Raw genomic sequence first — 57,671 nt, forward strand, 5'->3', positions numbered from 1 at the left:
GCGGACCTGTGGACGGCACACCGCGTCCGCTGGTCGCTGTGCGTCAGGCGGCTCCACGGTGCCGCCCGGTGGCAGCGTGACAGAATCGGTCCGATGAGCACCTACCGCGACTTCACCCACCGCGGCTCCGCCAGGGCCACCGTCCTGCGGACCGTCGGCACACGCGAGCGCCGTTCTCACCTGTCGGCGCCGCGTGTCCCCACGGTCGGCATCGACATCGGCGGCACGAAGGTGATGGCGGGCGTCGTCGACGCCGACGGCAACATCCTGGAGAAGCTCCGCACCGAGACGCCCGACAAGTCCAAGAGCCCCAAGGTCGTCGAGGACACCATCGTCGAGCTGGTCCTGGACCTCTCCGACCGGCACGATGTGCACGCCGTCGGTATCGGTGCGGCCGGCTGGGTGGACGCGGACCGCAGCCGTGTCCTGTTCGCTCCGCATCTGTCCTGGCGCAACGAGCCCCTGCGCGACCGCCTGGCCGGACGGCTCGCCGTCCCCGTCCTGGTGGACAACGACGCCAACGCCGCCGCCTGGGCCGAGTGGCGCTTCGGCGCGGGCCGCGGCGAAGACCATCTCGTCATGATCACTCTCGGTACGGGCATCGGCGGTGCCATCCTGGAGGACGGTCAGGTCAAGCGCGGCAAGTTCGGCGTCGCGGGCGAGTTCGGCCATATGCAGGTCGTGCCCGGCGGCCACCGCTGCCCGTGCGGCAACCGCGGCTGCTGGGAGCAGTACAGCTCGGGCAACGCCCTGGTCCGTGAGGCCAAGGAGCTGGCCGCCGCCGAATCCCCGGTGGCGTACGGGATCATCGAGCACGTCAAGGGCAACATCTCCGACATCACCGGCCCGATGATCACCGACCTGGCCCGCGAGGGCGACGCGATGTGCATCGAGCTGCTGCAGGACATCGGCCAGTGGCTCGGCGTCGGCATCGCCAACCTCGCCGCCGCCCTGGACCCGTCCTGCTTCGTGATCGGCGGCGGGGTCAGCGCGGCCGACGACCTGCTCATCGGCCCGGCCCGGGACGCCTTCCGGCGCCATCTGACCGGCCGCGGCTATCGCCCCGAAGCCCGCATCGCGCGCGCCCAGCTCGGCCCCGAGGCCGGCATGGTCGGCGCCGCCGACCTGGCCCGGCTCGTCGCCCGCCGCTTCCGGCGCGCCAACCGACGCCGCGTGGAGCGGTACGAGCGCTACGAGCGGTACGAGCAGACCCGCCGCACCATCAAGGGGTCACTGTGACCTCGGTGCCGCATCAGTCGTCACCGCCGGGCGAGCCCTCACGGCCCCCGGAGGCCCGAGGGCACATGATCCGCCGAAGGGCGCTGACGCTGCTGATCATCGTGCTGCTCATCGGCGTCCCCGCCGGCTACCTGGTGATCTCCGCCAACCAGAGCCGCGACAGCGGCAAGGTCAAGGAGGCGAGGTACTCGGCGACCGGCCTCACCGCGGGCTGGCCCTCCAGCGTGCTGGGCAGTCTGTACCAGGTGAAGATCCCCGAGGATGCCACCGGCGTCGCGTACTACGAGACGAACAACTGGAAGACCAGCAGGCTGTACGCGCAGTTCAGTACCACCGACGCCGGACTCGAGGAGTTCCTCGGCCACATCAGGACGAGCACGAGCGAGCTGAAGGAGAACGACACCGCCATCAGCACGCGCGACCAGGAAGTCGTCGGCTGGACGTTCACGGGAGACGGCCCCTGGTACGGCCTGACCCACGCGCAGAAGAACCCGGCGCCCACCCTGGACGTCATGGTGGACCGGGCCGTCCCCGACCGCCCGACGGTCTACGTGGTGTCGCGGACGATTCCCTGACCACCGCCCGTCGCGCTCCCGGCCGCTCGCCGGAGCCGATTGTCAGACCCCGCCCGTACAGTCGAAGACATCTGATGCGATGCGACGGCGGGAGGTGACCGGACGTATGGGGGAGCAGGTGGCCGAGGCGGTCGTGCCCATGGGGGCGCCCCCTGCTCGAACGCAGTCGAGAGCTTGGGGGAGGCTGGCCGCCGTCTTTGTGCCCGCGCCGCTGCCCCGCCAGGGCCGGGTCGCCTTCTGGGACCCGGAGGGCGGAGCACTGCCGTCGAACGGCACGCAGGACACGGACGGCGCGCAGGAACTGACGGTCGTACGCAGCCATGGAGCCGGCGTGCGCAGGGGCACCGTCCCCGCCGTCTCGCTGTCCATCGCCGATGCCCTGCCCCTGCTCGCCCGGGCCCGGCGCGACCCCGCCGCCCACCCCGCCACCGCCTGCTGGGGCGCCGCCGCGCTGCACGCCCTGCGACTCGTCGCGCGCGGGCGGCTGCTGCCCGGGCTCACCCCCCAGGGATACGACGCCTGGCGGGCCGGACCACTGGAGCCGGACGACATCGCCCACCTCAGGGCGATCGCCGCCGCGCTCCCGTACGAGGGCCATGCCGTCCCGCTCGCCGGCAAGGGACCCCTCAGGCTGCCCGAGCCGGAGTCCCTCGTACGGTCCTTCCTGGACGCGGTCGCGGACACCCTGCCGCGCACCCCGGCCGCCGCCCACACCGCGGGCAGGCCGTTCGCGGCGCACGAGCCGCAGCGCCTTCCCCGGGCGCACGACTGGGCCGCCGAGGTGGCCGCGGGCATGGACACGGGCGTACGGATCTCGTTGCGCCTGGACCTGTCCGCGTACCAGCTGTTCGACGACGGCGAGGGCGCCCGCCGCGCCGGCGCGGCCGTCGTGCAGGTGCACAGCCTCGCCGACCCGACACTCGTCGTCGACGCGGCGGTGTTGTGGGCCGGTGAGGCGGACGCCGCGTTCGGCCCCCGCGCGCGGGTGGACGCGGCCCTCGCCGTCCGCCGCGCGGCCCGCGTCTGGCCCCCACTGGAGCGGCTCTCCGCACAGGAGGCGCCCGACGTACTGGCGCTGTCCGAGGAGGAGCTGGGCGATCTGCTGGGCGTCGCGGCGAGCAGGCTGGGCGCTGCCGGGGTCGCGGTGCACTGGCCCAGGGACCTGGCGCAGGATCTGACCGCGGCGGCGGTCGTACGGCCCGCGCCCGGCTCTGCGACCGACGGCACGGGCTTCTTCGAGAGCAAGGACCTGCTCCAGTTCCGCTGGCAGCTGGCGCTCGGCGGCGACCCGCTCACCGAGGCCGAGATGGACACACTCGCCGAGGCTCACCGCCCGGTCGTCCGACTGCGCGACCGATGGGTGCTGGTCGACCCGGCGCTCGTCCGCAAGGCCCGCAAGCGCGAACTGGGCCTGCTCGACCCGGTCGACGCGCTGTCCGTGGCGCTCACCGGCCGCGCCGAGGTGGACGGCGCGACGGTGGAGGCGGTGCCGGTCGGCGCGCTGGCCGCCCTCCGGGACCGGCTGACCTCGGGCGTCGGCCCGGTGGCGCCGCCCGAGGGCCTCGCCGCCCGGCTCCGGGACTACCAGTTGCGAGGCCTGGCCTGGCTGGACCTGATGACCTCCCTCGGCCTCGGCGGCTGCCTCGCCGACGACATGGGCCTCGGTAAGACGGTCACCGTCATCGCCCTGCATCTGCGCCGGGCGCGCCGCGAGCCGACCCTGGTGGTCTGCCCGGCGTCGCTGCTGGGCAACTGGCAGCGGGAGATCACCCGGTTCGCCCCCTCCGTCCCGGTCCGCCGCTTCCACGGCCCGGACCGCACCCTGGACGACCTGGACGGCGGTTTCGTGCTCACCACCTACGGGACGATGCGGTCGGCGGCGCCAAGGCTCGCCGACCAGACCTGGGGCATGGTCGTCGCGGACGAGGCACAGCACGTCAAGAACCCCTACTCGGCCACGGCGAAGGCACTGCGCACGATCCCGTCGCCCGCGCGCGTCGCCCTCACCGGGACGCCCGTGGAGAACAACCTCTCCGAACTGTGGGCGCTGCTGGACTGGACGACCCCGGGACTGCTCGGCCCCCTGAAGTCCTTCCGTGCCCGGCACGCGCGCGCGGTGGAGAACGGCGAGGACGAGGAGGCGGTCGAGCGGCTCGCCCGCCTGGTCCGCCCGTTCCTGCTGCGCCGCAAGAAGTCCGACCCGGGCATCGTCCCCGAGCTTCCACCCAAGACCGAGACCGACCACCCCGTGCCGCTCACCCGTGAACAGGCCGCGCTCTACGAGGCGGTCGTGCGGGAGTCCCTGCTGGAGATCGAGACGGCGCAGGGCATCGCCCGCCGAGGCCTGGTCCTGGGGCTCCTCGGCTCGCTCAAGCAGATCTGCGACCACCCGGCCCTGTATCTGAAGGAGGACCCGCGAACGGCCGCGGCGCTCACCGCCCGGTCCGGCAAACTCGCCCTGCTGGACGAGCTGTTGGACACCCTGCTGGCGGAGGACGGCTCGGCGCTGGTGTTCACGCAGTATGTCGGCATGGCCCGGCTCATCAGCACGCACCTGGCCTCCCGCGCGGTACCGGCCGAGCTGCTGCACGGGGGTACGCCGGTGCCTGAACGCGAGCGGATGGTGGACCGTTTCCAGAGCGGGGAGACCCCGGTCCTGGTCCTCTCCCTCAAGGCGGCGGGCACGGGCCTCAATCTCACCCGCGCGGGTCATGTCATCCATTTCGACCGCTGGTGGAACCCGGCGGTGGAGGAGCAGGCCACGGATCGCGCGTACCGCATCGGCCAGACCCAGCCGGTCCAGGTCCACCGACTGATCACCGAGGGCACGGTCGAGGACCGCATCGCCGAGATGCTGGAGTCCAAGCGGGCACTGGCGGACGCGATCCTGGGCTCCGGCGAGTCGGCCCTGACCGAACTGACCGACCGCGAGCTGTCGGACCTGGTGTCGCTGAGGAGGACGGCGTGAACGGCGCGGGGGAGGAGCGGCCCGGGACGGGCGGGGAGCCGCACCCCGAGGGCGGGACGGTTCCGGCACGCGCGGTGGATGCGGTACGTGCGGCTGACGTGGCACGCCCCGCCGACGTGGCGCGTCGTGCGCTGCGGGCGGCGCGGGAGCGGGAGAGTGCCGACGGTGACGTCCGGGCCGCAGAGCCCTCCGCCGCGGACTCGGCGGTCACCGTGCCCGGAACAGGCGTGCAGCAGAAGGTCAGGCCGGGGGACGCGGCGCGCGCGGCGTTGCGACGGGCGAACGCGGAACGCCGCGGCGGCGGGCGGACCGGGGAGGGCGCTGCGGCTCCGCAGGAGACCGGGCATGAACACCCCGCCGTCGTGCGGGAGACCCCTGGGGTCCTGGACACCGCCCGGGAGACCGTCCCGGCCGCACGTCCTGGCGAGGCCGCCCGGAAGACCACCCCGGCCGCGCGCCCCGGCGACGTCGCGCGTGAGGCGTTGCGGGCCGCGAGGGAAGAAGCGGACCGGGAGCGGCCCGAGGCCGCGGCCGGGGGAGGAGCAGCGCGGCGCCCGTCGGGCTCCCGAGCGGCATCCGGCACCCCGGGGCCGTCCGGCCCGAGGCCGACCGGCGCTCTCACCCGCCGGGGCACCCGGACGAGTACGCGCGGCGGCCGGATCCGGGACATGCGTGAACTCCTCGCCGACGCCTTCGAGTTGCCGGAACCGATGGCGCATCAGGGCGGGGCCGAACCCCCCATGGGGGACGACGGCGAGCGAGCGCAGACGCCCCCGCAGCCCCCGCTGCCCCCGCGCGAAGTGGCGAGCTTGTCCGTGTCGCCCGGGCAGGAGGGAGAAGACCTGCCCCCGAGACCCGCTGGAACCTCGCCGGGCGGGCTCCTGGCCGCCCGCAACCCGTGGTCGATGGCGGCCCCCAGCCGCGACGGCGAGTTGCGGCGCACCTTCGCCGCGATCCCCGCGCCACCGGCGGACCGGGCGGACCGGTTCGCCGAGACATGGTGGGGCAACGCCTGGGTCGCGGCGCTGGAGGAAGGGGCCCTCGACACCGCCCGGCTGGCCCGGGGGCGGGCCTACGCGGGCCAGGGGAACGTCGACTCCATCACCGTCACCCCAGGGCTCGTGCTCGCATACGTGCACGGGAGCCGTCCGCGCCCGTACCGCGTCCAGCTGCGGTTGCGGACGTTCTCCGACGAGGAGTGGGAGCGCTTCCTGGACGCAGCCGCCGAGCGGCCCGGCCACATCGCCGCGCTGCTGGACAAGGAGGTACCGCGGTCCCTCGCCGAGTGCGGGGGCCGGCTGCTCCCGGGCTCGGACGACCTCGAACCGCACTGCAGCTGCCCCGACTTCGGCCACCCCTGCAAGCACGCCGCCGCCGTCTGCTACCAGACCGCCCGGCTGCTCGACCAGGACCCCTTCGTCCTCCTCCTGCTGCGCGGCCGAGGCGAGCGCGAGTTGCTCGACGCGTTGTCCAGGCGCAACGCGGCCCGTGCGGCCCGCGCCGCGCGGGAGCAGGAACCCGCACCCGTCGTCGGCGTCCGCGCCCGTGACGCCGTGGCCCGGCGTGCGCTGCCGGCGCTCCCGGACCCGCTGCCGCCCCCCGCGCACCCCGAGCAGCCGCCGGTCTACCCGGGGACTTCGGACGGCCCGGACCCGCTCGCGCTGGACCAGCTCGCCACGGACGCGGCAGCCCGCGCCCACGCCCTGCTGACCACCGGGCGCGATCCGGTCGCGGAGCTGACGCTCTGGCAGGACGCGGTACGGCTCGCCGCGGCCCGCCCCGGTTCGGGCCTCACCGCGGCCACCCGGGCGCTCTACTCCTCGCTGGCCGCCGCCACCGGGCGGACATCGGCCGACCTGGCGCGCGCGGTCGCCGCGTGGCGACAGGGCGGACGGGCGGGACTCGCCGTGCTCGAAGAGCCCTGGGACCCGCCGGCGGGCCGCTTCGACCGCGCCCGCCCCCTCCTCCTCGCCGCGGACCTCCCCGCGTTCCGCCCCTGGCGCAACCGCCTCACACACCCGGCCGGCCACACCCAGCTCCGTCTCGGCCACGACGGCCTGTGGTACGCGTACGAGTCGGAACCGGGCCGCGAGGAGTGGTGGCCCCGCGGCATCCCGGACCTGGACCCGGTCGGCGCCCTGACCGGTCTGGGAGCGCCGGGAGAGGGATGAGCGCGGCCGCACGGGGCAACGCCACCTGACGGCGGGGCCCGGTACCCCGCGCCGCAACGGGCTCCGGGCAGAAGGACGGTGGCGGCGTCGCGGTTACGGCAGGCGCGGGCTCCCTCCCGTATCGGAGCATTCAAGGCTTTCGGCACGCCCGGCGCAAGTCCTCGCCCACGCCTCCTTGATCAGGCCCTCTTCACAGTTGTTTCATAGGCTTCACAGGTGCCTCATTGGCCTCAGTGGGCACCCAACACAGCCTGTGGGGGGCACAGTTGAACACTGCACACCGTCCCGGACGCCTGGCGGCCACGATGCTCGCCGCCACCCTCGCCGGAGCCGGCCTGACCGTCGCCGTGGCGCCCGCGGCCCACGCGGCGGCCTCCGACTCGGTGGTCAAGCTGCCGTTCTCGTCGTACTCGGCGATCGCCGTCGACTCCGTGCACCAGCGCGTGTTCGTCGCGGACAGAGCTACCGACTACTACACCAACAAGGGTGTCATCGCCGTCTACGACTTCCGCGGCGAGCGCCTGACCACCATCCAGACTCCCTACTATGTCTCGGGCCTGGCTCTCAGCGCCGACAGCACCAAGCTCTACGCCGGTCTGCGCGCGCAGATCCAGACGTACGACACCACCACCTTCGAACCGGCCATGCTCGGCTACGCCGCCACTGATGATTGTGGCCGAGAACTCGCCTTTTCAGGCGGCCAGTTGTACTTCACCACGCCCAACTCGCGCTACGTGGACGAGTGCTCCACCGCCCAGTCCTATCTGGACGTTGCAATCAACGGCTCGTACAGCCGCACCGGTTGGAACGACTACGGCAAGCTCACGCTCGAGTCCGGCCCCGGTGATCGGATGCTCATGGGCCAGCCGCGCAACAACAAGGCGGCCAACCCCTTCCTCACGGTGTACGACACCAGCAACGGCTCTCTCGTACGAAACGCCGCCCGCCGCTTCGCCGACAGCGCGGGCAACGGCGCGCTCGACCTGAAGGACATGGCGTTCTCCGCCGACGGCAGCAAGGTCGCCGTCGCCGACGCCGCCTACGGCACCCGGCTGCTCAACACCGACGACCTCTCCGACGCGGCGAACGCCTACCCGGCGCTCCCGGCCGGCGCCACCGCCAGCTCGGTCGCCTTCAGCGGCGACGGAAAGTACCTCGCACGCGGCGCGGCGGCCACCGGCTCCACTCCCGACCTGCTGCTCCAGCCCGCCGACCCCACAGACTCGACGGCGCCGCTGGAGTTCGTCTTCGAGGGCAGCCTCGACGGCGACCGGGTCGCGCCGCGCGGCATGGAGTGGTCGGCCGACGGCTCCCGGCTGTTCGCGGTCACCACCAACGCGGTCGGCAGCCAGTTCTGGCTGCACATCATCCAGCCCCCGGCCGTCCAGTACGACGTCCGCTTCACCGGCGGCCTCACCCACAGCCCCGCACAGGCGGTCGCCGGCGAGCCGCTGTCCGTGCGCGGCAAGCTGGAGTTCGACGGTCCCGCGCCCAGCACGCCGTTGAAGGTCAAGGCGACCCGCGTGGACGCGACCGGCACCCACGACGTGGGCACCGCCACCGTCAAGGCGGACGGCACCTTCACGATCCTCGACGAGCCGGACGTCGTCGGCGACGCCACGTACCGGGTGTCCTTCCTCGGCGACCTGACCCACCGTCCGGCCGAGGACCTCACCCACACCGTCACCGTCGCCAAGGCGCCCACCTCGATCGCGCTCACCGCGCCGGCGGAGGCATCGCTCAGCGGGGGCGTCACCATCACCGGCACGTTCACCGCGCAGGGCAAGGCGCTGCCGGACCGGGCGGTGCTGAAGGTCGTACGGACCGACCAGCTCGGCACCGGCACACTGTCGTCGGTGACCGTCGCCGCGGACGGCACCTTCACCATCGACGACATTCCGCGCGCCAAGCGTGACGTGACCTACACCGTCAGCTGGCCCGGCGACGACCTGCACACGGCGTCGACCGCGTCGGCGACGGTCAACGTCAAGCGCTGATCCCTCCGGTCCCGCACCCGGTCCTCCAGGCACCGGGTGCGGGACTCCCGACGGCGGCGCAGGCGATCTGGTGCCCTTCACCCTGCACTTCGAACATGCGGGACGCGTCGAGGCCCTCGCCGTGGTGGTCCGCCCCGGCCAGGACGGGGTGTGAGCGATCGGGGCTGTCCAGGCGTGTGGCCCGGCCCCGCCCACCCGCCTTGTACGGGCAGGCGGGCCCGACGGTGAGCGTGCTCGCGCCACGAGGGCGAACCCCGGCAGATCCCCGGGGAACTCACCGGCCTCTCCATCCGACTGCTCTGGTGACGAAGCAGGGAGGTGGCATGAAGGGGTTGGACGTCCGGATGTCCGGCGTCGTGTGCCGGCACGGCCGGGTCGAGGCGGTACGCGAGGTGTGCCTCGACATCGCGGTGGGGCAGCGGGTGGCGCTGACCGGCACCAACGGGTCGGGCAAGACGACGCTGCTGCGTGCCGTTCTCGGCCTGCACCGGCAGTTCTCCGGCCGGATCCTGGTCGGTGGGCGGGACACCGGGAGCGCGGCCGAGTGGGCGTGGCGGCGCAGGGCGTGCGCGTGGATCCCGCAGAAGCCGGCGACCGGCCGGTTTCCGCTGTTGGGCCGGGAGCTGCTGGCGAGCAGCGCATCTGCCGCCGAAGCGGTCGAGGCGGCGGACAAGCTCGGCGTCGGGTCTCTCGCCGACCGGCCGCTGCACACGCTGTCCGGAGGTCAGCTCCAGCGCATGTACCTGGCGCGGGCCGTGGGTTGCGTCGCCGCGGGCGCAGGGGTGCTGCTCGCCGACGAGCCCACCGCCGCGCTCGACTTCTCCGGCCAGGAGGAGGCGGCCGACGTGCTGCTGTCCCTGCCGGTGACCGTCGTGGTCGTCACGCACGACCGAGCCCTGGCCGACCGCTGCGACCGGGTGCTGGAGATGGCCGCGGGCCGGCTGCGGGAGGTCCGGTGAGCACGCTGGCCGCGGCCGACGTCGGCCAGCTGCTGCAACTCGTGCCCGTCCAACGGGCGGGCGTCGCCCTGTTGGTAGCGGCCGTCGGGCTGCCTGTGATCGGGGTCGTCATCGTCGGTCTCGACATCATGCCGGTGCGGTTCGCGATGATGCACGTGGCGCTGCTGGGCATCGCGGTCGCTCTGCTGACCGGACTCGACCCGATGCTGTGCGCGCTGGTGGCGTGCGCACTCGCCGGGGCCGGGGTCGCGCCCCTGGCCCGCACCCCGGACGGACTGTCCGGCGCGATGGGCCTGCTGATGAGCCTGGCGATCGCGGGCGCGCTGCTCGTGCTCGCCGTCTCGGGTGTCAACGCGGCGGGAGCCTTCGCGCTGCTGTGGGGGTCCATCCTCTCGGTCGGCACCGCGGACCTCTGGCTGCTGGCCGGCCTGGCCGTCGCCGTGCCGGGCCTGTTCTGGTGGCGCAGGAGGGACATCGCGCTTCTTCTCTACGACCGTGAGCTCGCCCTGTCCTCGGGCGTACGTGTCGAGCGGCTCACCCTCCTGCTGCTGGTCCTGGTCGCGGTGTCGGTCGCCGGGGCCATCAAGCTCACCGGCGCCCTGCTCGTCGACGCGCTCACTCTTCTGCCCGCCCTCGCCGCACGGCGGTTGGGCCGTTCCCTGTCCTCCATCATCCTCTGGGCGATCGGCACCGGCGTCGTCGTGAACCTGACCGGGTTCCTCATCGCGCTCAGCTTCGACTGGCCGCCCGGACCCGTCCTCGTCCTCACCGCCGGCGTGGTCGTCCTCGCCGTGCACCTCGTACCCGAACGGAGAATCAGCTCATGGCGCGCATCCGCGTCCACATCACTTCCGTCCTCGCGCTGACCCTCGGCACCGCGCTCACGGTCACTGGCTGCGGCAGCGAGAACACCCCGTCGTCCTCCTCGTCCGAGGCGAAGCCCGGGGGCAAGAACGAGGACGCCCCGGTCGTCGTCGCCACCACGAGCTGGGAGGGCGCCTTCGCCAAGGCCGCAGGAGCGAAGGACGTCAAGGTCATCGTGCCGGAGTCGGTGCAGCACGCTCCCGACTACGACCCGAAGCCGTCCGACCTGGCGGCCGTGGCGGGCGCCGACTTCGTGCTGTACGCGCCCTTCGAGCCCTACGCCGCGAAGTTCAAGGAGGCGGCCGGGTCGAACGCCAAGCTGGTCGAGGTCAACCTCGACAACGACGCCGACAAGGCCAAGGCCGAGGTGACCCGTCTGGGCAAGATGTTCGGCACCGAAGAGGCTGCCGCCAAGTGGATCACGTCCTTCGACACCGAGTACGCCACGTTGCAGAAGGACCTCAAGGCCGCCTGGCCGCAGGGCAAGGCGCCGACCGCCGTCGCCCAGGTGTTCTCGACGTGGTCGGCGAAGATGGCGGGCGCGAACCTGGTCGGTGCGTACGGCCCTGAGGCGGTGACGGCCAAGCAGCTGTCCGACCTCTCGAAGAAGAGGCCGCAACTGGTCCTGGACAACGTCCATATGACGACCGGCAAGGTGCTTCCCGACTCCGGTGCCCGCCAGGTGGAGATCGTCAACTACCCGGCCGAGGACCTGGACCTGCTGGCCGTGTACAAGAACGCGGCGACGGCGGTGGAGAAGGCGATGGCCTCGTCCTGAGCCGCAGGGGTGGCGGACACGCGGAGGGCCGCCCGGGATGTCACCGGGCGGCCCTCCTGCTCACCGGGGGGTCAGCCGGCCGGTGTCAGAGGCCGCTGCTCCTCCGCCTGAGCCGTGCACTGTTCCCGTAGCGCCGCCCGGTCCGGCTTGCCCGCCGGCGTCAGCGGCAACTCGCCCAGCACCAGCAGCCGTTCGGGGTGCTTGCGTCGCTCCAGACCACGGGTGTCGAGGTGGGCGCACAGCTCTTCCAGCGTGATCCTCGCGCCCTCCCGGGGCACGACGCAGGCCGCGAGCCGTTCACCCATCAACGGGTCGCGTACCCCCACGCACACCACGTCCCGCACGCCGGGATGTGTGGCGAGTTCGAGCTCCACTTCCGCGGGGCTGATGTTTTCCCCGCCCCGGATCACCACGTCCTTCAGTCGCCCGACGATCCTGAGCGTCCCGTCCTGGTCGATGAGCCCCAGGTCCCCGGTGCGCACCCAGCCGTCCGCCGTGCGGTAGCGGGAGTCGAGGTCGGGCGCGGCGACGTAGCACAGCGGGGTCATGGGGCCGCGGGCGAGGATCTCGCCGACCGTGCCCCGGGACACCTCCTGCAGCTCCTGAGTGCCGGGGAGAGCGATCCGTATGTCGGCGACCCGGGGATCGGGGTGCCCCGCGGCGATGCCCGGCCGCCCCTCGCCGTCGGAGGAGTCGTCCACCAGTCCGGTGTGGCAGTTGACGCCGTCCGCCGAGCCGTAGAGGTTCACGACCGGGCAGCCGAAGGCTTTGCGTGCCTCCGCTGCCGTGGCCTGGTCCAGCGGTGAGCCTCCGACGATCAGGGCTGTGGGCGGGGTGAACTCCGGCCGGTCGCCTTCCGTCATGCGGTCCAGCATCATCCGGATCATGGTCGGCACGCCCAGGACATGGGTGGGCTGGTGCTCGACGAGTGCCTCCAGCGCGGCCTCGGGGGTGAAGGCGTCGAGTAGGACCAGGGTTCCGCCGTGCCGGGCGAGTGTCACGGCGGTGCCGTTGCTGCCGAAAGCGGAGGCCAGCGGCACGAGGAACAGGCAGCGCGGCGGGCGGCCGTCCGGGATGAGCGAGCCGAGGAAGTTGCCGCGCCCACCGGCCAGGGCGTTGTGTGAGTAGGCCACCATCTTCGGCTCGGCCTCGGACCCGGATGACACCAGGATGCGGGCGGCGGAGTCGGGGTCGGGGCGGGCCGGGACCAGGGTCTTGGGGTCGGTGCGCAGTAACTTCGCAAGTGCGAGGGCCCCTTCGGGTGCGGCTCCCGAGGCGATCACCGTCCGCAGTGCGGGCAGCTCACCGGCGACCGCCAGCAGGTCGGCCGCATGGTGGTTGCCCCGGTGTTCGGCCGCCGCGATCACCGCGACCGCCTCCGATCTGCGCAGCAGCGAGGCCGCCTCGCGCCCGCCGCGCCCGACGGGGAAGGGCAGCGCGACGGCGCCCAGGGCGGCCAGCGCCAGGTCGACGACGACGGCGTCGCGTCCGTTGGGGAGTTGGATGCCGACGACGTCGCCGGGTCGTATGCCGAGTCCGGCAAGTCCGGCGGCGAGACTTCGGGCCTTGCGATCCAGCGCGGTGTAACAGAGTTTGCCTTTGGCGTCGAGGATGGCTGTGTGGTGCGGGTCGGTGATCAGGCGGGCGCGGTAGAGGCTGTAGAGGTCGAGGTCGGGACAGGTTCCGTCCACGGCCCAGGTACGGCGCAGTTCGGCTGGCAGCAGGTCGTGCAGGGCGACGGTCATGCGAACCTCCAGGGGTCGGGAACGGCGGGTGCGCCGTGTGCGTCGCGGCTGATCGAGCCGGAGGAGAGCAGGCCGGCGAGGTCGGTGACGACCGGGACGGCGGACAGACCGTCCCCGCGCAGCCGCTCCAGCGCCCGCGCCGTGGTCAGGTCGCGGACGTCGTACGGGACGGCGGAGTGGTCCGGGAGGGCGATCCAGCCGTCGGCCGTCGGCGAAGGCCGGCGGAACCCCGCCGGCCGACGCGGATCGAGACCCTGCACGGCACGCGCCCGGGCGGCTGCGGTGAGCACGTCGGCGGCCCCCAGCAGGGACGAGTCCACCCGCACACCGGCCCCGGTGCGCTGCCGCAGCAGCAGCCCGGCGAGGACGGCCTCGGCACCGATGAGCCCGCCGAGCACGTCGAGCAAGGTCATCAGGGACGGTGCGGGCGGCTCGTCGGAGGGTCGCGCTGCCTCGCCGACCCCGGTACGGGCCTGCACCATGAAGTCGGTGCCCATCGGGGCGTCGGGCAGCCGTCCGGCCCAGCCGCTGGTGTAGGCGTAGACGAGCGCGGGGTTGGCGGTGGCCAGGTGTTCGTGGTCCAGGCCGAGTCCGGCGGCCTTCCCCGGCGCCCAGTTGTGCAGGAAGACATCGGCCTCCGCCGCCATCGCGCGCAGTCGCTCGCGGTCCGCCGGGGACTTGATGTCGACCTCGACGGCCTTCTTGCCGCGGTTGAGCGCGAGCCAGCGTGCCGAGATCCCCGAGCAGGCGGGTGGCATGCCGCGCAGCGGGTCCCCGCCCGGCGGTTCGATCCGCACCACCTCCGCGCCGAGCAGGCCCAGCAGATGTGCGGTGAGCGGTGCCTGGATGCGGCGGCCGGCCTCCAGGACGGTCAGACCGGCCAGCGGGGCGCCTGCCTCGCCCGCTGGCGCGCCGGAGTACGACGCGGGGTGCGGGGTCAGTTTCCACGGCGGGGCCTCGTCGTACTCGGCGGCCCGATCGGAGAGCGAACGCAGCGGGCACACCTCGGCACCGGAGGAACGGGCGGCCTCCCGGATCGGCTCCCAGCCGGCTCTCCGGGCTGCGTCGTGCAGCGCCTGCGGAAAGGGCGCGCAGGCCGTGGCGTACCGGAACTGGAAGGGCCGCCAGCCGCGCCGTATCGCGTCCTGCGGTGCGTCCAGGGCACGCCAGAAGGCGGCCCACACGCCCGGGTCGAGTGTCTCCAGTTCGAAGACGACTCCGTCGGCGGAGGTGAAGGGAGGCCCGCCCGGGGCGACTTCGGCGGCCTCACCCTCCTCCGCGCCTGCCGCGGCCAGGTACTGCGAGACGGTGAGCAACCCGGCCCGTTCGACGGTGACCTCCGCATCCGAGATCTGTCCGCCGCGAGTCTGGGCGAGGAGCCCGGCCAGCAGGGCCTGCACGGCCAGGATGCCGGTGGCGGTGGCGGTGTAGTCGACGGCCAGGCCGCGCGGGGTGCCGCCGCGGCGACCGTGTACGGCCATGACGCCTGTGGCCGCCTGCACGGTCGCCTCGTCGAGGGCCCCGTCGCCCCACCTCGTCCGGGCCGTGATCCCGTTGAAGCCCGGTCCGCCGAGCCTGATATGGCCGCCAGGGTGTGCGGCCCCCTCCGCGCCGAGCAACCGTAGGTGCTCCGCGACGAGTCCGTCCGCCGGTCCCGGCGGTCCCGAGGCTTCCAGACGCAGCCCGTCGAGCGGCCGGGCCGTCGTGTGCGCGACGGCCGGTGTGGCTGGTGATGTCATGCCTCTCCTTTCCTGACGCGCGGGAACCCGGGAGCGGTCACCCCCGACCAGTTCCACGAAGAGGTAGTCGGACCGGCAAGTGCCGGAGTTCCCGAAGGGGTGAGCGAGGGGTGCTGGACGTGGCGTGGGGAGATCCGCAATGTCCTTTGGAAATAAGGGAGTTGAGAGACAGGGTGGCGGACTTCGTCCGTATGCGAGTCGTGCCCTGCGAGCCGGTCCTGGACGGCGGCGGTCCGGACGCGGCGGCGGCGTTGCGCCGGCTGCGCAAGGAGGCCAAGGCCGAGGATCTGTGGGCGCTGCCTCTCCCGGCGGAACTGGGCGGCCAGGGACTGCCGTTGCGGTCGTACGCCCATGTCGCGGAGGCCGAGGGCGCAAGTGACCATGGCCCGGCGGCACTCGGATCGGCCTCGCTGTTGGACGCGCTCATGCTGTGGCGGCACGGCAGCGTGCGCGTCCGCGACCGCTATCTCGCGCCACTGGTCGCCGGCGACCTGCGAGTCTGCTACGCGATGACCGAGCCGGACGTCCCCGGCACCGACCCCTTCCTCACCACCACCCGCGCTGACGACAACGAAGGCGGAGGCTGGCGGCTGACCGGGCACAAGTGGTTCGTCAGCGGTGCCGCCGACGCCGACCTCGTCACGGTTCTCGCCCGCACGGACGGCCGGGCCCCGGAGCGAAACGGCCTGTCCCTGCTGCTGGTCCCCACAGTGTCCCGCGGCTTCCGGGTGGTGCGCGAGCTGCCCGTACTCGGTGCGGCCGGACAGGCGGAGATCGAACTCGACGGTGTCGCGGTGGACGACGGCCACCTGATCGGCGAACGCGGCCAGGCTCTCGCCGTCGCCGCCGAACGGCTCCAGCTCGGCCGCATCCTGCGCAGCCTGCGCTGGCTCGGCCAGGCCGCCCGCGCCTTCGAGCTCATGAGAGAACGAGCGGTCACCCGCACCCGTTCTCGCGGCCCCCTCGGGGACCTGCAACTCGTCCAGCGCCACGTCTTCGAGTCGTTGCTCGCCCTGCGCACCACCCGGCCCCTGGTCCACGAGGCCGCGTCCCGGCTGGACGCGGGCGGCGACGCCCACGTGGAGGTGGGTCTGGCCAAGGTCGCCGCGGCGCGCACGCTGCAGTTGGTGGCCGACGCGGCGATCCAGGTCCACGGCGCGGCGGGCCTCGGCCCGGACACCGCGCTCCCCGCCCTCTTCCGCACCGGCCGTGCGGCCCGCGTCCTCGACGGCCCGGACGAGCTGCACATCACCTCGGTGGCGCGGCGGGTGCTGCGGACGGATCCGGCCTGATGTCCTGTCCACCGAGGTCGGTGAGGACGGCGAGGGCGTAGGCCAGGAAGAAGTCGCCCCAGATCAGCTCGTGGCGCACGGCTGTTCCGGCCGTCAGGTCGTAACAGCCGTCCAGGAGGCGGCCATCGTCGGTCAGGTGGCTGTCGACCAGCGCCTTGAGGATGGCGACGGCTCGATCCCGGTGACCGAGGCCGAGCAGCGCCAGTGCGGTGATGGCGGCGGTGGAGGTGTCGCGAGGACCGCCGGGGTGAGCGGAGTCGGCGGGCGGTACCAGGTGCTTCGTCAGCAACCGGCCGACGTGGTCGCGGAATTCGTCGCCGCCTGTCAGAGGCGCGGCCTCGGCGAGCGAGAGCAGGAGCCACGCCTTCCCCCTGTTCCAGCCCGAAGGGGGATCCGCGCACGCGGCCCAGCCCGCGCCGGGGTCGTGCCGCCACGACCAGCGTGGCGGCCGCGTACCGAGGCACAGATCGACATGTCGCCGCAGATGGGAGAGAGCTGCCTCCGGGTCCGCCGTCGCCAGCAGCGGCACCATGCCGGGCACGCCGTCCACGCGGGCCGTCAGCCGCGGTCCGCCGAACGCCGAACCCCACGGCACGAGACCCAGCTTTGGGGCGAAGGCGTCCAGGCAGGCCCGGGCGGCCCGGTCCCGCAGACCCAGGTCGTCGTCCGCGAGGGCGGTGCCGTACCAGAAGATCAGTCCCCGGGCGGCGGTGTCCGCCTCGGCCCAGCCGGCCAGGCGGGCCGTGCAGGCCCGTGCGGCCGCACGGTCGGCGGCGTCGCCGGTGTACCGGGCGCGCAGCCACAGCAGTCCCGCCCAGAAACCTCCGGTCCAGGAGCCGCGCGCGGTCGTCCGCCACGTGCCGGTGTCCGGGTCCGCGTACAGCGGGAACCGGTCGCCGACCTCGGTGCGGGTGACGGCGACCCGGGCCAGGACGCAGGCGAGTGCCGGACCTGCCCAGGAGGGGGCGGTTGCCGGGCCGGGCGGTGCCTGCCGGTCCTCCGGAGGGGGCGTGCCCTTGTCCGTGCGTGCCCTCATGACCGTACGCCCGCCCGATACTCCCGCACGGCCCACAGCAGCGCCACAGCCCCGGCTCCCGCGAACTCGGCCGCCACGAGCAGCCACCCGCCCCCGTACCGCCCGGTCTCCGCCAACACCCCGAACAGCGGCGGCCCGACCGCGAATCCGGCGAAGAAGCCGGCCGAGACCAGCGCCGAGTCCTGGCCCGCCCGACCGGGCGCGGCGCGTTGCATCACCAGAACCATCGACACCGCGTTCGCCGCCACGGCGAAGACGCCCACCGCCACGGCCGCCACCCACGCCAACGGGTGGAGGGAGGACGAGCCGGCCAGCATCAGGGCAGCGGCCACCGCGCCCACGGCCAGGGAACCCGGCAGCCGGGCCGCCCGGTCGGGCCGCCCCGCGACCTTCGACCAGCCCACCCGGCCCGCGATCCCGGCCACACCCAGCACGGCCACCAGCGCAGCCGCCGCGGTGGGGCCGAGACCGAGCCGCTCGGTGCCGTACAACGACAGATAGGTGTTCACCGAGGCGATGCCGCAGCCGAGCAGCAGCGAGAACGCCATCAGCCAGGCGATCATGCCGCGCGGCACCCAGACCGCCGGGCTCGACTTCGCCGGAGGATCGGCGGGTAACGTTCGCGCCGCCCACACCGCCGCCACCGCCGCGGCGCCCGCCGCCGTCCACACGGCACCCCGCCATCCGGTGAGCCCGGCCAGCGCCGCGAGTGGCAGTCCGGCGGCGAAGGCCCCGAGTTGCACGCCCGACTGCTTCATCCCGGTCACCGAGCCGCGCCGGGCGGGCGGTACGGCGGCGAGGATCGCCTTGTTCGTGGCGGGGTTGGCGAGCGCCTGCGGCAGCCCGCCGAGTGCGACGGCCGCCAGCAGGAATCTGGCACTCGGAGCCGACCCGATCAACGCCAGCGCCACCGCCGCCACTCCCAGCAGGGCCACCAGACAACGCCGCGGCCCGACCCGGTCCACCACCCGGCCGCCGGCTGGAGAGAGGAGGGCCGCTGTACTGAATCCCACGGTGGTCGTCAGCCCCAGAGCGGTCGGCGAGACGTCCAGCTCCGCCACGAGCCGCGGGCCGAGCGCCCCGATCAGGAACAACTGCATCATCGAGAAGGCCATGGAGCAGGTCAGCAGCGCGGTCAGAGAGCCGGTCGCCGGGTCCGCCCCCTTCTCGCCCACCGCTCGCGCCTCGTTCGGCCCTGCTCGTCCCGCCCGATCCGTCGTCACAGACGCACCTCCCGGGACAGCAGTCGGGCCCAACTCTCAACAGGTTCCCGCTCTTTACTATGACGTGGATCACTGTGAGAGTGCCGGGTGTGGGAAGTTTCCGTACCACCGCATGACGGTGGGTCAGGAATGCGAGGATGAGCGGCCATGACTGCTGGGTGGTGTCTGCGCATGACACGGGCCGCGGTGTTCGCGGCCGTCTGTCTGCTGCTCGCCGCCCTGGGGCACGTCCTGATGTCAGGCACCGCCGTGCCCTGGTGGGCACTGGCATCGGCGGCGGTCGTGACCGGCGGAGCGGCGTGGTGTCTGGCAGGCCGGGAGCGCGGCCTCCTTCTCGTCTGCTCCGTGATGGTGGCCGTGCAGACGGCGCTGCACCTGTGGTTCTCCTGTGCGCAGGGGCTGTTGACGCCGTCCCCGTTGCCGGCGCCCAGGGGCGGAATGGTTGACAGCGCGCTCTCCACAGACCACATGGCCTCGGTGCTCCGCATGAGCGATGTCATGCCTACGACCCCCGGGGCCCAGGCGAGGGAGTTGATGGGCGCCACGGACTCCATGCCGGGAATGGGTCACACCATGGGCGGGACGTCCTCCGCCGGCATGCTCGCCGCCCACCTGCTGGCCGCTCTGTTGTGCGGCCTGTGGCTCGCGTACGGCGAACGCGCCGCGTTCCGCATCCTGCGGGCCGTCGCCGGATGGCTGGCCGCTCCGCTGCGACTGCCCCTGACCCTGCCGGCGCCACCGCACCGACCACGCATCCGCGCCCGCCGCAGCCACTCGGCCCGCACGCCGCACCGGCTGCTCCTCGTGCACGCGATCACTTCTCGGGGCCCGCCTGTGGGAACCGCCGTCGTCTGAAGACAGCAGGTTCCCCGGCACCGCCCCGCGCGTCCCGCGCCCGGACGGTCCGGGCAACGGGCGTGCGTCGCCATTGCGCGCGTACGTCCGCCACCCCACGCCATCACCGGATCCGCCGCCTGTCCCACGCGGTCCCTTCCCCATGCCCCGGGCCCGCGCGGATCTGCGCACGCCGGATCTCCGGACTTCCGAGAAGGACCTCAGGTGATCAGTCCTGCCCCGTCCGTCGCACACGACACGACGCCGCACACCGAGAGAACTCGCGACGAGAAGACATCGACCGAGGAGTCGATAACGGCCTGGGCGCTCGCCGCCCGCGCTGGTGATCCGAGAGCCGTCGAGAACTTCGTCCGCGCTCTGCAGCGAGACGTCCGCCATTACGTCACCTACCTCAGCCACAACCCCCAGGCCGCCGACGACCTGGCCCAGGACACCTTCGTGCGGGCCCTCGGCAGCCTGCACCGTTTCGAGGGCCGCTCCTCCGCCCGGACCTGGCTGCTGTCCATTGCGCGCCGTGCGGTGATCGACAGCTACCGGCATGCCTCGGCCCGGCCTCGCCTGGCCGACACCGACGCCTGGCAGGCCGCCGCGGAGGGCGCCCAGGAGCGCGGCCTGCCGGGCTTCGACGAGGGCGTCGTCCTCGCCGACCTGCTGGAGGCACTGCCCGACGAACGCCGTGAGGCGTTCGTACTCACCCAGATCGCCGGTCTGCCCTACGCGGAAGCGGCCGAGCTCAGCGACTGCCCGATCGGTACGGTCCGTTCCCGCGTCGCACGCGCTCGCGCCTGGCTGATCCAGTCCCTGCACGACGCCGAACGAGGCGAACCGGTGAGTACTGAGGCCTGACGGCGCCCGCCGCGGCCCTCACGAGGGGCTGTCCCGGAAGCCCCGGAGCGAGCCGTGCTCCGGAGCTTCCGCACATCGCAGGCGGGAGAACGCGGCGGCTGCTCAGAGGGGCGCGGCCACCAGCGCGTCGCTCGCCGAGCACCAGACCTGTCGTGCCTCGCTGAAGCCCTTCTCGCGCAGGGTGTCGAGGTGCCGGCTCGTGGCCGTGGGACCGTCGGGCTGCGCACTGGCGGGGGTCGCCGAGCGGGGCGAAGCGCCTGGGCAGTGAGGCGTCCTTCGCCGCGCTGTGCGGGGTCGGCCCTGTCGAGCGTTCCTCGGGCAGTCGGCAGTACCGTCGTCGCAACCGTGGCGGCGACCCGCAGACCAACGCCGCCCTGCACCGGATCGTGCAGACCCGCCTGCGCTTCGACCCGCGCACCCAGGACTACTAGGTACGCCGCATCAAGCAGGGCAAGACCCGACGTGAAATCGGCCGATGCCTCGAACGCTACGCTGCCCGGGAGGCCTTCCACCTGGTCAGGCCCACACAGCCATCCCCCGTCATAGGGGTAGTCGTGAGACATGAGAGGGTCGGACGGGTGAGCGAGACACCGACGAACACCCTGCAATACCGATTCGACGGGCGAGAAGACGCCCCAGTCCTGATCCTGGCTCCCTCACTGGGCACGACCTGGCACATGTGGGACCGGCAGGTGCCGGAACTTGCCAAGCAGTGGCGGATCTTCCGGTTCGACCTGCCCGGTCACGGCGGCGCCCCCGCATACCCCACGGGCGCTGTCACCGACCTCGCCGCCCGGCTGCTGGCCACCCTCGACGCGCTCGGAGTGCAGCACTTCGGCTATGCGGGCTGCGCGCTGGGCGGCGCCATCGGGGCCGAGCTGGCACTGCGCCACCCCGAGCGCGTGGCCTCGCTCGCGCTGATCGCCGCCTCGCCCCGGTTCGGCACGGCCGACGAGTTCCGGCAGCGCGGTGTGGTCGTCCGGACCAACGGCCTCGACCCGATCGCCCGGACGTCCCCGGAGCGCTGGTTCACCGGAGGGTTCGTGGCCACCCAGCCCGCGATCACCGAGTGGGCCGTGCAGATGGTCCGCACCACCGACCCCGGCTGCTACATCGCGGCCTGCGAGGCGCTCGCCACCTTCGACGTCCGGGCCGAACTCGGCCGTATCGGTGTGCCGACGCTGGTCCTCGTGGGCTCGGACGACCAGGTGACCGGGCCCGCCGAGGCGCGCACCCTGGTCGCCGGCATACCGGACGCCCGGCTCGCCGTCGTCCCCGGCGCCTCCCACCTGGTGCCCGTCGAACAGCCCGCGGCGGTCACCGACCTGCTCGTGCGCCACTTCTCGACAGCCTGGCAGCCGGCGTTCGACGCGACCACCGGCCAGATGGCGGCGATCGCGGCGCCCCCGGTGAAGCCGGTGCTGACGGCGACGCCGCTGGTGGCGCCCGTGGCCGAGATCGCCCCGGTCGCCGTCCCGCCCGAGCCCGCGGCCGGGCCCGACCTGTACGACGAGGGGATCAAGATCCGTCGCGAGGTGCTCGGCGACGCGTACGTCGACCAGGCGCTGGCCTCGGCGGACGAGTTCGCCGGGGACTTCCAGGAGTTCACCACCCGCTACACCTGGGGCGAGATCTGGAACCGGCCCGGTCTCGACCGGCGCACCCGCAGCTGCATCACCCTCACCGCGCTGGTCGCGGGCGGCCACCTGGACGACCTTGCCGGCCACACCCGAGCGGCCCTGCGCAACGGGCTCACCCCGGGTGAGATCAAGGAAGTCCTGCTCCATGCGGCGGTCTACTGCGGCGTACCGGCCGCGAACAGCGCGTTCAGGGTGGCGCAGCAAGTCATCCGGGAGGAGACCACCCCCCAGCAGTGACCGTCGGCCGGGCAACGGGAGCACCACCCTGAGCGGGCCCCGGCCGCACCGGCCGGGGCAGGATGGGGCCATGAAGCTCACGAAGAAGTCGCACGCGTGCATTCGTCTGGAGAAGGACGCAGGCACGCTCGTCATCGACCCCGGAACCTTCAGCGAGGAGGACGCCGCCGTCGGCGCGGACGCCATCTTGGTCACGCACGAGCATCCGGACCACTTCGACGAGGAGCGGTTGCGGGCCGGCATGGAGGCCAATCCGGGCGCCGAGATCTGGACCCTCGCCTCCGTCGCGGAGAAGATCTCGGCGGCGTACCCGGGCCGTGTGCACACCATCGGCCACGGGGACACCTTCACCGCGGCCGGTTTCGACGTCCAGGTACACGGCGAACTGCACGCCGTGATCCATCCGGACATCCCGCGCATCACGAACGTCGGCTACCTGATCGACGGCGGCAAGGTCTTCCACCCCGGCGATGCGCTCACCGTCCCCGACCACCCGGTCGAGACGCTGATGCTCCCGGTCATGGCGCCCTGGAACAAGATCGCCGAGGTGATCGACTACGTTCGCGAGGTCAAGCCGCGGCGCGCGTACGACATCCACGACGCCCTCCTCACGGATCTCGCCCGCCCGATCTACGACAACCAGATCGGCGCGCTGGGCGGTGCCGAGCACCTGAGGTTGACGCCGGGGGCGTCGGCGCAGGTCTGAGGGGTGAAGCGTCCCCGGTGGTCCGCTCACCGGGGACGCGTTGTCACACCCGCCCGGTAGGTTGTGAGACATGCGCATCGCGACCTGGAACGTGAACTCGATCACCGCTCGGCTCCCGAGGCTCCTGGCCTGGCTGGAGAGCAGCGGCACGGACGTGCTGTGTCTGCAGGAGGCCAAGGTCGCCGAGGAGCAGTTCCCCTGCGACGAGCTGCGCGCCCTGGGCTATGAGTCGGCGGTCCACGCGACCGGCCGGTGGAACGGCGTCGCGGTGCTCTCCCGCGTCGGCCTGGAGGACGTGGTCAAGGGCCTGCCCGGCGGTCCCGGTTACGAGGGCGTCGAGGAGCCCCGCGCCCTCTCCGCGACCTGCGGCCCCGTCCGCGTCTGGTCGGTGTACGTGCCGAACGGCCGCGAGGTGGGCCACCCGCACTACGCGTACAAGCTCCAGTGGTTCGAGGCCCTGAAGGCGGCCGTGGCGGGCGACGCGGCGCGCAGCCGCCCGTTCGCGGTGATGGGCGACTACAACGTGGCGCCGACGGACGACGACGTCTACGACGTGGCGGCCTTCGAAGGCCTCACCCACGTCACCCCGGCCGAGCGCGCCGCCCTGGCCTCGCTGCGGGAGACGGGCCTGACCGACGTCGTCCCGCGCCCGCTCAAGTACGACCACCCGTTCACCTACTGGGACTACCGCCAGCTCGGCTTCCCCAAGAATCGCGGTATGCGCATCGACCTGGTCTACGGCAACGAGCCGTTCTCGAAGGCCGTCAAGGACGCGTACGTGGACCGGGAGGAGCGCAAGGGCAAGGGCGCGTCGGATCACGCGCCCGTGGTGGTGGACCTGGAGGTGTAGGCGCGCTTTTCCGCGGTGTCAGGATGGTGCAACTGCTCGCACCAGTGACACGCTGGGTGTATGGGCATCCCTTTCCTGGGCAACTGGCGCAAGAAACGCGGCCCCGCCCTCGGCGTCGCGGTGTTCTCCGACGGTGACGCCGACGCGGCCGGTGTCACCGGACTCCTCTCCGAATGTGAGCTGCTGCGCTCCCAAGCCGGGCAGGCGGGCGTCGAACTCGACGACTCCGCAGTGTCGTTGGAGGCGCTCGACCAGCTTCTGCCGCGCTGGCGCGATGACGAGGAGGCCCTGCCCTGGCTCGGGAACGATGCGGGCCTCTACCTGGGTACGGTCATCGTGCGCACGGTCGCGGGAGCCGCCTGGGAGATCTGGCCGAACGGCCACCCCGTGGTACGGCTGGCCTCCGGCCGCGAGATCGATGTGGTGGCCGACGGCCACACCTGGGCGTCCACGGGCGCCCCCGAGCTGTCACAGGTGTATGCCGAGGTGGCCGAGGTCTGATGCCCCGACAGGCGACCTCTGCCCCGGGCCGACGCTGTCTGCGGGGTCACCAGTGTCCCGACAGGCGACGTTCGACTACGATGTGCCGTTCATCCCCGTGGTGATGGTGTCTCACCGATCTGCATCGGGATGTACATGCTGTTCTTCTGGTTCGCCGGTGATGTCGGGTGTCCCGGGGGAGCAGTGCAGTCCCGAGACCGGGGTCGTGGGTGCCGCCGCGGCCGGACCAGGGACACTGCTGCCGGGCGGGGGTCCTCCCCATGGTCCGGAGCCTTAGGGGGAGGCGATCAGCAGTCATAGGGCCAGGCCCGGCCGGCGGCAGCCGGAGATCACTGCTCGCGCAGCGGAACGGACGCGAAGGACGCGTCGCCTGCCGCCGAGGGGAAGGTCAGCTGCGCGCCGGACGGGTTGTGCTCGACCGTGCCCGGGGCCGCCTGCCAGCTGTGCGAGTGAACTCAGGACGCGCGGTGTGAAGCGCGCCTGGAGGGCGCCGGGGTCGGCAGCGGCGCCTGCGCCACCCGCGTCACATCCGAGACCAGCTCGACCACATCAGGACCGTACGCCTGCGAATTGACGACCTTCAGCAGCAGGACGAAGGAGTCGTTGCCGTGCTTGCGGGCCAGCCGCTCGTGGTTGCGGGCGAGATAGCGGGTCGCCGCCTGGTTGTTGATCGCCCGCTGCCCGCAGAAGAGGAACACCGGTCGCGCCTCGCTCCGCTCACCCGCGGTCAGGCGGGCCAGCAGGACATACTCCGTGACGCCGTGCTCCATCCGGTAGCGCTCGCTGCCGATCTGGAAGGCGCAGCGGTCCGGGCCCGGTTCCGGGGTGATGTTGATGCGCACGCCGGGCAGCATCGCCGCCATGTGGTCCAGCATGCGCCGGTTCGAGCCGGGACCGCCCACGCAGAACTCGGTGCGTTCACCGAAGCCCTGCTGGACATGGTCCTGGGTCACCATCTGCAGGTGCGCCCCGCAGTCCTTGATCAGCGCGGCCAGTTCCAGGAGGGCGAACACGTCGAAACGGTGGACCGCCGGCTCGGAGGTGGCCGGGTCGCGGTTGACGACGAGCAAGGCCTCCGAGTTCTCCGGCAGCCCGAGGAACGCCTGCTTGCGGCGGAGCTTCCGGTTCCACAGGTAGGTACGGGCGATCCAGCCCAGCCCGGCGCTGATGCCCGCCGCCACCAAGCCCAGGATGATGTTGCGTACGTCGTCGTTCATGGGGGCGCATGGTAGCTGCCCGCGCGGACCGGTGTTCGAGAGGCTGACGGGATCATGGCAATGCGGTTACGCTGCGCGGACGGTTGTCGACTGGAGGTACGAATGCGTCGCCCTGTCGCACGGAGTCTGGCGGTGTTGGCGGTCTCGGCCGCCGTGGTGTCGGTGGGAGCGGCGGCGCCGCCGTCGTCCGCTTCCGCCCGCACACCGAAGAAGGTACCCGTGGCCGTCGGCTACGGCGGTGCCGTGGCGAGCGTGGACGCGGACGCCTCCGCCGCCGGTATCGAGGTCCTCAAGAAGGGCGGCAACGCGGTGGACGCGGCCGTCGCCACGGCCGCCGCGCTCGGCGTCACCGAGCCCTACTCCTCCGGCATCGGCGGAGGCGGCTACTTCGTCTACTACGACGCCAAGTCCAAAACGGTGCACACCATCGACGGCCGCGAGACGGCCCCGCTGACCGCGGACTCCAACCTGTTCGTGGAGAACGGCAAGGCGCTCGCCTTCGCCGACGTCGTCACCAGCGGGCTGAGCATCGGTACCCCGGGCACGCCGGCCACCTGGCAGAGGGCGCTGGACGAGTGGGGCACCAAGCGGCTGGGTACGGTCCTGAAGCCGGCCGAGCGGCTCGCGCGCGACGGATTCACCGTCGACGGCACCTTCCGCTCGCAGACCGCGTCCAACGAGACCCGTTTCCGGGCCTTCCCGGACACCGCCAGGCTCTTCCTGCCGAACGGCGAACTTCCGGTCGTCGGTTCGACCCTGAAGAACCCCGACCTCGCCCGCACTTACGAGGAACTGGGCAGGAAGGGCATCGCCGCGATCTACCAAGGCGACCTCGGCAAGGACATCGTCTCCACCGTGAACAAGCCGCCGGTGGACCCGAGTTCGGGCTGGAACGCCCGGCCGGGCAAGTTGTCCGCAGGGGACCTCGCGGCCTACCGGGCGAAGCTTCAGGCGCCCACGAAGACCTCCTACCGCGGTCTCGACGTCTACTCCATCGCACCCTCCTCCTCCGGTGGCACGACCGTCGGTGAGGCGCTCAACATCCTGGAGAAGACCGACCTTTCCAAGGCGAGCGAGACGCAGTTCCTGCACCGCTACATCGAGGCCAGCCGCATCGCGTTCGCGGACCGCGGGCGCTGGGTGGGCGACCCCGCCTTCGAGGACGTGCCGACCAACGAACTGCTGTCGCAGAAGTTCGCCGACTCTCGCGCGTGCCTGATCAAGGACGACGCGGTGCTGACCAGCCCGCTCGCGCCCGGCGACCCGCGCCATCCGGCGGCCTGCGGCGCCGGGGGCACGGCCGCCCCGACGACGTACGAGGGTGAGAACACCACGCACCTGACCGTCGCCGACAAGTGGGGCAACGTCGTCGCCTACACGCTCAGCATCGAGCAGACCGGCGGCAGCGGTATCACCGTCCCGGGACGCGGATTCCTGCTCAACAACGAGCTGACGGACTTCTCCTTCGCTCCCGCCAACCCGGCCGTCCACGACCCGAACCTGCCCGGCCCGGGCAAGCGTCCGCGCTCCTCGATGTCCCCGACGATCGTCCTCGACAAGCAGGGTCGACCGGTCGTCGCGCTCGGTTCGCCGGGTGGCGCGACCATCATCACCACCGTGCTGCAGACCCTGACCGGGGTCCTCGACCGGCACCTGCAGCTCGTCGACGCGATCGCGGCGCCGCGCGCCAGCCAGCGCAACGCGGCGAAGACGGAACTCGAACCCGGCCTCTACGACAGCCCCTTGCGGAGTCAGCTGGAGGCGATCGGGCACTCCTTCACGCTGAATCCGGAGATCGGCGCGGCCACCGGTGTGCAGCGGCTTCCGGACGGCAAGTGGCTGGCCGCGGCGGAGACGGTGCGGCGCGGGGGTGGGTCCGCGATGGTGGTGGATCCGGCCCACACCGGTTGCGGGCAGGACGACCAGGGGAAGTCACCGGCCTGCGACTGATGAGCGGGGGCTGGTGGGAACACTGCCGCCCCCGTGGGCCGGGTGGCCGCCGGCGTTGATCGCCGCGGCCACCCCGTGGCCCGGCTTCCGGCTTGAGGACGTGTCACCGTGGCCGCGGCCCGTTGGCGTGCGTCACCAGAGCTTGTCGATCTCGCCCGGGTACAGCTCGATGCGACTGTTGCGGAGCGACGCCTGGGCTTTCCGGCTCTTGAGCGAGAAGAAGTCGGCCATGGTGACCTTGTCGAAGCCCGGCTGGTCGCTGGGAAAGGGGGCCTGCGGCGTCCCCCCGATCAGCACCGCTCCGGGAAGAACACGCCAGCCCGCACTCTCATAGAACGCCTGAAGCGGGCGGTCACAGGTGAACAACCCCAGATCCAGCTGCCGGGCCGCCATTGCTTCCCGGGCCGCTGTCACCAGGCGTCGGCCATACCCATGACCACGCGCCTCCCGCCGCGTGACCACGGTGCTCAGCCCGCCGGCGGCAAAGCACCCACCCGCGTGGACGATCTCCTTGGTCAGGATGTCCAGCGCGGCCAGCACCGTCCCTTCATCCACGAGCAGCATCGACAACGGCTGCAATGCGGGATCATGGGCCGGAGCCTCGGGAGGAGCAACCGAGCCAGGAGGGGACGGCCACGCCTGCTCCTGGATCTCCCGCACCTGTACGCGCACTTCGAACGGGGTGGCCTCTTGAGGGAACGACAAGATCTGCACACGCTGATTCTGGCCACCCGCCGCGCGAACGCAAGCCCCGCATCGGCGTGAACGGCGTCCAACCGCGGGCCCGGGCACCGCGTGCCCGCCGTGTGGACACCGCGCAGACCAAGAGGCGGCGGACCTGCCTCCCCCATGCGGCGGAGACGGATCGTCACCGTGCACGAGGTGCCCCGAGTGGCTCGCGCGGGAGCGTGGTGGCATGACCAAGTCGCTCCTCTCCAAGGTCTCGGTATCGCCCCAGCAGGGCGATACACCCGCCGCACCGCGAACGCGCCACCCCGTCGGCCCCGGCCGGTTCCGCCGCGCACTCCGCACCGTGGCCATCGTCGCCTGTCTGCCGTACCTGGGCCTCAAGGTCGCCTGGATCGCGGGCAGTCACATCGGCATCCCGTCCGGCAGCTCTCTGCTGGAGCACCGTGTGACGATGGCCGTCGGCAACAGCCTTACCGTGCTCATGGACACCGCCGTGATCGTGCTGGCGCTGCTGCTGACGCGTCCCTGGGGGTTGCGGGTGCCCGCCTGGACCTTGGTGTTCCCGGTGTGGGTGGCCACCGGGCTGCTCGCGCCGATCATGACTGTCTTCCCGCTCCATCTGCTCCTGCGTGTGTTCGGCGTTGCGGTGAACAAGCCGTCCGGGACGACCGGCCACAGGCCGTTCCTCGACGAGTGGGTGTTCGGGGTCGTCTACACCGGGTTCATCGTGCAGGGACTGGCCCTCGGTGCGCTGTTTCTGTTCTACGCCCGTGACCGCTGGGGGTACGTGTGGCGGGGGCGGACGGGAGAACTCCCGCCCGGATCGGCCGGCGCGGCGCGCCGGACGTGCGCGGTCATGGCTTGCGTCCTCGCCCTGTTCCCCCTCGTGATGCACACGATGTGGGCGGGCGGCGGCACCGCGGGGCTCAACACAGGTCGCGTGGCGGACCGGGACACCGACTTCCACGTCCTCGAAGCCACCTACGTGTGCTTCGCCCTGGCAGCCGTCGCCGGCGTCTGTCTGCTCACCTTCCGGCGCGGCCGCAGGCTGCGGGTGGCTGTACCGCTGGCACTCGCCTGGGTCGGCTCGGGCGTCGTGGCCTGCTGGGGCGGTTGGATGTTGCTGGCCTCGCTGACCGCCGACGTGGGAGATCCCGCCGACCGGCCCACAGCGCTGATGAACCTCACCTACGCTGGCCAGATGATCGTCGGTTTCCTCCTGGCCGCCCTGGGTGCCCGCTTCATCGCCGGACGCTCGGCCGGGGACCCGAAGCGGGCGGCGTGACAAGGTTCGTCCAGCCGCTGTTCGGCCACGTGGCGCGCCGCCGCTGGATCCATCTGATCCTGGGTGGCGCGCTCGCCATGCCGTACTTCTTCGTCGGCACGGTGATCGTCAGCGCGGTGAGTGGCTCGCCGGACGTGTTCACCTCCCCTTCTCTGCAACTCGCCGCGTTCGCCATCGGATTGCCGCTCGCCGCGCTCACCTCGCCCTTCCCGCTGACCCGGCCGATGTCGGTGGCAGCGGTGCGCGCGCTGTGCGGGGTGGACGCCGACCGCCTGGCCGACGGGCCCGCCCGGACACGGGCCGCGAAGGGGCGTTGCGCGGCCTGGTTCACGCTGCATCTCGGGCTCGGCGGGATCGTCTCGGGCATGTCGCTGTCGGTGCCGCCGTTCGCGACGGTGCTGATCGCGCTCCCCGTCTTCCCGGGGATGCGTGACTCGGGGCTCGGTCTGCCCGGAGTCCTGGACAGTTCCTGGACGTTGGCGCTCGCGCCGGTCGCGGGTGCCGCCACGCTGGTCGCGCTCGCGGCCTGCGCCGCGGGTTGCGGCGCCCTCCTCGCTCGGTGCGCGCCCGCCCTGCTCGGGCCCGGCCCCGAGGACCGGCTGGCCGCCGCCGAGGCCCGTGCCGCCGACCTCGCCGTACGCAACCGGCTCGCCCGCGAGTTGCACGACTCCGTCGGCCACGCGCTCAGCGCCGTCACCCTCCAGGCGAGCGCGGCCCGCCGACTCCTCGACACCGACCCGGAGTTCGTACGTGAAGCGCTCGCCGCGATCGAGGACACCACACGGCGCACGGTCGGCGAACTCGACGCCGTCCTGGGCGTGTTGCGCGACGGCGACACACCCGGCAAGGCCCCGGCGCCCACGCTCGCGGCCGACCTCGAGGGCCTGCTGCGCCGCACCCGCGCGGGCGGTCCGCGCATCACGGCCGAGGTGGAGACCGACCCCCGGGCCCTGCCGTCGGTGATCTCCCGCGAGGCCTACCGCATCGTCCAGGAGGGGCTGAGCAACGCGCTCAAGCATGCCGGTGGGCAGGTCCCGGTCGCGGTCCGGATCGCCGCCGTGGACGGCCACCTGGAGATCACCGTGGAGAACCCGCTGGAAGAGGCGTCCGACGTGCCCGCATCCCGGCGCGGCGGCGGCCATGGACTGCGTGGAATCGCGGACCGCGCCCGGCTGCTGGGCGGCGCCGCGGACGCGGGACCGGTCGACGGGGCGTGGCATCTGTCCGTACGACTGCCACTGAAAGGACCCGCATGACCAGTTCACCACCCATCCGGATCGTGCTCGCCGACGACGAGCGCATGGTCCGTACCGCCCTGCGGGCCATCCTCTCCGCCGAGCCCGGCCTGACGGTCGTCGGCGAGGCGGCGACCGGGGCCGAAGCCGTGTCCGTCACACGGGAGGTACGGCCCGACGTGGTCCTCATGGACGTCCGCATGCCCGAGATCGACGGCATCCGGGCCACCGAGCAGATCCTGGCCACCCTCACCGAGCCGCCCCGGATCGTCGTCGTCACCACCTTCGAGAACGACTCGTACGTCTACGACGCGCTGCGCGCCGGAGCAGCCGGCTTCCTGCTGAAGCGGGCGGACGCCGACACGCTGGTCCAGTCGGTACGGCTGGTCGCCCGCAGTGACACCCTGCTGTTCCCGTCGGCCGTACGGGCGTTGGCCGAAACGCATACGCGCGCGTACGCCGCGCCGCCGCCCTGGGTGGCACGGCTCACCGGCCGGGAGGGCGAGGTGCTGCGGCTGATGGCGGCCGGGCTGACCAACGCGGAGATCGCCCGGCGCCTGGAGGTCGGCTCCGCCACCGTGAAGACGCATGTGGCGGCGGTGCTGGCGAAGACCGGCGCCCGGGACCGGACCCAGGCGGTGATCGTCGCCTACGAGGCGGGCTTCATGGGACTTCCGGCGCGGAAACGGGATGGATCGGATCGGTCAGGTTACTGATGGTGCAGCCAGATCCGCAGCGGGCCGACCGGCTCGAAGCCATGGTGGATGGCTGCCGCAAGGTCGTCGCCCTGCTCGTAGCCGACCACCGGCAAGGTGGGGAACAGCCCGTTCATCGCGTCGATCACCACTGGCCAGGCCGTGTCGGGGCCGCCGTCCAGCGCGAAGACATTGGAGATTCCGACCACTTGGTGGCTGCGGCTCGCCACCGCGCCGGCTACTACTCGGCCGCCGGTGGACCGTCCGGCGATCACGAAGGTGGCCGGGTCGTCGAGTAGCTCCGGCCGGAAGAGATCCGCATCGCCGTCCCCGTCGTCCCAGGCGAGCGCCCAGGCGCGCAGCGTGTCCGGGTCGTCCGCCACGGCCCAGACGAGATCCGGAGCGGGTGCGGGCGCACTCGCCGGGCGGTGGATCCACTGCGCCTTGAACAGCACCCGGAAGCCGACCTCCGTCAGGTCGAGGTCGGCGAAACTGTCCTTGACGGAGGCGCCGGGTGTGGTGGTGTCGATCCGGGCCGTCACCCCGATCCGGTCGGCACCCGGCACCAGCGTCACCGCGTCGGGGTAGTAGAGGGGCGTGCGCGACGGGGCTGCCCAGGCCTGTGCCCCGAACTCGCCCGCCAATCCGTGCGATCGGCTCATCGCCGCGCACCACTGTGCGTTGTTGTGGGCGGCGGCCTGCACCAGGAGCTGCTTCGGAGTTGTCACGAGTGCGCATCATGACGACTGCGGCCCGGTCTGTCGAGCGGATATCCGCTCGCCGCAAGAGGGACGCCACCCTGAGAACGGCTCACTCTGGGGGCCGCCCCGTCCCCCGGCCTCCCGCGTCAGGCGCCCCCGTCGTCCGCCTTCGGGCTGGGCGGCGGCTGTGTACGGAAGGCGAGTTGCCCGCCCTCGGTGTCCACCACGACCCGGCCGTTCTGCTCGATGCGGCCGTCCAGAAGCAGCCGGGACAGCTGGTTGTCGACCTCCCGCTGGATGGTGCGGCGCAGCGGCCGGGCACCGTACTCCGGCTGGTAGCCGCGCTGTGCCAGCCAGTCGACGGCCCCCGCGGTGAAGCTGACGTCGATGTTCTGGGACTGCAGCCGGCGCCGCGTCCGGTCGAGCATCAGGTCGGTGATGCGCCGCAGTTGTTCGGCGGTGAGCTGCCGGAAGATCACGATCTCGTCGATGCGGTTGAGGAATTCGGGCCGGAAGTGCTCGCGCAGCGGACGCAGGATCTGCTCGCGCCGTGCCTCCTCGTCCGCCGTGGGACCGCCCGGCCCGAACCCGATGCCGGCCCCGCGCCGGATGATCGCCTCCGAGCCGAGATTGCTCGTCATCACCACCACCGTGCTGGTGAAGTCCACGGTCCGGCCCTGGGCGTCGGTGAGCCGGCCGTCGTCGAGGACCTGCAGCAGGATGTTGAAGACGTCGGGGTGCGCCTTCTCGACCTCGTCGAGCAGCAGCAGCGAGTACGGGTGCCGCCTGACGACCTCGGTGAGCTGGCCGGCCTCCTCGTGGCCGACGTACCCGGGGGGCGCGCCCACGAGACGGCTGACGGTGTGCCGCTCCTGGTACTCGCTCATGTCGAGCCGGACCATACGCTCCTCGCTGCTGAACAGCACCTCCGCGAGCGCGCGCGCCAGTTCCGTCTTGCCGACGCCGGTCGGGCCGAGGAAGAGGAAGCTGCCGATCGGCCGGTCGGGGCTGGACAGCCCTGCGCGCGAGCGCATCACGGCGTCGGCGACCACGCTGACCGCCTCCTCCTGCCCGATGACCCGCTGGTGCAGATGCTCCTCCAGGCCCAGCAGCCGCTTCTTCTCCTCCTCGGTGAGCCGGCTGACCGGGATGCCGGTGAGCCGGGACACCACCTCGGCGATGGCCTCGGCGGTGACCATCAGATGCTGCCCCTCGTCCGCCTCGGTGTCGCCGGCGGCCCGGTCGATCCGCTCCTTCAGCTGGGTGATGCGGTCCCGCAGCTGGGTGGCCTGCTCGTACTGCTCGTCGGCCACCGCCTGGTCCTTGTCCCGGGTCAGCTGCTCGACCTCACGTTCCATGGCCCGTACGTCCGTGCCCTTCGTCCGAGCCCGCAGCCGCACCCGGGCCCCGGCCTGGTCGAGCAGGTCGATCGCCTTGTCCGGCAGATGGCGGTCGGTGACGTAGCGGTCGGACAGCTCGACGGCGGCCACCAGCGCCTCGTCGGTGTAGCGGACCTGGTGGTGGGCTTCGTAGCGGTCGCGCAGCCCGCGCAGGATCTCGATCGCGTCCGGGACGGTCGGTTCGGGCACCAGGATCGGCTGGAACCGGCGGGCCAGCGCCGCGTCCTTCTCGATGCGGCGGTACTCCTCCATCGTGGTGGCTCCCACGATGTGCAGTTCGCCGCGGGCCAGGGCGGGCTTGAGGATGTTGCCCGCGTCCATGGACCCGCCCTCGGTGCCCCCGCCGCCGGCGCCGACGACGGTGTGCAGCTCGTCGATGAAGACGATCAGTTCGCCGGAGTGGGCGCGGATCTCGCCGACGATGTTGTTGAGCCGCTCCTCGAAGTCCCCGCGGTATCGGGTGCCCGCGACCACGCCGGTCAGGTCCAGGGCCACGACCCGGCGGCCGAGGAGGGTGTCGGGCACGTCGCCGTCGGCGATGCGCTGGGCGAGCCCTTCGACGATGGCGGTCTTGCCGACGCCCGCGTCGCCGATCAGGACCGGGTTGTTCTTGCCGCGGCGGGAGAGTACCTCGATGGTCTGCTCGATCTCCTCGTCCCGTCCGATCACCGGGTCGATACGGCCCTGGCGCGCGAGATCGGTCAGATCACGGCCGTACTTGTCCAGGGTCGGGGTCGAGGGCGGGCGGGGGCGCTCCGGGCGCGGCGGGGCGTGCTCGCCCGCCTCGGGCGGCATGGCGGGCGGTGCGAAGTGGGCGGAGTGCAGGATGTGCCCGGCGGCGGAATCGGGGTTCGCGGCCAGGGCGGTGAGCACGTGCTCGGGACCGATGTAGCCGGCGCCGCTCGCCCGGGCCAGTTCGTGCGCGTCCAGCAGGGCGCGCTTGACGGCGGGCGTCAGGGAGAGCGAGGAGGGCGGCGGCGTCTCGCCCGGACCGTGCTGGGCCGGTCCGGTGCGTTGGTCGATCTCCGTCGCCATCGAGTCGGGGTCGGCGCCGGCGCGGCTGAGCAGGCTCCGGGTCGGTTCGGCGGAGAGCGCGGCGCGCAGCAGATGCTGGGTGTCGAGGTCGCGGCTGCCGTGCTCGGCGGCGTACCGTGCGGCGCCGGCGACCAGCTGCCGGGCCGGCTCGCTGAGCAGCCGTCCGAGGTCGATCTGGCGGGGCCCGGGACGTGGGCCGCCACCGAAGATACGGGAGAAGAACTCTGCGAAGGGGTCCGAGCCGTAGCCCTGCGGACCGTTGAACCCGCTGGTCATGGCAATCCGTTCCGCTGATCGACGTACCGGTGCGACGCGGGTGCCCGGACCGGGCCCGGGGACACCTGTCCACGTGCGCGGCGCCCGTAGACCACGATGGCACGATCCCCTGCTCGGGGCACCTCCAGGAACGCTCCGCTACCGAACACTTGCCCAGTGCTCCACCCTTCAAGGTGGAGGTGAAGGGCATCCGGTCCCTTGCGGCCCGGAGGGCCACAGCGGCATGGCTGCGATTGCGTCATCCGATGACGGAGTTGTCGGATCTACCGCCGGACGGGCGGAAAGTGACGCCTGTGCAGGCCCCTGTAAGACCGATCTCCCCGGAGAGCGGCAAGGGCCGGTGAAGCAGGAACCCGAGGTGGCACCGCGTAGCGGTGCGGACCGGAATCTCCCGCCCTCGGGCAGGAGAGGACGTCAATCCGGGAGAACGTGGCACCGGGAGAGGGGCGAGGGAGGCGCCGTTGACCGTGGCCGTCTGGCGGAACTGATGTGTCCGGTGTCGGGGGCCCGCGGGGACAGTACGCTGATTCCGGCGGGATCGGGCCCGCCCGATGGGTGTCCGGGAGGAGCGTCATGACTGCCGAGACGGTGGCCCCTGCGTGGATGCATGAGCAGATCACGGCGGAGCAGTACGACTCCTGGTCCGAGGAGCAGTGTGCGGGGATCGAGATCGTGGACGGGATGGTCGTCGTGAGTCCCAGCGCGTCCAAGCGCCACAACCGCCTCGCCCGGATCCTGGCGAACGCGCTGGATGTCGCGGCCGGACCGGACTGGAACGCCGACACCGACTTCGACGTCCGCCTCCAGGACGTGCCGCTCACCAACCGCCGCCCGGACGTCGTCGTCTACCGCGCGGACACCATCGACATCACACCCACCCGCCCCGAGCATGTGCTGCTGGTGGCCGAGGTCGTCTCCCCGGGATCGGAGACCACCGACCGGATTGTGAAGGTGGACCAGTACGCCAAGGCCGGTATCGCCTTCTACTGGCGGATCGAGCAGGCCGCCACCGGCGTCCCGCTGATCTACACCTACGTCCTCGACCCGGCGACCATGAGCTACCGGACCGGCGACATGTTCACCGGTGTCGTCAAAGTCTCCGCTCCCTTCACCGTGGAGATCGACCTCGGCCGGCTCTGACCTCGCGCTCAGGCATTACCAGCGCGCGCTACCGGCCCGTCAAGGATTCGGATTCGCTCCCACTCCTAATGCCGCGCGGTCAGGACCCGAGGCCCGGACTCCGTGACAGCCACCGTGTGTTCCGTGTGGGCCGCGCGGGAGCCGTCGGTCGTGCGGAGGGTCCAGCCGTCGGGGGCCGTTCGGTAGCCGTCCGTGCCGCCGCCGATGAGCATGGGCTCGATCGCCAGGACCATGCCGTGGCGCAGCCGGAGGCCGCGTCCCGGCCGGCCCTCGTTGGGGACGGGCGGGTCCTCGTGCATACGACGGCCCACACCGTGCCCGCCGAAGTCCTCCATGATGCCGTACCCCGCGGCCCGGCAGACCGAGCCGATCGCGTGGGCGATGTCCCCGATGCGGTTGCCGACGACGGCCGCCTCGATGCCCGCCGCGAGCGCTCGCTCCGCGGTCTCGATCAGCCGCAGGTCGGCGGCCCGCGGCTTGCCCACGACGAAGCTGATCGCCGAATCACCGGCCCAACCGTCCACTTCGGCGCCGCAGTCGACGGAGACCAGGTCGCCGTCGCGCAGCCGGTAGTCGTCCGGGATGCCGTGCACGATCGCGTCGTTGACCGAGGCACAGATGACCGCCGGGAAGGGGGTCGGAGCGAAGGACGGGCGGTAGCCGAGGAAGGGTGACTCCGCGCCCGCTTCCCGCAGGACCTGGTGCGCCACCTCGTCCAGGTCGCGCAGGGAGACGCCCACGCCCGCGTTCTCCCGCACTGCCGTGAGGGCTCGGCCGACGACCTGCCCTGCTCTGTACATCGCGTCGATCGACGTATCCGTCTTCAGTTCCACCATGCCAATTCCTATACCGCCGATCTCCAATTACTATACCGGTCTCCGGGTGGGTTCCCGGTATTAGAATGGGGGCATGGTGCGCACCCCGCTGTCCCCCGAAGAGCACGAGCGCGGCGAGCGCCTCGGGCGGTTGCTGCGCGAGGCCCGCGGCACCCGCACCATGGCGGAGGTGGCCGCGAGCGCCGGAATCTCCGCCGAGACCCTCCGCAAGATCGAGACCGGGCGTGCGCCGACCCCGGCGTTCTTCACGGTCGCGGCGCTGGCGCGGGTACTGGGGCTCTCCATGGACGAACTCGTCGGGCGGTGCGCGTCGATCGCGGCATGAGCCGCGGGCATCCGTGCGCGCGGTCGGTCTACCACCCCGGCGCGCGCACCCGCACCCGCCCCCATCCGCAACACCCCTGCACGCCCTGAGAGTGCCGACTCCGTCGCCCGATCGGCCCGCCGACAATCGGACCACTCGCCCACAGGAGTGTGAAACATGATCGACTTCGCGGGTTGATGACGATGGTCTTGGCAAGGTCGTCCTGGAGGCTTACGTTCAAGCCTCTACCACCTGTGTCTACGGGCGTAGAGGCTCTCTGACGTCCCCACCGGGACACCAGGCAAAGGAGCGGCACCATGGCCCACGTCGTACGCGCCGCACTGGTCCAGGCGACCTGGACCGGCGACACCGAATCCATGATCGCCAAGCATGTGGAGCACGCCCGCGAGGCGGCCCGGCAGGGCGCGAGGATCATCGGCTTCCAGGAAGTCTTCAACGCCCCCTACTTCTGCCAGGTCCAGGAACCCGAGCACTACCGCTGGGCCGAGCCCGTGCCCGACGGCCCCACGGTCAACCGGATGCGGGAGTTGGCGCGAGAGACCGGCATGGTGATCGTCGTCCCCGTCTTCGAGGTCGAGCAGTCCGGCTTCTACTACAACACCGCCGCCGTGATCGACGCCGACGGCACCTACCTCGGCAAGTACCGCAAGCACCACATCCCCCAGCTCAAGGGGTTCTGGGAGAAGTACTACTTCAAACCGGGCAACCTCGGCTGGCCCGTCTTCGACACCGCGGCCGGCCGGGTCGGCGTCTATATCTGCTACGACCGCCACTTCCCGGAGGGCTGGCGGCAACTCGGACTCAACGGCGCACAGTTGGTCTACAACCCCTCGGCCACCTCGCGCGGCCTGTCGGCCTATCTCTGGCAGCTGGAACAGCCGGCGGCGGCCGTCGCCAACGAGTACTTCGTCGCCGCGATCAACCGCGTGGGCCGCGAGGAGTACGGCGACAACGACTTCTACGGCACAAGCTACTTCGTCGACCCCCGCGGGAAGTTCGTGGGGGAGGTCGCCGACGACAGTAAGGAGGAACTCGTCGTCCGCGACCTCGACTTCGACCTCATCGATGAAGTGCGGCAGCAGTGGGCGTTCTACCGCGACCGCCGCCCCGACGCGTACGAAGGACTGGTGAAGCCGTGACCGACCTGTACGCCCGCCACCGGGCCGTCCTGCCCGACTGGCTCGCCCTGTACTACAAGGACCCACTCGAGATCACCCATGGCGAGGGCCGCCACGTCTGGGACGCCGACGGCAGGAAGTACCTGGACTTCTTCGGCGGGATCCTGACCACGATGACGGCGCACGCCCTGCCCGAGGTCACCAAGGCGGTGACCGAGCAGGCCGGCCGGATCCTGCACTCCTCGACCCTCTACCTCAACCGGCCGATGGTCGAACTCGCCGAACGGATCGCCCAGTTGAGCGGCATCCCGGACGCCCGCGTCTTCTTCACGACGTCCGGCACCGAGGCCAACGACACCGCGCTGCTGCTGGCGACGACGTACCGGCGCAGCAACCAGATCCTGGCCATGCGCAACAGCTACCACGGCCGCTCGTTCAGCGCGGTCGGCATCACCGGCAACCGCGGCTGGTCCCCGACCTCCCTGTCACCCCTGCAGACCCTGTACGTCCACGGCGGCGTCCGCACCCGGGGCCCGTTCGCCCACCTCAGCGACGCCGACTTCATCGCGGCGTGCGTCGAGGACCTCAAGGACCTGCTCGGGCACACGCGCCCGCCGGCGGCGCTGATCGCCGAACCCATCCAGGGCGTCGGCGGCTTCACCTCGCCGCCCGACGGGCTGTACGCCGCCTTCCGTACGGTGCTGCGGGAGCACGGCATCCTGTGGATCTCGGACGAGGTGCAGACCGGCTGGGGCCGCACCGGCGACCACTTCTGGGGCTGGCAGGCGCACGGCGCGTCAGGCCCGCCCGACATCCTGACCTTCGCCAAGGGCATCGGCAACGGCATGTCCATCGGCGGCGTCGTCGCCCGCGCCGACGTCATGAACTGCCTGGACGCCAACAGCATTTCGACCTTCGGAGGAACACAGATCACGATGGCGGCGGGCCTCGCCAACCTCACCTACCTCCTCGAACACGACCTCCAGGGAAACGCCCGGCGCGTCGGCGGACTGCTCATCGAGCGGCTGCGGGCCGTCGCCGCGCCGCTTCCGGTCGTACGAGAGGTGCGGGGGCGCGGCCTGATGATCGGCGTCGAACTGGTGCGTCCCGGCACGGACGAGGCCAACCCGGATGCTGCGTCCGCCGTGCTCGAGGCCGCCCGCGCGGGACGGCTGCTGGTCGGCAAGGGCGGCGGGCACAACACCAGCGTGCTGCGCATCGCCCCGCCGCTCACACTCACCGTCGCGGAGGCCGAGGAGGGTGCGGCGATCCTCGAGCGTGCCCTCAGCAGCGTCCAGTGACGGCCCGCCTTCTCGAAAGCCCCGCCATGAGGTGTCTTTGTCGCTGACCTGAGCAAGGGAACATCGCCATGACCACCGCCTTGGAACCCGTCCTGTCGGTACGTCAGGTCCTCACGCTGGACCGGGTGCTCGCCGGGGAACCCGAGGTGGTGGCCGGGGCGGGGCACCTCGACCGTCCGGTGCGCTGGGTGCATGTCGCCGAGGCCGCCGATGTCGGCGTGATGCTCAGCGGCGGCGAGATGGTCCTCACCACCGGGGTGCTGCTCGCCGGCGACGAGGAGAAGCAGGTCGAGTACATCCGGTCCCTGTACCGCGCGGAGGCCGCGGCCGTCGTTCTCGGACTCGGCCGCGCCTTCCCGGCGCCCCCCGATGTGATGCGCCGGGCCGCCGAACGCTGTGGTCTGCCCATGGTGGTCCTGCATCGGCCCTTCCCGTTCGCCGAGCTGACCGAGGAGGTCCAGTCCCGGCTGGTACGGCGGAAGTTCGCGACCGTGAGCCTGTCGGAGTCCGTGCGTACGGCCCTGACCGGGCTCATCACCGCGGGCGCCCCGCTCCAGCGGCTGCTCGACGAGATCGCCCTGCACGCCGGCTGCCCCGTGGTCCTCGCCAACCTCGCCCACCGCGTGCTCGCCACGGCGGGGGAGCGGTCCGCGGTCGACGACGTGCTGCGCGACTGGGAGCGCATCGCCCGGCAGGCGGGTGTCGGCGAGGGCGACCGCTGGGTCCGTGCCGAACTGGGCGGACGTGGCGAGCACTGGGGCCGGATCGTGCTGTGCGGCTACCGCGGCGACAGCCCCATCGGGCGGCTGCTGGCCGAGCGTGCCGCCGAGGCCCTCGTTCTGCACCGCATGCTCGGCGGCGCGGCGCACTCATGGGAGGAGCAGTCCGCGCAGAGCCTGCTGACCGACCTCGCCCTGGGAGTCGTACCGCCCCGCCAGCTGTTGCCGCGGGCACGCGCGGCCGGGCTGCCCGTCAACCGCCGCACCTTCGTGCCCCTCGTGATACGCGACGGCGACCCGGTCGCCCTCGATCGCGTCCTGCGCCTGCTGGGACTGCCCGGGCTCGTGGCCGAACTGGGTGACGGGGCAACCGCGGTGCTGCTCAGCCTCGCCCGCGACCAGGACGCGGCGGCGCTGGCCGCGTACTTCGCCACCCGGCTGCGGACGGAGTCGGAGGCGGGCGCGCCGGTCGTCGCGGCCGCCGACGCGTGCACCGCCTGGGAGGGCGTACCCGCCGGGCTGCGTGAGGCCCGGCATGTCGCCGACGCCGTCGCCGAGCACACCGCCGCCCTGGACCTGCCGGTCGTTGTACGCCTCAAGGACGTCCGGCTGCGCGGTCTGGTCCGGCTGTTGCGCGACAACCCGCACGTCCAGTCGTTCGCCGAACGCGAGTTGGACGGGCTGCTGTGCGGGCCGGACGCGGAGCCGGACCTGCTGGCCGTGTTGCGGACCTACCTTGCCACCGGCCGCAACAAGTCCCGCACCGCCCAGCTCCACCACGTCAGCCGGCCCGCGCTCTATCGCCGTCTCGAGGCCATCCAGGTTCGTCTCGGAGTCGACCTCGACGACTTCGAACAGGCCGCCTCCGTGCACATTGCGCTGCTCGCGCACGACACCCAACACAGGTGAGCCACCGTGGAAACGAGTGGGAAACACATGTGCGCGGGCCGGGATGACACCGTGGAACGCCAGAGGCCCGCAGACGTGACACGGTGCAACTCAAACCGGCCGTACGGACTTCCTAAGCTCACCGCACACCGAGCGACCGGAGGTTCCGATGAGCAGAGTGATCCGTGCCGCCGTCTTCCAGACCGCGTGGACCGGCGACAAGGAATCGATGATCCAGGTCCACGAGCAGGCGGTTCGCGACGCGGCCGCGCAGGGCGCCCAAGTCCTGTGCTTCCAGGAGCTGTTCTATGGGCCGTACTTCTGCCAGGTCCAGGACTCGGCGTTCTACGAGTACGCCGAGCAGATCCCGGACGGTCCCATCGTCAAGCGCTTCCAGGCGCTGGCGAAGGAGCACGGCATCGTGCTCGTCCTGCCCATGTACGAGGAGGAGCAGCCCGGCGTCCTCTACAACACCGCCGCGGTGATCGACGCGGACGGTTCCTACCTCGGCAAGTACCGCAAGACCCACATCCCGCAGGTGAAGGGCTTCTGGGAGAAGTTCTACTTCCGCCCCGGCCGCTCCGACTGGCCCGTCTTCGACACCAAGGCCGGCCGGATCGGCGTCTACATCTGCTACGACCGCCACTTTCCGGAGGGCTGGCGGGCCCTCGGCCTCGCGGGCGCGGAGATCGTCTTCAACCCGTCGGCCACCTCGCGCGGCCTGTCCGCCTATCTGTGGCAGCTGGAGCAGCCGGCCGCGGCCGTGGCCAACGAGTACTTCGTGGGTGCGATCAACCGCGTGGGCGTCGAGGAGCTGGGCGACAACGACTTCTACGGCACCTCGTACTTCGTGGACCCGGAGGCGCAGTTCGTCGGCGAGGTGGCGAGCGACAAGGAGACCGAACTCCTCGTCCGCGACCTGGACATGGCGAAGCTGCGCGAGGTGCGCGACCGGTGGCAGTTCTACCGGGACCGCGCGCCGGGCGCGTACACCCCACTGACCACGCCGTAACGGAGGCCGGTCCCCGTGCCCCTGAACGGGGCGCGGGGCCGCGGTCCGGCACGCGGCCTTGCCGCGTGCGCGCGACCGGCCACCGACGACCCGCACTGTCCGACCGCATCCCAGCGGAGCGTCCACGCAGGTAAGGGAGCACAAGGGAGCATGAGCAGCCGTACCGTCATCCGCGGTGGCCTCGTCATCACCGCGTCCGACGAGATCCACGCCGACATCCTGATCGAGGACGGCCGTGTCGCCGCCCTCGCCGCGTCCGGCACACCGGCCGCCGAGGCCTTCACGGCCGAGCGGACCATAGACGCCACCGGCAAGTACGTGATCCCGGGCGGTGTCGACGCCCACACCCATATGGAGCTGCCGTTCGGCGGCACCTTCGCCTCCGACACCTTCGAAACCGGCACCCGGGCCGCGGCCTGGGGCGGGACGACCACGATCGTCGACTTCGCCGTGCAGAGCGTGGGCCACACCCTGCGCGAGGGTCTGGACGCCTGGCACGCAAAGGCGGAGGGCAACTGCGCGATCGACTACGCCTTCCACATGATCGTCTCCGACGTCCACCAGGAGACGCTCAAGGAGATGGACCTGCTGGTCGAGGAGGGCGTCACCTCCTTCAAGCAGTTCATGGCCTACCCCGGCGTCTTCTACAGCGACGACGGCCAGATCCTGCGCGCCATGCAGCGCTCCGCCGACAACGGCGGTCTGATCATGATGCACGCCGAGAACGGCATTGCGATCGACGTGCTGGTCGAGCAGGCTCTGGCCCGCGGCGAGACCGACCCGCGCTACCACGGCGAGGTCCGCAAGGCCCTCCTGGAGGCCGAGGCCACCCATCGTGCCATCCGGCTCGCGCAGGTCGCGGGGGCCCCGCTGTATGTCGTGCACGTCTCGGCGCAGGAGGCGGTTGCGGAGCTGGCCCGGGCACGTGACGAGGGGCTCAACGTCTTCGGGGAGACCTGCCCCCAGTACCTGTTCCTGTCCACCGACAACCTGGCCGAGCCGGACTTCGAGGGCGCCAAGTACGTGTGCTCGACCCCGCTGCGGCCCAAGGAGCACCAGGCCGCGCTGTGGAGGGGCCTGCGCACCAACGACCTCCAGGTGGTCTCCACCGACCACTGCCCCTTCTGCTTCGTGGGCCAGAAGGAGCTGGGGCGGGGCGACTTCTCGAAGATCCCCAACGGTATGCCGGGTGTCGAGAACCGCATGGACCTGCTCCACCAGGCCGTCGTCGACGGGCACATCTCGCGCCGCCGCTGGATCGAGATCGCCTGCGCCACCCCGGCCCGGATGTTCGGCATGTACCCGAAGAAGGGCACCATCGCCCCTGGCGCGGACGCCGACATCGTCATCTACGACCCGCACGCCGAGCAGGTCATGTCCGCCGGGACGCATCACATGAACGTCGACTACTCGGCGTACGAGGGCAAGCGCACGACCGGCCGGGTCGAGACGGCCCTCTCGCGCGGCGAGCCGGTCATCACCGAGCGGGAGTACACCGGACGCGCGGGACACGGCGTCTACACCCCCCGCTCCACCTGTCAGTACCTCAACTAGGAGCGGTGCTCATGGATTTCGGACTCGTCCTGCAGACCGACCCACCTGCCTCGCGGGTCATCAGCCTGATGAAGCGCGCCGAGCGCAACGGCTTCCGCTACGGCTGGACCTTCGACTCCAGCGTGCTGTGGCAGGAACCGTTCGTGATCTACAGTCAGATCCTCGAGCATACCGAGAAACTGACGGTCGGTCCGATGGTGACCAACCCGGGAACCCGCACCTGGGAGGTCACGGCCTCCACGTTCGCCACACTCAACGACATGTTCGGCAACCGCACGGTGTGCGGCATCGGCCGCGGCGACTCGGCGATGCGCGTCGCCGGCCGCAAGCCCAACACGCTGGCCCGCCTCAGCGAGGCCATGAAGGTCATCCGGGCACTGGGCAGCGGCCAGGAGGCCGACCTGGGCGGCGGCACGGTCGTCAGGTTCCCCTGGGTCAAGCCGGGCGCCGAACTCCCCGTCTGGATGGCGGCGTACGGCCCCAAGGCCCTGAAGATGACCGGCGAGGAGGCGGACGGCTTCATCCTCCAGCTCGCCGACCTGTATCTGACCGAGTACATGGTCAAGGCGGTCAAGGAGGCGGCCGTGGCCGCCGGCCGTGACCCGTCCGAGCTGAAGATCTGCGTCGCCGCCCCGGCGTACGTCACCGAGGACGACTCGCCCGAAGCGCTCGCCCACGCACGGGAGCAGTGCCGCTGGTTCGGCGGCATGGTCGGCAACCATGTCGCCGACCTGGTTGCCAAGTACGGCTCGGACTCGGGCATGGTGCCACAGGAGCTGACCGACTACATCAAGGCACGCGACGGCTACGACTACGCGCACCACGGCCGCTCCGGCAATCCGGACACCGCGTTCGTACCGGACGAGATCGTGGACCGGTTCTGCGTGATCGGCCCGGCCGAGGCGCACGTGGAAAAGCTGCGCGCGCTACGGGAGCTGGGCGTGGACCAGTTCGCGGTGTACGCGATGCACGATGCGAAGGAGAAAGTGATCGACCAGTACGGGCAGCACGTCATCCCCGTGCTGAACGCCTGACCGCATGAGCAGCGCCGGCTTGGCGACTTACGTACACAGCAAGGAAGTTCACGGCACCCGCATGGCCGCACCCTCTCCCCGTCCCCCTCCCGTCCGTAGAAGGGACCGCCGATGACCGGCACCACCGTTCCACCACCCTCCGTACCCCCAGGCGCCGTCGAGCTGACCGGTGACGCCTATCCGGCCGGCAGTCGCTACGCCAACGACGACCTGCGTCCGGTCCCGGTCACCGAACGCCGGTGGACCACGTACAACTTCGTGGCCCTGTGGATCGGCATGGCCCACTGCATCCCGTCCTGGACGCTCGCCTCCGGACTGGTGGCCCTGGGCATGGACTGGAAGCAGGCGGTGCTGACCATCGCCCTGGCGAACGTGATCGTGCTGCTGCCGATGCTGCTGACCGGCCATGCCGGTCCGAAGTACGGCATCCCCTTCCCGGTTCTGGCCCGGGCGTCGTTCGGCATACGCGGGGCGAACCTGCCGGCCATGGTGCGCGCGGCCGTGGCCTGCTGCTGGTTCGGTATCCAGACCTGGATCGGTGGCCAGGGCATCTTCGTACTCCTCGGGAAGATCTTCGGAGGCTGGGCGGACGCGGGGAAGATCGGCGGCTACCCCTGGACCCTGTGGCTGTGTTTCCTGCTCTTCTGGGTGCTGGAACTCGCCATCATCTACCGGGGGATGGACACTCTTCGCCGCTTCGAGAACTGGGCGGCACCGTTCGTTCTCGTCGGCGCGGTGGTGCTGCTGGTGTGGATCGCGCACAAGGCGGGCGGCTTCGGCCCGCTGCTGCACGAGCCGTCCAAGCTGGGCTGGGGACCGGACTTCTGGAAGGTCTTCTTCCCGGGCCTGATGGGCATGATCGGTTTCTGGTCGACGCTGTCGTTGAACATCCCGGACTTCACCCGGTTCGGGAAGGGGCAGCGGGCGCAGGTGTGGGGCCAGGCGCTGGGCCTGCCGACGACGATGACGGTGTTCGCGCTGATGTCGGTGCTGGTGACGGCGGGTTCGGAGAAGGTGTACGGGGTGGCCGTCTGGGACCCGGTGGAGCTGGCCGGCAAGACGGACAACGTCGTCGGGCTGCTCTTCGCGCTCATCATGGTGTTCGTGGCGACGATTTCCGTGAACATCGCGGCGAACGTGGTCTCACCCGCGTACGACCTCGCGAACCTCGCGCCGAAGGTCATCAACTTCCGCACGGGCGCGATCATCACGGGTGTGGTGGGCGTCCTGGTCATGCCGTGGAAGCTGACGTCGACGCCCGAGCTGTACATCTTCACGTGGCTGGGCGTGGTCGGCGGGCTGCTCGGCACGGTTGCCGGGATTCTGATCGCGGACTACTGGATCGTGCGGCGGACGGTGCTGGACCTGGCCGATCTGTACGTGGCCGGGGGGCGTTACTGGTATTCGGCCGGGTGGAACTGGCGGGCGGTTGCCGCGTTCGTGGTGGGCGGGGTGCTCGCCGTCGGCGGCTCGTACTCGACGCTCGGACAGGACGGGAAGAAGGCGGGCCCGTTCCCGCTCGACGGGCTCATCCCGGTCTTCAAGCCGCTCGCCGACTACGGGTGGGCCGTGGGGCTCGGGGCGTCTCTCGTCGTGTATCTCGCGCTGATGGCCGGCACACGGCGGACGTGACCAGCCCAGGGTGAGGTATCCCGGAAGCCGTTGCGGACAGGGCACACCGCGGCCGTGTCCGCCGGACATCGCTTCCCGGGGCGGAGGACAACGGGACGCGATGCACGAGGCAACGTGCCATGGCGGGCCGACGCGGAGGGGCACTGTTCGGCGTCCACAGACGGAGGCCGGGAACCGGTTCATGGATGGCCGTCAGGGTGGGCATGGGCAGTTCCCGAGGACGGCGGTGCGCCGACCTGCCCAGGCGGCCTGAGTGCCCCGGGAGTCCGGTCAGCTCAGGCCGAGGCCGCGGGCGATCAGTCCGCGTTGCACGTCGTTGGTTCCTCCGCCGAGGAAGGCGAGGATGGACAGACGCAGGCCCTGCTCGAAGATGCCCGCGCCGGGGGCGTCCGGTGCGCAGAGGGCCGCCGCGGGGCCGAGGATCTCCAGGGCGTCACGGCTGAGCTGCTCCGCCACCTCCGCGGCCAGCACTCCCGCCATCGACGAGGCCAGGCGTGCGGTGTGCGCGGGGCCGGACTCGGCTTTCTCGGCCGCCTTGGTGAGCAGGAGTTTGACCGCCTGGACCTGGACGGCCATGCCGCTCAGCCTGGCTCGCTTGTCCGACCCGGACGGGCCGGCCGCGCTGTCCGGATCGGCACGGACGGCTGCCAGCAGTTCGTCGAACTGCCGACGGGACATCCCGGCGATGTCGCTGGCCAGCAGCAGCCGTTCGCCGGTGAGCGTGTCCGTGATGACCTGCCAGCCGTGGTTGGCCGAGCCGATGCGCGCGGAGTCGCCTACCCGGACGTCGTCGAAGCTCACCGTGCAGCAGATCTGCCCGGACAGAGCCTGGTGCGGCTCCGTCCTGATCCCCGCGGTCGCCATCGGGACCATGAACACGCTGATCCCGGCCAGCGGCAGCTTCGCGTCCACATCCGTGCGCACGGCCAGCCAGATGTATTCCGCCGTGTGGGCGTTGGCGATCCAGGACTTGGTCCCGTTGATCACCCAGTCGTCGCCGTCCCGGATCGCGGTCGTGGTCAGCGACGCGAGATCGGAGCCCGCTTCGGGCTCGCTGTAGCCCAGGCAGAAGGTCAGTCCTCCGTCCCGGATCTGGGGCAGGTACCTCGCCTTCTGCTCGGCCGTTCCGTACTTGACGATGGGAGCGCCGACCACCGAGACGGCGGCCATCGCGTGGGCGACCGGCAGCTGGTGATAGGCAATTTCGTCCTGCAGCGCGAGCTGCTCGGTGAGGGTGGCGTCGTGGCCGCCGTCGGCGGTGGGCCAGGTCATCCCGAACCACTTCCGCGCGGACATCGCCGCCACCAGGGCAGGGTCATCACCCTTCGCGAACACCCTCGCACGGGTGCGATTCTCGGCGTAGAGAGAGCGGACCTGTTCCCGCATCGCCGTCGCCCGCGAAGTGGAATCCACGGCGGGCAGGTCGGTGGCGGTCCCGATCAGGATGTCGGCGACCGTTCCGCGCGGTGGCGGACAGGACGGCAGCAGCGCGATGTCGGCATGGACCCGGCGGAAGAGCCAGGGGGCGTCATGTTCCTCGAAGTATCCGCCCGCGCCGAGAGTGTGATGGGCGCTGACCTGGATGTGCGGTGCGACGGCGGCCGCGTGGGACACCACGAGCTCCGTGGCGAGGATCCCGTCCGGTGCGTCGCCGCCGTGTCTGCGGACGGCATCCTCGATGAGGAGTTCCCCCGCGACGAGTTCGATCTCGCGGGTCGCCGTGCGCTGCTGGACCGCGCCGAACCCGCCGATCGCCCGGCCGAACTGTCGGCGGACCTTCGCATGGGCGATGGACCGGTCATGAGTGTGTCGCGCGGCCGCCATCGCCCGCACCGTCAAGCCCAGCCTGAGCAGGGAGAGCGCCCGGCCGGCCCGCTCCGGATCGACGTCGACGACGGCCTCCGGTCCGCCCAGGTGGAGCCGGGCCCAGGCGGGCGACGCCAGCCCGGGCTGCGGGACGGCGAACTCCACAGGCCGTACCGACGCGCGTCCGCCCGCGGGCGGCAGGACCAGGACGTGTGAGGCGGCCATCCCGCCTTCCATGAACGGCACCGTCTCGGCCGCCCGGTTTGTCGGCGCCACCAGGATCCGGACGTCTCCGGCCGCGATGCCGGCCGCGATGCCGGCCGCGATCTCCGGGGCCTCCGCCAGCAGTTCTACGGCGACGAAGCCGTCCATGACGGGCAGCGGGCAGGCTGCCGCTCCGGTGGCCCGGACCAGCGCGACGGTGGCGGCGAGGTCGCCGAAGTCGAACCAGCCCTGAGCCGCGGCCAGTCTCCACAGCCGGGCCAGGGCAGCCTCGTCCGCCAGGTCAGGGAAGTGCCACTGCCGGGTGAGCAGTTCGGTGATTTCATCCATGTTGAGCATTCGCCCGTCCCGCCTGCGATGTCCGCTGCCACGCCGTTAATTCGAGCGTAGGGGCCGTGTCAATGCCGGACAATGCCGGGCTGGGACAATAGGGGCCTGATAGGGGTTCGCTGTATTAGGGCGGGGAATAGGGTCGGACGTGACCGAGGAATCGGTCAATTGCGCTGCGCCCAGGAAGGTGATGGCAGTGGGAAATACCGACAGCGACAGTTGGATCCGCGTCTACCGCCAGGTGCCGGAAGGCTTACGCCTGTTCTGTTTCCCCCACGCGGGCGGCGCCGCCAGTTACTTCTACCCGTGGTCGAAGTCGCTGCCGGGGGACGTCGAGGTGCTGGCCCTGCAGTACCCGGGCCGCCAGGACCGGGGCGGCGAGCCCTGCGTCCGCACCATCCCGGAACTTGCCGACCAGATCCATGCGGCGATCCGGCCGCGGCTGGCGGAGCCGTTCGCGTTCTTCGGGCACAGCATGGGAGCGATCCTCGCCTTCGAGGTCGCGTGCCGGATCGCCCGCGAGGAGGGGGCTGGACCGGCGCATCTGTTCGTCTCCGGCCGACGGGCTCCCTCCCTCACCCGGCACGAGGAGCTGCACCGGGCGAGCACGGCCGCGTTCATCGCGGAGATGCGCGCGCTGGGCGGAACGGACCCGCGCATCCTGGCGGACGAGGAGCTGCTGAATCTCGTCCTGCCGACGATCCGCGCCGACTACACGGCCATCGAGACGTACCGATTCGACTCCGCACCGCCGCTGTCGTGCGACATCACCGCGATGGTCGGCGACAGCGACCCGAAGGCCTCCGTCGATGAGGCGGAGGCCTGGTCGCAGCACACGCTGGGCCGGTTCGATCTGCGGATCTTCCCGGGGGACCACTTTTACCTGGAGGACTGTCGGGCCGGAGTGCTCGACGTGATCTCGTCCGTGCTCTCCGGAGCACGGCAGGACGCGGGTCGTGCCTAGTGCCCCGGCAGGCACCGTTTGCCCGTCAAGGAGCGGCGTCGTGGGGGCACCTCCCGCTCTGGGGGTCCCCCTGCTCGAAGAGCTTGGGGGAGCGTGCCGGGCGTTGCGACGGGGTGAACGTTGCCTGTCACAGCACTAGCCTCGCGCTTTCACGAGGCGGGCTGTCCGACAGGCGGTCCGGGCATGGCCATCCTGCGATCCGAGCCGGCCGTCTTCGGGCCGGTCGCCTCCGATCCAACCGGCTCCCGCTCCATGGACACCCTCGCCGCCTCGGGTGAGAAGGCACTGGACGCCATCCGTCGGGCACGGTCCGAAATCCGCTCGCGAGTCTGGTCCTTGGCCGACGGCCGTGCCCCGGATGGGGGCGGGGAGGTGACGGCGGGCCACCGGCCTGCCCGCCATCGGCCACAGAACGCGAAACGGTCCGCCGACTCCGTCGGCAGACCGTCATGCAAGATCGAGGCCAGCCTCACGCTGTCGTCAGTGGGCCTGTCCGAGCCTTGATCAAATAAAGAGAGACTGTGGCTGCGGCGGGACTCACGCCGAGGCGCAAGCACCGGCCGAGCCGGGTGTGTTCGGCCCGGTGGCTTCCGATCCGACGGTCTTCCGTCTCGTCGACACGCTCGCCGTCTCCGGCTCGAAGGCCCTTGCAGCGATCCGGGGCGCACGTTCCCAAGTACGCGAGCCGGTCTGGGAACTGGCCGGTGCGCAGAGTCCGGCTGTCGACGGTCAGGTGATCGTGGACATCGACGGTGTGCTGGTCCTCACCCACTCCGAGAAGCAGGATGCCACTGCGACCTGGAAGAAGAACCACGGTCACTACCCGCTCGTGGTGTACGTCGACCACGGCCAGGCCAGGCCAGGCCAGGCCAGGTCCGGGAAGCCGGTGGCCGCCCTGCCGCAACCCGGCAACGCAGGCTTCAACACCGCCGCCGGCCCTATGGGATCAGCCCAAATCGCCCTGGCTGAACTGCCCGAACTCCTGCGGCGGACGCAGATCCTGGTTCGCACCGACTCCGCCGCCGGCGCCCATCGCTTCCTCGACCGACGCTCCGGACGGAGCCTGCAGCCGAGAGTCCCCGTCAGCACGAACGCAGAGTCTCGTCCCGTCAACAAACTGACGGGGAATCATGAATTCGAGACAAGCGCATTTGTGCGCCTCTCGGTATTTCGGTGCGGCAACTCGTGTGGACGGTACGTCGATTGTGCCCTGACAGACACCCCTACCGTACCCCTAGCTGTGTCACTCTCCCCATAAGGGTGCGGTAAGGGTTGGGGTCCGCCCGCCCGGAACCTACCGTTGCCGAGTGCGTCGGACCAGGAAAATCAAATGTCGCGGCACCGTCACTTTCTGAGTGCGGCCATAGAGGTGGGATTGAATTGGCAACGGTCGAATACATACCGGAAAACGACTGATGGACTTCGAGCTGTCACCGATTCAGCGTGAACGATACGCCGGCATAGGCACGGCTGTTGCCGAGCGGTTCGCCGAGCATGAGACGTGTACCGACCCGGAGCTGGTGCGGCTGGCCTGGAAGGACGCGGCGAGCATCGGCCTGACAGGGCTATGCCTGCCCGAGGAGTACGGCGGGGCGGGACTGGGGGCTCTGGACACGGCGCTGGGCCTTGAGGCGTTCGGCCGCTCCTGCTCCGACATGGGCCTGGTGTTCGGGGTCGCGGCGCACCTGCTGTCCTGTGCCGTGACCGTCTCGGAGTTCGGGACCGGTGAGGCCAGGGAGCTGCTGGCGGGCATGGCGGCGGGCGACCTGATCGCCGGCAACGCCATGACCGAGGACGAGGCCGGCTCGGACGTCGGGCGGATCCGGACCACCGCCACGCGCTCGGGCGAGCAGTATCTGCTCGAGGGGGAGAAGTCCTTCGTCAGCAACGCCCCGATCGCGGACGTGTTCGTGACCTATGCGGTCACGGATCCGTCCGCCGGGTTCCTGGGCATCTCGGCGTTCGCCGTGCCGCGGGAGCTCGACGGCGTCGTCGTCGGTCCGCCGCTGCCGAAGATGGGACTGAACGGCTGCCTGGCGGCGCGGGTGCGGTTCGAGGGCTGCGTCGTACCGGCTCACTACCGGCTCGGGGCCGAGGGCGCCGGCGGGGCGATCTTCCAGCAGTCCATGGCGTGGGAGCGCGGCTGCCTGTTCGCCGCATACCTGGGACTGATGGAGCGGCAGCTGGCCGAGTGCGTGGGCCGTACGACCGACAGGCGTCAGTTCGGGCGGAAGATCGCCGGGTTCCAGGCCGTCTCGCACCGGATCGCCCGGATGCGGCAGCGGCTGGAGAGCGCGCGCCTGCTTCTGTATCGCGCCTGCTGGCTGCTCGAACAGGGCCGCACGGACGTCAGCGCGATCGCCATGGCGAAGACCGCCGTGTCCGAGGCCGCGGTCGCCAACAGCCTCGACGCCATGCAGTTGTTCGGCTCGGCCGGCTACCTCGCCGGCGCCGGGATCGAGGAGCAGCTGCGCGACTGCCTGCCCACCACCATCTTCTCCGGGACGACCGAGATCCAGTTGGAACTCATCGCGAGGGAGACAGGGCTGTGACCCTCCACCAACTCGTCATCGAGGCCGCTGCACGCCGGCCCGGCGCGCCGGCCCTGAGCGGGCCGTCCGGTTCCGTCACCTACGGCGAGCTCGATGCCACGGCCAACGCGATCGCGGCCAGGCTCGAACGCCAGGGCGTCCGGCGCGGCGATCGGGTCGTGCTCTGGGCGGGCAAGAGCCCGGCGACGGTGGCGGCGATGCAGGCGATCCTCCGGCTCGGCGCCGCCTACGTGCCCGTCGACGGCAGCAACCCGGTGGCCCGGGTCGCGACCATCGCCCGGGACTGCGCGGCGCGCGTCGTCGTGACGAACCGCGCGCGGATTCCGCGGATCTCCGCCGAGCTCGGCCTGGAAGTCCGCTACGAGGAGCTCGACGGCCCCTACGATCCGGCGCCGGCCATCAACGCCGCCACGACTTCCGAAGACCTGGCATACATCCTGTACACGTCCGGGTCGACCGGCACGCCCAAGGGCGTGTGCCTGACCCACGAGAACGCGCTGGCGTTCGTCGACTGGGCGCACGACCTGCTGGCACCGGGGGAGGACGACCGGTTCGCCAACCACGCGCCCTTCGCCTTCGACCTGTCGGTGTTCGACCTGTACGTGGCGTTTCGCGCCGGCGCGTCGGTGCATCTCATTCCCCCCGAGCTGTCCTTCGCGCCCGTACAGCTCGTCGAGTTTCTCTACCTCGAGCGGATCAGCGTCTGGTACTCGGTGCCGTCCGCCCTCGCGGTGATGATGCGGTACGGCGGGCTCCTTGATCGTCCGGCGCCGGAGACGCTGCACACGGTGCTGTTCGCGGGTGAGCCGTTCCCCATCACGCAGCTCCGTGACCTGGCCGGCTGGACCGGCGCACGGATGATGAACCTCTACGGCCCGACCGAGACCAACGTGTGCACGTTCCACGAGGTCACGAAGGCGGACATGGACCGCGACCGGCCGGTGCCGATCGGGATCGCGGCAGGCGGCGACCGGGTCTGGGCGCTGCGGGACGACGGAGGAGTCGCGGCCGCAGGCGAGGAGGGCGAACTCGTCGTGGACGGCCCCACGGTGATGTCCGGCTACTGGGGCCAGCCGCCGCAGAGCGGTCCCTACCATACCGGCGACCTGGTCCGGACTCTCCCCGACGGCTCGTTCGACTACCTCGGGCGCCGCGACCAGATGGTGAAGATCCGCGGGCACCGGGTCGAGCTCGGCGAGGTCGAGTCCGTGCTCGAGAACCACGCCGATGTCGCGGAGGCCGCCGCGGTGGGGGTGGGCGAAGGAGTCGACACCCGCTTGGTGGTGTTCGTGGCTCCGCGGTCCGGCCGCGACCCCGGGGTCCTGGCCCTTCGGCAGTACCTCACCCAGCACCTGCCGCGCTACATGGTGGCGGACGAGGTGCGGATCAGCTCCCCGCTGCCGAGAAACGGCAACGGCAAGATCGACCGGCTGGCGCTGGCGGCGCGCGCCGGCGGGTCTGGAACGAGCAGTTCATGAACCGGAGCCGTGACAACCACCTCCCAACGGAAAGGGGCGGCGCAATGGCCCTCGATGAGATCACACCGCGGATCACGACCTTCATCAGCGAGAGCTTTCTCGACGGTGACCCGAAAGGCGAGCTCACCGAGTCCACCCCGCTGCTCGAGTGGGAGGTCCTCAACTCGATGAACAGTGCGCTCCTGCTGAACTTCCTGCGGGAGGAACTGCGGGTCGATGTGCCGCTGTCGTCGATCAACGCGGCGAACTTCCGAGACATCGCCGCAATCAGCAACCTCGTTTCCGGCCTGATGGCCGTCCCTGCGGAAGGTGCCTGAGAACGATGAGTGTCGATTATGACGTTGTGATCGTCGGCGGTGGCCCGGCCGGTTCCAGCGCCGCCGCCTACCTCGCCAAGGCCGGTCTGTCGGTGGCCGTGTTCGAGAGCGAGAACTTTCCCCGGCCGCATGTGGGCGAGTCGCTGGTTCCGGCCACCACGAGGGTGCTGCTGGAGACCGGGGTGATGGACAAGATCGAGGCGGCGGGCTTCCCGCGCAAGTACGGCGCGGCCTGGACGTCGTCCCAGTCACGCAACGTCACCGCCGCCCAGGCCAGCAAACTCACGCATGAACTCGGTGCGGCCGACATCCTGTTCAGTGAGCGCGACCAGCCGGGGGTCGACCGGGACTACACGTTCCACGTCGACCGCAGCCAGTTCGACCTCATCCTGCTCAAGCACGCCGAAAGCCTGGGCGCCAAGGTGTTCCAGGGGATCCGGGCGCTGCGCGTGGACTTCGACGACCCGGCCAAGGTCACCCTGACCTGCCGGGTGGGCTCGAGTGAGGTGGACGTCACCGCGAAGATGATCATCGACGCTTCCGGCCGCCAGACCATGCTGGGCCGGCAGCTCGGGCTCAAGGAGGCGGACCCCGTCTTCAACCAGTACGCCATCCACGCCTGGTTTGACGGCCTCGACCGGTCCGCGGTCGCCAACACCCCGGAGAAGGTCGACTACATCTACGTGCACTTCCTGCCGATCAGCGACACCTGGGTCTGGCAGATCCCCATCACCGACACCGTCACCAGCGTCGGGGTCGTGACCCAGAAGCACCGGTTCGCCGAAGCGAACATGGACCGCGACAAGTTCTTCTGGAGCTTCGTGGAGAGCCGGCCGGACCTGTACGAGGCGCTGAAGAAGACGGAGCAGGTGACGCCCTTCAAGGTCGAGGGCGACTACAGCTACGCCATGCGGCAGATCTGCGGCGACCGGTACGTGCTGCTCGGTGACGCCGCGCGATTCGTCGACCCGATCTTTTCCAGCGGAGTGAGCGTCGCGCTCAACAGCGCGCGGCTGGCCTGCCGTGACATCGTCGCGGCCGCCGAGGACGACGACTTCTCGCAGGCCAGGTTCGCCACCTACGAGAAGCAGATCCGCAACGGCACCCGCAACTGGTACGAGTTCATCTCGGTCTACTACCGGCTGAACATCCTGTTCACCACGTTCGTGCAGGACCCGCGGTACCGGCTGGACATCATCCGGTTGCTGCAGGGCGACCTCTACGACGAGGAGGAGCCGGAGGTCCTGCGCGTCATGCGGGAGACCGTGACCGCAGTCGAGGAGGACCCCTCCCACCTGTGGCACTCGCACCTGGGCACGCTCCGTGCCCCGGTCCTGGCTCCGGCCTTCTAGTGCCCCAACAGGCAACGTTCGCCCCGTCGCGATGCCCGGCACGCTCCCCCAAGCTCTTCGAGCAGGGGGTACCCCCACTCGCCGCACCGGCCGGAAGCCCGAGTACGTCCCGTACGAGGGCTTCCGGCCGGCACGCCGGTGGGGGCACCGCCCGCGCGAGCCGAGCGTGGGGGAACGCACCGGACGCCGCTCCTCGACGGGCAGACGTTGCCTGCCGGGGCACCTGCCCCGCGGACGTACCAAGGAGCTCCAGGTCGTGACCAGCATTGCCGCTCGGGCCGGTTCAGCCCTCATCCGCGGGGAGCGCGAGCGTCCGGGGCAGAACCCGGACGCCCGGCGCCCGGACCGTGACGGAGGCGATCACATCGTCCCGGACGGGAAGATCGGCCAGCGACCACGCGGAGATGTCGCCGCACTCGTCCGGAAGCGACACCACAGCGCCGTGGGTCGTCGTGACGATGCCGCGCAGGTTCGTGGCGAGCCCGGTGCCGAGGGCCTTCGCCACGGCCTCCTTGCGGGTCCAGAAGCGGAGCACCTGCGCGTCCCTGAGCGCCTCCGGCAACTCGTCCACGGACTGCCGTTCGGCTTCGGACAGCGCCGTCCGGGCCAGCGCGTCGCGGTCCGCCAGCGGTCGCAGCCGTTCGACGTCGACGCCGACCGGAGCGTCCCACGACAGGGCGGCAGCCACCACGGCCTCGGCATGACTGAGGCTCACATGGAGGCCGCCGGGGTCGACGACCAGCGGGCGCCCCCGGCCGTCGCGCTCCCAGACCTGTCGGTCCGGCGGACATGACGTGTACGCCGCGACCAGTCGCCGGCCGACCCGATGTGCGGTGGCCCGCGCCTGGCGATATCGCCAGGCGCGCTGGTCCAGGCCGAGCGGCTCGCCCCCGGGTGTCGCGCCCACTCCCACCCAGACGGCGACGTAGCCAGACCCCGCGAGGTGCGGCTCACCCATCGGTCGCCCTCCCCGGTATCCCACGGGATCCCGATGCCGAATTGCGGAAGATCATTGTAGACAAGGAATATCTTCAATGGCAGAACGACCGCTGATGAGCCCGTACGCCACGCCGATCGCCGTCGTCGGCATCGGCTGCCGGTTCCCCGGCGGCGCCCGCGATCTCGACTCCTTCGGCGCGGCGCTCAGGTCAGCGACCACCGTCTTCCAGGACGTTCCCGCGAGCCGCTGGGATCGCGGGTTCGTCGGCCCGGGCGGCTCTGGTCCGGGCACGGCCAGTCATGTCGGAGGCTTCCTGGAGGAGATCGACCGGTTCGACGCCTCCTATTTCGGGGTCTCGCCACGCGAGGCGAGTGCGATGGATCCCCAGCAGCGGCTGATGCTCGAGGTGGCCTGGGAGGCGATGAGCGACTCCGGGCGGCCCGCGGACGCCTGGCGCGGCACACGCACCGGGGCGTTCTTCGGGATGTTCGCCCACGACTACGCGACGCTGCACACCAAGACGCTCGGAATCCAGGGCGTCGGGCCGCACTACGGCAGCGGAAACGAGTTCAGCTTCGCGGCGGGCCGGCTGGCCTACGCCTTCGACCTGCGCGGGCCCATGGCCTCCCTCACCACCGCCTGCTCTTCGTCCTTGTTCGCCGTGCATCTGGCGAGTCAGAGCCTGCGGTCCGGCGAGAGCGACGTCGCCCTGGCCGGCGGCGTCAGCCTGATGATCACGCCCGAGCTGAGCGTCTTCATGAGCAGGATCGGCGCGATCTCGCCGACCGGGCGGTGCCGTCCGTTCGCCGCCGACGCCGACGGCATCCTCCGCGGTGACGGATGCGGTGTCCTCGTCCTGAAGCGCCTGCCCGATGCCCTCGCCGACCGGGACCGGATCTACGCGGTCATCCGCGCATCGGTGGCCAACCACGACGGCCGCAGCCTCGGCATCACGGCGCCCAACGGCCTCGCCCAGGCCGAGCTGCTGCGCTCCGCCCTCAGCACCGCGGGGATCGGCCCGTCGGACCTCGACTACGTGGAGGCCCACGGCACGGGGACCCCGCTCGGCGACCAGGTCGAGCTCATGGCACTGGACGAGGTCTACGGAAGGGACCGGGATCCGGGCCGCTCGCCCCTCTACGTGGGCTCCAACAAGGCGGTGTTCGGGCACACCGACGGTGCGGCCGGAATCGCCGGCCTGCTCAAGGGCCTCTGGGTCGTCAACTCGTGTGAGGTCCCCGCCCAGCCCGATCCCGGTCGGCTCACCACGGCGGTCCCCTGGGACCGCGGCACGATGGCGGTGCCGGTCAGCACGGTCAGCCTCGCGGAGACCGATCGGCCCCTCCTCGTCGGGGTGAGCTCGTCCGGGCTCAGCGGTACGAACGTCCATGTGATCGCGGAAGGTGTCGAGCCCGCCGGTGCCGAGCCCGCGGGCGGTCGCCCGGC

The 57,671-nt window shown here is 71.3% G+C and carries 45 protein-coding genes and 4 pseudogenes (1 of these 49 running past the window's edge); 38 read left to right on the forward strand and 11 right to left on the reverse strand.

The features are described from left to right. Positions 1 to 93: 93 nt before the first annotated feature. The 9 genes and pseudogenes from BIV24_RS21670 to BIV24_RS21705 all read left to right on the forward strand — a co-directional run bounded on the left by BIV24_RS21670 (position 94) and on the right by BIV24_RS21705 (position 11,551). Positions 94 to 1,239, forward strand: coding sequence for an ROK family glucokinase (locus BIV24_RS21670; RefSeq protein WP_071368286.1), 1,146 nt, complete (start codon positions 94 to 96; stop codon positions 1,237 to 1,239). A 65-nt stretch (positions 1,240 to 1,304) separates the two neighbouring features. Beyond that, complete coding sequence (locus tag BIV24_RS21675) at positions 1,305 to 1,814, forward strand: sugar kinase (RefSeq protein WP_245766887.1); 510 nt, start codon at positions 1,305 to 1,307, stop codon at positions 1,812 to 1,814. A gap of 106 nt (positions 1,815 to 1,920) precedes the next feature. After that, a complete protein-coding gene (locus tag BIV24_RS21680) occupies positions 1,921 to 4,782 on the forward strand; it encodes a DEAD/DEAH box helicase (protein WP_079168433.1) in 2,862 nt (953 codons plus the stop codon). A 74-nt stretch (positions 4,783 to 4,856) separates the two neighbouring features. Then, complete coding sequence (locus tag BIV24_RS21685; protein WP_071368288.1) at positions 4,857 to 6,953, forward strand: SWIM zinc finger family protein; 2,097 nt, start codon at positions 4,857 to 4,859, stop codon at positions 6,951 to 6,953. Positions 6,954 to 7,219: 266 nt separating this feature from the next. After that, entirely contained in the window at positions 7,220 to 8,950 is a 1,731-nt protein-coding gene (locus BIV24_RS21690) for an Ig-like domain repeat protein (protein ID WP_245766888.1), read from the forward strand. A 58-nt stretch (positions 8,951 to 9,008) separates the two neighbouring features. Next, positions 9,009 to 9,104 (forward strand): annotated as a pseudogene (locus BIV24_RS35580) (copper chaperone PCu(A)C); the annotation flags it as partial. Positions 9,105 to 9,273: 169 nt separating this feature from the next. Continuing rightward, positions 9,274 to 9,909 (forward strand): ATP-binding cassette domain-containing protein, encoded by a 636-nt coding sequence (locus tag BIV24_RS21695; RefSeq protein WP_071368063.1) that lies wholly within the window; start codon positions 9,274 to 9,276, stop codon positions 9,907 to 9,909. After that, positions 9,906 to 10,775 carry a metal ABC transporter permease gene (locus BIV24_RS21700; RefSeq protein WP_071368064.1) on the forward strand — a complete coding sequence of 290 codons (870 nt, stop codon included), beginning with the start codon at positions 9,906 to 9,908 and terminating at the stop codon, positions 10,773 to 10,775. Before BIV24_RS21695 ends, BIV24_RS21700 begins: the two co-directional genes overlap by 4 nt. Continuing rightward, complete coding sequence (locus BIV24_RS21705) at positions 10,733 to 11,551, forward strand: metal ABC transporter solute-binding protein, Zn/Mn family (RefSeq protein WP_071368065.1); 819 nt, start codon at positions 10,733 to 10,735, stop codon at positions 11,549 to 11,551. Before BIV24_RS21700 ends, BIV24_RS21705 begins: the two co-directional genes overlap by 43 nt. Before the next feature lie 71 nt (positions 11,552 to 11,622). Here BIV24_RS21705 and BIV24_RS21710 read toward each other — a convergent pair whose 3' ends face one another. Together BIV24_RS21710 and BIV24_RS21715 are read right to left on the reverse strand one after the other, a co-directional pair. Then, positions 11,623 to 13,296 carry a class I adenylate-forming enzyme family protein gene (locus BIV24_RS21710; RefSeq protein WP_071368066.1) on the reverse strand — a complete coding sequence of 558 codons (1,674 nt, stop codon included), beginning with the start codon at positions 13,294 to 13,296 and terminating at the stop codon, positions 11,623 to 11,625. Continuing rightward, positions 13,293 to 15,035, reverse strand: coding sequence for a CoA transferase (locus BIV24_RS21715; RefSeq protein WP_071368067.1), 1,743 nt, complete (start codon positions 15,033 to 15,035; stop codon positions 13,293 to 13,295). The genes BIV24_RS21710 and BIV24_RS21715 overlap by 4 nt, the downstream gene beginning before the upstream one ends. Before the next feature lie 110 nt (positions 15,036 to 15,145). Between BIV24_RS21715 and BIV24_RS21720 the strand changes: the two genes are divergently transcribed. Then, entirely contained in the window at positions 15,146 to 16,327 is a 1,182-nt protein-coding gene (locus BIV24_RS21720) for an acyl-CoA dehydrogenase family protein (protein WP_071368068.1), read from the forward strand. On the opposite strand, the gene BIV24_RS21725 is transcribed toward BIV24_RS21720, so the two are convergent. Continuing rightward, positions 16,284 to 17,363, reverse strand: coding sequence for a sugar ABC transporter permease (locus tag BIV24_RS21725; protein WP_245766889.1), 1,080 nt, complete (start codon positions 17,361 to 17,363; stop codon positions 16,284 to 16,286). The two genes, BIV24_RS21720 and BIV24_RS21725, sit on opposite strands and share 44 nt — an antisense overlap. Beyond that, positions 17,360 to 18,478: an MFS transporter gene (locus BIV24_RS21730; protein ID WP_071368289.1), complete on the reverse strand. Its 1,119-nt coding sequence runs from the start codon at positions 18,476 to 18,478 to the stop codon at positions 17,360 to 17,362. The genes BIV24_RS21725 and BIV24_RS21730 overlap by 4 nt, the downstream gene beginning before the upstream one ends. Before the next feature lie 255 nt (positions 18,479 to 18,733). Between BIV24_RS21730 and BIV24_RS21735 the strand changes: the two genes are divergently transcribed. The 7 genes and pseudogenes from BIV24_RS21735 to BIV24_RS21760 all read left to right on the forward strand — a co-directional run bounded on the left by BIV24_RS21735 (position 18,734) and on the right by BIV24_RS21760 (position 24,221). Next, positions 18,734 to 19,441, forward strand: a complete 708-nt coding sequence (locus tag BIV24_RS21735) for a hypothetical protein (RefSeq protein ID WP_071368069.1) — start codon at positions 18,734 to 18,736, stop codon at positions 19,439 to 19,441. Positions 19,442 to 19,645: 204 nt separating this feature from the next. Continuing rightward, positions 19,646 to 20,287: a sigma-70 family RNA polymerase sigma factor gene (locus BIV24_RS21740; protein ID WP_071368070.1), complete on the forward strand. Its 642-nt coding sequence runs from the start codon at positions 19,646 to 19,648 to the stop codon at positions 20,285 to 20,287. A gap of 251 nt (positions 20,288 to 20,538) precedes the next feature. Further along, a pseudogene (locus BIV24_RS36530) lies at positions 20,539 to 20,811 on the forward strand (transposase); the annotation flags it as partial. Positions 20,812 to 20,865: 54 nt separating this feature from the next. Beyond that, complete coding sequence (pcaDC, locus tag BIV24_RS21745; protein ID WP_071368071.1) at positions 20,866 to 22,164, forward strand: bifunctional 3-oxoadipate enol-lactonase/4-carboxymuconolactone decarboxylase PcaDC; 1,299 nt, start codon at positions 20,866 to 20,868, stop codon at positions 22,162 to 22,164. A gap of 70 nt (positions 22,165 to 22,234) precedes the next feature. Beyond that, entirely contained in the window at positions 22,235 to 22,870 is a 636-nt protein-coding gene (locus BIV24_RS21750) for an MBL fold metallo-hydrolase (RefSeq protein WP_071368072.1), read from the forward strand. Between the two features lie 70 nt (positions 22,871 to 22,940). After that, entirely contained in the window at positions 22,941 to 23,720 is a 780-nt protein-coding gene (locus BIV24_RS21755; RefSeq protein WP_071368073.1) for an exodeoxyribonuclease III, read from the forward strand. Positions 23,721 to 23,780: 60 nt separating this feature from the next. Continuing rightward, positions 23,781 to 24,221 (forward strand): DUF6278 family protein, encoded by a 441-nt coding sequence (locus tag BIV24_RS21760; protein WP_071368074.1) that lies wholly within the window; start codon positions 23,781 to 23,783, stop codon positions 24,219 to 24,221. Between the two features lie 455 nt (positions 24,222 to 24,676). On the opposite strand, the gene BIV24_RS21765 is transcribed toward BIV24_RS21760, so the two are convergent. Then, the gene (locus BIV24_RS21765; protein ID WP_071368075.1) at positions 24,677 to 25,438 is read right to left on the reverse strand and encodes a hypothetical protein; all 762 of its coding nucleotides are present in this window, start codon (positions 25,436 to 25,438) and stop codon (positions 24,677 to 24,679) included. A 102-nt stretch (positions 25,439 to 25,540) separates the two neighbouring features. Here BIV24_RS21765 and ggt point away from each other — a divergent pair, with 102 nt between their 5' ends. Continuing rightward, positions 25,541 to 27,388: a gamma-glutamyltransferase gene (gene ggt, locus BIV24_RS21770; protein ID WP_177198784.1), complete on the forward strand. Its 1,848-nt coding sequence runs from the start codon at positions 25,541 to 25,543 to the stop codon at positions 27,386 to 27,388. Positions 27,389 to 27,520: 132 nt separating this feature from the next. On the opposite strand, the gene BIV24_RS21775 is transcribed toward ggt, so the two are convergent. Next, positions 27,521 to 28,102 carry a GNAT family N-acetyltransferase gene (locus tag BIV24_RS21775; RefSeq protein WP_071368076.1) on the reverse strand — a complete coding sequence of 194 codons (582 nt, stop codon included), beginning with the start codon at positions 28,100 to 28,102 and terminating at the stop codon, positions 27,521 to 27,523. Between the two features lie 202 nt (positions 28,103 to 28,304). Here BIV24_RS21775 and BIV24_RS21780 point away from each other — a divergent pair, with 202 nt between their 5' ends. From BIV24_RS21780 to BIV24_RS21790, 3 genes are read left to right on the forward strand one after another with little or no spacing between them, the layout of a single operon-like run. After that, complete coding sequence (locus tag BIV24_RS21780) at positions 28,305 to 29,363, forward strand: hypothetical protein (RefSeq protein ID WP_177198785.1); 1,059 nt, start codon at positions 28,305 to 28,307, stop codon at positions 29,361 to 29,363. Beyond that, a complete protein-coding gene (locus tag BIV24_RS21785; RefSeq protein WP_071368077.1) occupies positions 29,360 to 30,619 on the forward strand; it encodes a sensor histidine kinase in 1,260 nt (419 codons plus the stop codon). Before BIV24_RS21780 ends, BIV24_RS21785 begins: the two co-directional genes overlap by 4 nt. Beyond that, entirely contained in the window at positions 30,616 to 31,314 is a 699-nt protein-coding gene (locus BIV24_RS21790; RefSeq protein ID WP_071368078.1) for a response regulator transcription factor, read from the forward strand. Before BIV24_RS21785 ends, BIV24_RS21790 begins: the two co-directional genes overlap by 4 nt. On the opposite strand, the gene BIV24_RS21795 is transcribed toward BIV24_RS21790, so the two are convergent. Both BIV24_RS21795 and BIV24_RS21800 read right to left on the reverse strand, forming a co-directional pair. After that, complete coding sequence (locus tag BIV24_RS21795) at positions 31,308 to 32,021, reverse strand: hypothetical protein (protein WP_071368079.1); 714 nt, start codon at positions 32,019 to 32,021, stop codon at positions 31,308 to 31,310. The genes BIV24_RS21790 and BIV24_RS21795 overlap by 7 nt on opposite strands. A gap of 119 nt (positions 32,022 to 32,140) precedes the next feature. Next, complete coding sequence (locus BIV24_RS21800) at positions 32,141 to 34,705, reverse strand: ATP-dependent Clp protease ATP-binding subunit (RefSeq protein WP_071368080.1); 2,565 nt, start codon at positions 34,703 to 34,705, stop codon at positions 32,141 to 32,143. Positions 34,706 to 35,278: 573 nt separating this feature from the next. On the opposite strand from BIV24_RS21800, the gene BIV24_RS21805 reads away from it, so the two are divergent. Then, complete coding sequence (locus BIV24_RS21805) at positions 35,279 to 35,845, forward strand: Uma2 family endonuclease (protein WP_071368081.1); 567 nt, start codon at positions 35,279 to 35,281, stop codon at positions 35,843 to 35,845. Between the two features lie 65 nt (positions 35,846 to 35,910). Here the strand turns inward: BIV24_RS21805 and map are convergent, their stop codons facing one another. Further along, positions 35,911 to 36,681 (reverse strand): type I methionyl aminopeptidase, encoded by a 771-nt coding sequence (map, locus tag BIV24_RS21810; RefSeq protein ID WP_071368082.1) that lies wholly within the window; start codon positions 36,679 to 36,681, stop codon positions 35,911 to 35,913. A gap of 73 nt (positions 36,682 to 36,754) precedes the next feature. On the opposite strand from map, the gene BIV24_RS21815 reads away from it, so the two are divergent. The 8 genes from BIV24_RS21815 (at position 36,755) to BIV24_RS21850 (ending at position 46,264) form a co-directional block, all read left to right on the forward strand. After that, the gene (locus BIV24_RS21815; protein WP_071368083.1) at positions 36,755 to 37,006 is read left to right on the forward strand and encodes a helix-turn-helix domain-containing protein; all 252 of its coding nucleotides are present in this window, start codon (positions 36,755 to 36,757) and stop codon (positions 37,004 to 37,006) included. A gap of 296 nt (positions 37,007 to 37,302) precedes the next feature. Continuing rightward, entirely contained in the window at positions 37,303 to 38,145 is an 843-nt protein-coding gene (locus BIV24_RS21820) for a nitrilase-related carbon-nitrogen hydrolase (RefSeq protein ID WP_071368084.1), read from the forward strand. Beyond that, positions 38,142 to 39,425: an aspartate aminotransferase family protein gene (locus BIV24_RS21825; protein WP_071368085.1), complete on the forward strand. Its 1,284-nt coding sequence runs from the start codon at positions 38,142 to 38,144 to the stop codon at positions 39,423 to 39,425. Before BIV24_RS21820 ends, BIV24_RS21825 begins: the two co-directional genes overlap by 4 nt. 68 nt (positions 39,426 to 39,493) lie before the next feature. After that, complete coding sequence (locus BIV24_RS21830) at positions 39,494 to 41,053, forward strand: PucR family transcriptional regulator (RefSeq protein WP_071368086.1); 1,560 nt, start codon at positions 39,494 to 39,496, stop codon at positions 41,051 to 41,053. 148 nt (positions 41,054 to 41,201) lie between these two features. Then, positions 41,202 to 42,044 carry a nitrilase-related carbon-nitrogen hydrolase gene (locus tag BIV24_RS21835; RefSeq protein ID WP_071368087.1) on the forward strand — a complete coding sequence of 281 codons (843 nt, stop codon included), beginning with the start codon at positions 41,202 to 41,204 and terminating at the stop codon, positions 42,042 to 42,044. 150 nt (positions 42,045 to 42,194) lie between these two features. Then, complete coding sequence (hydA, locus tag BIV24_RS21840) at positions 42,195 to 43,598, forward strand: dihydropyrimidinase (protein ID WP_071368088.1); 1,404 nt, start codon at positions 42,195 to 42,197, stop codon at positions 43,596 to 43,598. 11 nt (positions 43,599 to 43,609) lie between these two features. Next, positions 43,610 to 44,632, forward strand: coding sequence for a TIGR03842 family LLM class F420-dependent oxidoreductase (locus BIV24_RS21845; protein ID WP_071368089.1), 1,023 nt, complete (start codon positions 43,610 to 43,612; stop codon positions 44,630 to 44,632). Positions 44,633 to 44,743: 111 nt separating this feature from the next. Beyond that, the gene (locus BIV24_RS21850) at positions 44,744 to 46,264 is read left to right on the forward strand and encodes an NCS1 family nucleobase:cation symporter-1 (RefSeq protein WP_071368090.1); all 1,521 of its coding nucleotides are present in this window, start codon (positions 44,744 to 44,746) and stop codon (positions 46,262 to 46,264) included. 270 nt (positions 46,265 to 46,534) lie between these two features. On the opposite strand, the gene BIV24_RS21855 is transcribed toward BIV24_RS21850, so the two are convergent. Continuing rightward, positions 46,535 to 48,622, reverse strand: coding sequence for an acyl-CoA dehydrogenase family protein (locus BIV24_RS21855; RefSeq protein WP_177198786.1), 2,088 nt, complete (start codon positions 48,620 to 48,622; stop codon positions 46,535 to 46,537). A gap of 190 nt (positions 48,623 to 48,812) precedes the next feature. Here BIV24_RS21855 and BIV24_RS21860 point away from each other — a divergent pair, with 190 nt between their 5' ends. The 7 genes and pseudogenes from BIV24_RS21860 (at position 48,813) to BIV24_RS21890 (ending at position 55,285) form a co-directional block, all read left to right on the forward strand. Continuing rightward, the gene (locus tag BIV24_RS21860) at positions 48,813 to 49,586 is read left to right on the forward strand and encodes a thioesterase II family protein (protein ID WP_071368092.1); all 774 of its coding nucleotides are present in this window, start codon (positions 48,813 to 48,815) and stop codon (positions 49,584 to 49,586) included. Between the two features lie 183 nt (positions 49,587 to 49,769). Beyond that, positions 49,770 to 49,964 (forward strand): annotated as a pseudogene (locus tag BIV24_RS32265) (IS1380 family transposase); the annotation flags it as partial. Positions 49,965 to 50,145: 181 nt separating this feature from the next. Beyond that, a pseudogene (locus tag BIV24_RS21870) lies at positions 50,146 to 50,652 on the forward strand (transposase); the annotation flags it as partial. Between the two features lie 349 nt (positions 50,653 to 51,001). Then, positions 51,002 to 52,138 (forward strand): acyl-CoA dehydrogenase family protein, encoded by a 1,137-nt coding sequence (locus tag BIV24_RS21875; protein ID WP_071368095.1) that lies wholly within the window; start codon positions 51,002 to 51,004, stop codon positions 52,136 to 52,138. Beyond that, on the forward strand, positions 52,135 to 53,616 hold the full coding sequence (locus BIV24_RS21880; protein WP_071368096.1) for an amino acid adenylation domain-containing protein: 1,482 nt from the start codon (positions 52,135 to 52,137) through the stop codon (positions 53,614 to 53,616). The genes BIV24_RS21875 and BIV24_RS21880 overlap by 4 nt, the downstream gene beginning before the upstream one ends. Positions 53,617 to 53,660: 44 nt before the next feature. Next, positions 53,661 to 53,933 (forward strand): hypothetical protein, encoded by a 273-nt coding sequence (locus BIV24_RS21885; RefSeq protein ID WP_071368097.1) that lies wholly within the window; start codon positions 53,661 to 53,663, stop codon positions 53,931 to 53,933. A 5-nt stretch (positions 53,934 to 53,938) separates the two neighbouring features. Further along, entirely contained in the window at positions 53,939 to 55,285 is a 1,347-nt protein-coding gene (locus BIV24_RS21890; protein ID WP_071368098.1) for an NAD(P)/FAD-dependent oxidoreductase, read from the forward strand. A 283-nt stretch (positions 55,286 to 55,568) separates the two neighbouring features. Here BIV24_RS21890 and BIV24_RS21895 read toward each other — a convergent pair whose 3' ends face one another. Next, positions 55,569 to 56,243, reverse strand: coding sequence for a 4'-phosphopantetheinyl transferase family protein (locus BIV24_RS21895; RefSeq protein WP_071368099.1), 675 nt, complete (start codon positions 56,241 to 56,243; stop codon positions 55,569 to 55,571). Between the two features lie 76 nt (positions 56,244 to 56,319). Between BIV24_RS21895 and BIV24_RS21900 the strand changes: the two genes are divergently transcribed. Continuing rightward, positions 56,320 to 57,671: the start of a type I polyketide synthase gene (locus BIV24_RS21900; RefSeq protein ID WP_079168435.1), read on the forward strand. Its footprint extends 13,597 nt past the window's final position; 1,352 of the gene's 14,949 nt are visible here — the first part of the coding sequence; its start codon is at positions 56,320 to 56,322; its stop codon lies off the right edge, out of view.

It is taken from the genome of Streptomyces colonosanans, assembly GCF_001866645.1.
In the GTDB taxonomy this organism is placed as follows: domain Bacteria; phylum Actinomycetota; class Actinomycetes; order Streptomycetales; family Streptomycetaceae; genus Streptomyces; species Streptomyces colonosanans.

Coding starts and splice junctions, on each gene's coding strand:
- BIV24_RS21670 (WP_071368286.1), top strand. CDS start 94: ATGAGCACCTACCGCGACTTCACCCACCGCGGCTCCGCCAGGGCCACC.
- BIV24_RS21675 (WP_245766887.1), top strand. CDS start 1,305: ATGATCCGCCGAAGGGCGCTGACGCTGCTGATCATCGTGCTGCTCATC.
- BIV24_RS21680 (WP_079168433.1), top strand. CDS start 1,921: ATGGGGGAGCAGGTGGCCGAGGCGGTCGTGCCCATGGGGGCGCCCCCT.
- BIV24_RS21695 (WP_071368063.1), top strand. CDS start 9,274: ATGAAGGGGTTGGACGTCCGGATGTCCGGCGTCGTGTGCCGGCACGGC.
- BIV24_RS21705 (WP_071368065.1), top strand. CDS start 10,733: ATGGCGCGCATCCGCGTCCACATCACTTCCGTCCTCGCGCTGACCCTC.
- BIV24_RS21710 (WP_071368066.1), bottom strand. CDS start 13,296: ATGACCGTCGCCCTGCACGACCTGCTGCCAGCCGAACTGCGCCGTACC.
- BIV24_RS21715 (WP_071368067.1), bottom strand. CDS start 15,035: ATGACATCACCAGCCACACCGGCCGTCGCGCACACGACGGCCCGGCCG.
- BIV24_RS21725 (WP_245766889.1), bottom strand. CDS start 17,363: ATGAGGGCACGCACGGACAAGGGCACGCCCCCTCCGGAGGACCGGCAG.
- BIV24_RS21730 (WP_071368289.1), bottom strand. CDS start 18,478: ATGGCCTTCTCGATGATGCAGTTGTTCCTGATCGGGGCGCTCGGCCCG.
- BIV24_RS21735 (WP_071368069.1), top strand. CDS start 18,734: ATGACTGCTGGGTGGTGTCTGCGCATGACACGGGCCGCGGTGTTCGCG.
- BIV24_RS21750 (WP_071368072.1), top strand. CDS start 22,235: ATGAAGCTCACGAAGAAGTCGCACGCGTGCATTCGTCTGGAGAAGGAC.
- BIV24_RS21755 (WP_071368073.1), top strand. CDS start 22,941: ATGCGCATCGCGACCTGGAACGTGAACTCGATCACCGCTCGGCTCCCG.
- BIV24_RS21760 (WP_071368074.1), top strand. CDS start 23,781: ATGGGCATCCCTTTCCTGGGCAACTGGCGCAAGAAACGCGGCCCCGCC.
- BIV24_RS21765 (WP_071368075.1), bottom strand. CDS start 25,438: ATGAACGACGACGTACGCAACATCATCCTGGGCTTGGTGGCGGCGGGC.
- ggt (WP_177198784.1), top strand. CDS start 25,541: ATGCGTCGCCCTGTCGCACGGAGTCTGGCGGTGTTGGCGGTCTCGGCC.
- BIV24_RS21780 (WP_177198785.1), top strand. CDS start 28,305: ATGACCAAGTCGCTCCTCTCCAAGGTCTCGGTATCGCCCCAGCAGGGC.
- BIV24_RS21790 (WP_071368078.1), top strand. CDS start 30,616: ATGACCAGTTCACCACCCATCCGGATCGTGCTCGCCGACGACGAGCGC.
- BIV24_RS21800 (WP_071368080.1), bottom strand. CDS start 34,705: ATGACCAGCGGGTTCAACGGTCCGCAGGGCTACGGCTCGGACCCCTTC.
- BIV24_RS21805 (WP_071368081.1), top strand. CDS start 35,279: ATGACTGCCGAGACGGTGGCCCCTGCGTGGATGCATGAGCAGATCACG.
- map (WP_071368082.1), bottom strand. CDS start 36,681: ATGGTGGAACTGAAGACGGATACGTCGATCGACGCGATGTACAGAGCA.
- BIV24_RS21815 (WP_071368083.1), top strand. CDS start 36,755: ATGGTGCGCACCCCGCTGTCCCCCGAAGAGCACGAGCGCGGCGAGCGC.
- BIV24_RS21820 (WP_071368084.1), top strand. CDS start 37,303: ATGGCCCACGTCGTACGCGCCGCACTGGTCCAGGCGACCTGGACCGGC.
- BIV24_RS21830 (WP_071368086.1), top strand. CDS start 39,494: ATGACCACCGCCTTGGAACCCGTCCTGTCGGTACGTCAGGTCCTCACG.
- BIV24_RS21835 (WP_071368087.1), top strand. CDS start 41,202: ATGAGCAGAGTGATCCGTGCCGCCGTCTTCCAGACCGCGTGGACCGGC.
- hydA (WP_071368088.1), top strand. CDS start 42,195: ATGAGCAGCCGTACCGTCATCCGCGGTGGCCTCGTCATCACCGCGTCC.
- BIV24_RS21845 (WP_071368089.1), top strand. CDS start 43,610: ATGGATTTCGGACTCGTCCTGCAGACCGACCCACCTGCCTCGCGGGTC.
- BIV24_RS21850 (WP_071368090.1), top strand. CDS start 44,744: ATGACCGGCACCACCGTTCCACCACCCTCCGTACCCCCAGGCGCCGTC.
- BIV24_RS21855 (WP_177198786.1), bottom strand. CDS start 48,622: ATGGATGAAATCACCGAACTGCTCACCCGGCAGTGGCACTTCCCTGAC.
- BIV24_RS21860 (WP_071368092.1), top strand. CDS start 48,813: ATGGCAGTGGGAAATACCGACAGCGACAGTTGGATCCGCGTCTACCGC.
- BIV24_RS21875 (WP_071368095.1), top strand. CDS start 51,002: ATGGACTTCGAGCTGTCACCGATTCAGCGTGAACGATACGCCGGCATA.
- BIV24_RS21885 (WP_071368097.1), top strand. CDS start 53,661: ATGGCCCTCGATGAGATCACACCGCGGATCACGACCTTCATCAGCGAG.
- BIV24_RS21890 (WP_071368098.1), top strand. CDS start 53,939: ATGAGTGTCGATTATGACGTTGTGATCGTCGGCGGTGGCCCGGCCGGT.
- BIV24_RS21895 (WP_071368099.1), bottom strand. CDS start 56,243: ATGGGTGAGCCGCACCTCGCGGGGTCTGGCTACGTCGCCGTCTGGGTG.